Consider the following 55,716-nt stretch of genomic DNA (forward strand, 5'->3'; position numbering starts at 1 on the left):
GGGGGGCCCCCGCTGGGGGGGGCGCGCTTCGGGACCAGTATCGACCCCTGACCGCGAAAAGACGAGGCGGCGGATCCATTCGTCCTGGCTGTGAATGGCATCGATTCACGCACTAGCCTTGCTGAATGGAACTTCGCCAACTCGAACATTTTGTGATCGTCGCCGAGGAACGCCACTTCACCCGGGCCGCCGACATCCTGCAGATTTCGCAGTCCGGACTGTCGGCATCCGTTCGGGCGCTCGAAAGCGAGCTCGGGACCTCACTCTTCATCCGCAGCACCCGCAGCGTCGAACTCTCGGTCGCCGGCCAGGCCTTCCTGGTCGAGGCACTCCGGACGCTCGCGAGTGCCACCGCCGCCCAGAACGCGGTTGCGGCCGTGCGCGGCCTCATGCTCGGTCGACTGACGGTCGGCGCAGAGCCGTGCCTGGGTTCGGTCGACCTTCCCGGAGAGCTCGCCCGCTTCCGGACGACGCATCCCGGAGTCGACGTACGTCTGCGGCACGCCGGGTCTCTCGAGCTCATCGAGGGTGTCGCGAGCGGCCGCACCGACGTCGCCCTCATCGTCTCGGCGGGCGACCCGCCTGCCGGTATCCGGCTCAGTCCGCTCAGCACCCAGAAGCTCGTCGTGCTGTGCCATCCCGATCACCCGTTCGCGTCCAGGGGCTCAGTGGACCTGGCGTCCCTGCACGCCGAGTCCCTCGTCGGCTTCCCCGCCGGTTGGGGCGCGCACACCCTCGCCCGGCGCGGTTTCGCGGCCGCCGGGTTCGACTATCGGGCCGCCCTCGAGGTCAACGACGTGCATCCGCTGCTCGACCTCGTCGGCTACAACCTCGGTGTCGCGATCGTGCCGGAGAGCTTCGCGGCGAAGCGTCCCGACCTCCTGCGATCCATTCAGATCGAGGATCCGATGCCGCCCTGGACCGTCGCCGTCGCCGTGGCGTACGAGCCCAGCCCGGCCGCCACGGCCTTCCTCACCCGGCTCGCCGGGATCAGCCCAGCAGCGCCAGTTCCTCAGGCGTGAGCAGGAGTCCGGTAGCCTGAACCGAATCCCGGATGCTCTCCGGCCGGGAGGCTCCGGGGATCGGGATGACCACAGGGGACTTCGCGAGGTGCCAGGCCAGGCAGACGACCTGCGGGCTGACGCCGCGGTCGGCCGCTACCTGCTGGAACGGCGCAAAGCGTTCGCCGAGGCGGGACGCGGAGGAGATCCCGCCGAGCGGGCTCCACGGGATAAAGGCGATTCCGAGTTCGGTGCAGAGCTCGAGCTCCGGTTCGCTGCTGCGGAACGCGGGAGAAAACTGGTTCTGCACGCTCGCGAGGCGTCCGCCGAGGAGCTCCCTCGCGAGCCGGATCTGATCGACGTTCGCGTTCGAGATGCCGGCGAGGCGGATCGTGCCGGCGTCGAGCAGCTCAACGAGCGCCCCGATGGAATCGGCGTACGGCACCGCCGGGTCCGGCCGGTGGAACTGGTAGAGGCCGATCGCCTCGCCGCCGAGTCGCGCGAGCGACGCCTCCGCGGCCTTCTTGAGGTACTCCGGGCGGCCGTCGACATACCAGGTGCCGTCTCCGGGGCGCAGGTGCCCGCCCTTCGTGGCGACGAGTACGTCGCTCGTGTCCCCGCCCCAGGACGCGATCGCTCCGGCGATGAGGGTTTCGTTGTGGCCGACCTCGTCGGCGTGCAGGTGGTACGCGTCAGCGGTGTCGAACAGGGTCACGCCCTCGTCGAGGGCGGCGTGGATGGTCGCGACGGACCTGGCCGCATCCGGTCGTCCTTCGATCGACATCGGCATTCCGCCGAGTCCGATCGTGCTCACGGCGCGGTCGGCGATCATTCGGGTCGGCAGTGTTCGGGTCGTCATGGTTTCCTTCTTCGAGCGGTTGACGGTGCTATCGGTGGCTGGAGTATTCGTGTGGGAATTCCGTTCAGAATCCGGTTCAGGAGCCGGTTCGTGCCTGTTCACCAGGCGTAATCCTCCGGGGCGGGCTTGTGCCCGGGGAAGATCTCATCGAGCCGGGCCAGCGCCGCAGCGTCGAGGGTGACGTCGAGAGCCCGGAGACCGTCGTCGAGCTGGGCCTGGGTCCGCGGCCCGATGATCGGCGCCGTCACTCCCGGCTGGTGCAGGAGCCACGCCAGCGCCACGTCTCCCGGCTCGTGTCCCAGCTCTGCGGCGAAGTCCTCGAAGGCCTGGATGGCCGGTCGGTGCGCGGCGAGCGTCTCGGCGGATCGGCCCTCGAGGCGCCGTTTCCCGTCGCGCTCCTTGCCGAGCACTCCCCCGAGAAGACCGCCCTGCAACGGGGACCAGGCGATCACGCCGAGCCCGTTCGCGCGCGCCGCCGGGAGCACTTCGAGCTCGAGGTCCCTGGTGAGGAGGTTGTAGATCGACTGTTCACTCACGAGACCGGTGTAATTGCGGCGCCGCGCTTCCGCCTGGGCCGTCGCGATGTGCCACCCGGCGAAGTTGCTGCTGCCGGCGTAGAGGATCTTGCCCTGAGCGACGGCGGTCTCCATGGCCTGCCAGATCTCGTCCCAGGGAGTTTCCCTGTCGATGTGGTGGAACTGGTAGACGTCGATGTAGTCCGTCTGCAACCGGCGGAGGCTCGCGTCGAGGGCACGGCGGATGTTGAGGGCCGAGAGCCGGCCGTTGTTCGGCCAATCCGAGGTCGTCCCGTAGAGCTTGGTGGCGAGCACGGTTCGCTCCCTGCGCTCGCCGCCGCCCGCGAACCACCGGCCGACGAGGGACTCGGTGGCCCCTGGCCCGAGGCCGCCACCGTAGACGTTCGCCGTGTCGAAGTAGTTGATCCCCGAGGCGAGCGCCGAGTCCATGATCGAGTGCGCCTCCGGTTCCGGTGTGAGCGGCCCGAAGTTCATGGTGCCGAGGCACAGGCGGGAGACGGACAGACCAGAACGACCGAGGTGTGTGTATTCCATGACTTCAGCCTCCTCCGCGAGCACTGATCTGTCCAACAGTCGTCATTGCTGTGATTGACCAGTCCAGGTTCTCAATCAGGCGCCCGGAAAGCTGGGTACAGTTTCGAGCATGAAACTCACCGACATCGACCCGCCCGGTCGCAGTTTTTCGCGCTGGCTCACCGAGGAAGAGATCGGACGCGTGCTCGCGAGCGATCGCCATTGGCGGCTCGCCGAGGACGGGAGCGTCGTGGCAGGAAAGCTCAGGAAGATCAGGATCACCGATTCCCTCGAGGACCTCGGCCGTGCCGCCCTCGTCAACCGGTGGACAGCCCGAGCTGCCGCCCCCGGTAGCGACGGCAGCGGTCCGACGCACATCATGTGGGGCGTGTTCAATGCCCGCTCCGACACCGAGATCGCCGCCGAGATCGCCGCAGGGACCGCCGCCAGGAGCTGAAACAGTCTGGCGGCGAGTCCTTGCTGCGACTCCCTAGGCCGCGATGGGCAGGGTCTGCCCCGGCGCGGATGCCGCGGCGGCGACGACGAGGGCGCCCTCCGAAACCGAGACCTCGACACCCGTGCTCGCCAGCAGGTCGGAGCCGACGAGCAGGTCTGCGATTCTGTCGTCGAGCTCACGCTGGATCACCCTGCGGAGCGGCCGGGCGCCGTACTCGGGTTCGTATCCCCGCGTGGCGATCCAGTCGATCGCCTCCTCGGTCACCGTGAGGCCGAAGCCCTGGGCGGCGAGCCGGGTGCGCGTCCCGCCGAGCAGCATCTGCACGATGTCGTGCAGTTGCGGAGCCTCGAGCTTGCGGAACAGCACGATCTCGTCGAGCCGGTTCAGGAATTCCGGGCGCATGGCCTCGCGGAGCTTGCCCATCACCCGGTCGCGGAGAGCCTTCTCCGAGCCGAAGCCGTTGTCGGCCCCGCCGTCGATCTGGGCGGTGAAGCCGAGGGCGCCGCTCCGGCTGGCGAGGAACTCGGAGCCGAGGTTGGAGGTCATGATGATGACCGTGTTCCGGAAGTCGACGGTGCGACCCTGGCCGTCGGTCAGGCGTCCGTCGTCGAGCACCTGCAACAGCAGGTTGAACACGTCGGGGTGGGCCTTCTCGATCTCGTCGAGCAGGATCACCGAGTACGGGTTCCTGCGCACGCGCTCGGTCAGCTGCCCGGCCTCGTCGTAGCCGACGTAGCCGGGAGGGGACCCGACGAGCCGGCTCACGGTGTGGCGTTCGCCGAACTCGCTCATGTCGAAGCGCACCATCGCGTGTTCGTCGCCGAACAGGGATTCGGCGAGTGCCTTCGCGAGTTCGGTCTTGCCGACGCCCGTCGGCCCGAGGAACAGGAAGCTCCCCACCGGCCGGCCCGCATCGTTCATCCCGGTGCGGTTGCGGCGTACCGCCTTGGCGATGAGCTCGACGGCGTCGTCCTGGCCGACGACGCGCCCGTGCAGCTCGGCCTCGAGCAGGCCGAGGCGGGACCGGTCGTCCGCGGTGAGGCGCGCGACGGGGATGCCGGTCGCGCGGGCGATGACGCCGGCGATCTCGGCCTCTCCGACGACGGCCTCCACCGCCAGCGCCTGCGTGGGGTCGTCCTCGCGCGCCAGCTGCGACTGCACCGCCTCGATTTCGTCGCGCAGCCGGGAGGCCTCTTCGTACTGCTCGGTGAGGACGGCCGCGCTCTTGGCCTCCTCGAGTGTCACCACGCGCGCACGCAGGGCCTCGAGGGCGTCACGGTCGGGCAGTGAGCCGAGGGTCAGGCGCAGCCGGGCGCCGGCCTGGTCGATCAGGTCGATGGCCTTGTCCGGCAGGAAGTGGTCTGGCACGTACCGGGCGGAGAGCTCGACGGCGGCACGCAGCGCCTCGTCGGTGTAGCGCACGCCGTGGTGCTCTTCGTAACGGCCGCGCAGCCCCGCGAGGATGCTGACCGCGTCGTCGATGCTCGGCTCACCGACCCGCACGGTCTGGAAACGGCGTTCGAGGGCCGGGTCCTTCTCGACCTTGCGGTATTCCTTGAGCGTCGTGGCACCGATCACGTGCAGTTCGCCGCGCGCGAGCCTGGGCTTGAGGATGTTCCCGGCGTCCATGCCGCCGTCGTCGGATCCGCCGGCGCCGACGACGGTGTGGAGCTCATCGATGAAGATCACGAGCTCGCCGCTGTGGGCGCTGATCTCGTCCATGGCCTTGCCGAGGCGTTCTTCGAAGTCGCCGCGGTACCGGGTTCCTGCGACCATCGCCGCGAGGTCGAGTGCCACGACGCGCTTGCCGCGCAGTTGCTCCGGCACCGTTCCCGCGACGATGGCCTGCGCCAGTCCCTCGACGACGGCGGTCTTGCCGACGCCCGCCTCGCCGATCAGCACCGGGTTGTTCTTGGTGCGCCGGGAGAGGATCTCGATCGTCTGCTCGATCTCGTCTGCACGGCCGATCACGGGGTCGAGCTTCCCGTCGCGGGCCAGGGCCGTGAGGTCGGTGCCGTAGGTGTCGAGCGTGGGCGTCTCGGACGCGGAGGCCTGGGCTGATGCCTGGCCAGGGGCCCCGCCCGCTGCATCCGACTGCGGCTCGCGCGCGCCCGCCTGCAGGGATTCCTGGGTGATGCCAGCCGAGGCGAGAATCTGGCCGGCCGGGGAGTCCTCGTTCACCACGAAGGCGAAGAAGAGATGCTCGGGGTCGATGTACGTCGACCCGAAGGCGCGCGCGATCTGGTGCGCGTCGAGGAGGGCGCGCTGGGCAGACGGGGTGAGGCCTGGCGTCGCGTCCCCGGTCGGGTCGGAACGTTCCGGCAGGCGCTGCTCGGCGGCCAGGGCGAGGGCAGCGGGGTCTGCGCCGGCATTCCGGATCGCTTGGGCGGCGGGTTCGCGCAGGACGAGGACCCGGAGGATGTGCAGGACGTCGACGTGGGAGTGCCCGTGGTCGACGGCGTACTGGGCGGCCTCGGCGAGCACCTCATGGGTGCGGCGGCTGAGCAGCCGGGTGATGTCGATCGGTCGTCCTGCCGGTGCTGCGCCCTGCTGGCCCTGCAGGTAACGGGCGATGAACTCGTCGAACGAACCGTTGCCGGAATCGGCGGGGCCGAAGAATGTAGGCACGAGACCTCCTGATGTTCAAACTTGAGTGCTGTTGACTCAACTCAACGTCGGGCCGTTCGTTTCATTCCCGCCCCAGGCTGGGAAACGTCCGGTTACGCGGTCGGCGAACGGAGTCAGATCCCGAGGATGCCGCGGGCCACGACGACGACGACGGTCACTGCCGCGATGCCGAGGGCGCACAGGACCAGGCTACGGCCGTGGACGCCTGCGGGCATGACCCTGACGGCGCGCAGCGAGTACGCGAACCCGACGAAGACGGCGATGACTCCCCAGAACGGGACCACGAGCGCGAGGGCGAAGCCGGCGAGGGTGATCCAGAATCCCAGCGAACGCCCGGGTGTCTTCGTCCAGTCCGCGCGCGGTGCGCCGAGGGCGATCAGTCGGTTGTCCTGCATGTTCGCGCGCGGATCGTCCACACTCTGCCCCCGTTGCTTCGGCTCCCAGTCTCCCACGCGACGCGGGCGTTCAGGCGGCTCAGAGCCACCGCGGCGGGTCGGCCGGAGTCCCGGTGCTCGAGGTCACGTCCGAACCGCCCCGCCCGGTCGCCCACTTCACGAGGCCAGCGACGCTGCCGGACACGACGACGGGATGCTCGGAACGGAGGTCGCCGAACCTGCGCTCGGGCTGGGCTCCGGTGACCGAGAGCACAAGATCTCCCCCGTCGCCCCGCGCAGCCCACGCCGAGGTGATCTCGGCGAGCAGCCGGTCGAGCACCTCGACCGGCACGTCGTCGAAGGCGGCGCCGGTCGCGAGGTCGACCGTGTGCACCCAGAGTTCCTGGTTGCGCATCCACACGGTCTCGGACACGGGAATCTCGCGGCCGCTCGGAGTCCGGACCGGGTGGCTCCACGTCTCGGGCGTGAGCCGGCGCCACGCGGCGTCCAGCTGGATGGTCGCGACGTCGAACAGGGTTCGCAGGGCATCGCGGTCGAGCTCCGCCCCGGCGGCGATGTCGCTGTCGCGGGCCTCGTTCGAGGCGTACATCGGCGTTTCGACGTCGGTGCGCGCCCAGGTCACGAGCCGGACCATGCCCCTCGCGTTGTACGCGACGTGCGCGACCACGTGACGACGGCTCCAGCCGGGCAGCAGCGAATCCCCGTCGAGGTCAACGTTCGACAGCCCGTTGAGCTCGTGCGCGAAGAATGCGGTGGCGCGACGGGCGAGCAGGAGTTGCGCGAGCAGCTCGGGGTCAGCGGGGAGAGCGGTGGGTGCGGGCATTCCCCCATTCTCGCAGGGAACGGGTCAGATCGAGGGCTGGAAGCCACCGGTCGGGCTGAAGGATGCGTCGATCGTGAACGGGTCGCGCACGGAGCTGGAGCGGTCGGAGGCGGCGATGAGCGCCGCAAGCTCCCCGGCCGCCCTGTCGATGCGGTCGGGCAGCGTCTTGACCGTGTCCGCGCCGCTTCCCCAGTCCTCCGCAGCCGCGAACACCGCGGTGGTGGCGACGACGGCGTGCAGGTAGGTGAACATCGGGCGGATGGCGTAGTCGAGGGCCAGGGAATGGCGCGCGGTGCCCGCCGTCGCCGCGATGACCGTGGGCATGTCGGTCAGCGAACGGTTGTCGATGACGTCGAAGAACGATTTGAACAGTCCGCTCGCGCTGGTCGTGAAGATCGGCGTGACCGCGATGAGTCCATCCGCACCGGTCACGGCTTCGATCACCGCGTCGAGCTTCGGGCTCGGGAACCCGGTGAGCATGTTGTTCATCACGTCGAGGGCGACATCGCGCAGTTCGAAGATCCTGACCTCGGTGGGGATGCCCTTCTCGGTCAGGCGGGCGGAGGTCGCCTCCGCGAGACGGTCGGCGAGCATCCTCGTGGAGGACGGCTGGCTGAGGCCCGCGGTGACGACGGCGATGGTACGGGTGCGTTCGGTCATGGTCAGGCCACCGTGATCGGAGAGCCGACGGGTGCCGTGGCAGCTGCGGCAGCCGCAGCGACCAGCGACGCGTGGGTGGGGGCATCCGGTACCGTGGCCGGGCGGTTCTTCGCGAACTCGCGGCGCAGCACGGGCACGACCTCTTCACCGAGCAGATCGAGCTGCTCGAGCACGGTCTTGAGCGGGAGTCCGGCGTGGTCCATCAGGAACAGCTGGCGCTGGTAGTCGCCCACATAGTCCCGGAACTCGAGGGTGCGGTCGATGACTTCCTGCGGGCTGCCGACGGTGAGCGGCGTCTGCGAGGTGAACTCCTCGAGGCTCGGGCCATGGCCGTAGACGGGAGCGTTGTCGAAGTACGGGCGGAACTGCTTCACGGCGTCCTGCGAGTTCTTGCTCATGAAGACCTGGCCGCCGAGTCCGACGATCGCCTGCTCTGCGGTGCCGTGGCCGTAGTGCTCGAAGCGCTGGCGGTAGAAGCCGACCATCTTCGCCGTGTGCGAGGCCGGCCAGAAGATGTGGTTGGCGAAGAACCCGTCGCCGTAGAACGCGGCCTGCTCGGCGATCTCGGGGGTGCGGATGCTGCCGTGCCAGACGAACGGCGCGACCCCGTCGAGGGGGCGGGGCGTCGACTGGAAGCCCTGTAGCGGGGTGCGGAACTGGCCCTCCCAGTCCACGAATTCCTCGGTCCAGAGCCGGCGCAGGAGCGCGTAGTTCTCGAGCGCGAGCGGAATGCCCTGGCGGATGTCCTGGCCGAACCACGGGTAGACCGGGCCGGTGTTGCCGCGGCCGAGGGTGAGGTCGACCCGGCCGTCGGCGACGTGCTGCAGCATGGCGAAGTCTTCGGCGATCTTGACCGGGTCACTCGTCGTGATCAGGGTCGTCGCCGTGGAGAGGATGATGCGCTCGGTCTTGGCCGCGATGTAGCCGAGCATGGTGGTCGGGCTCGAGGGCACGAAGGGCGGGTTGTGGTGCTCACCGAGTGCGAAGACGTCGAGGCCGACTTCCTCGACCTTCTGGGCGATCGTCAGGATCGCCTTGATGCGCTCCTGCTCGGTCGGGGTACGGCCGGTGGTCGGGTCGGTTGTCAGGTCTCCGACCGAAAAGATTCCGAACTGCATGGTCAGCCTCTCTGAGTGTTCACTGCATTTTCTCGGGCAGTTTTTCAATGCATTTGCATGGATATCGTACCCAACCGCGATCGGGGGTTTCCTATTCCCGCACGACGGTGACCTCGCCTGAAACTTCGCGGTACTCAGGAATATCTCATGGATCGCCGATATCCGGCCGTTGACATCGCGGAGGGAATCACATAACGTTCCTCCAAAGCTCCTCCGCCCGATGAAGTGCTTCAGGATCCCCGTCGGCCGTTCGGTTACCCGCCGTACTGCCGCACTCGAGAAACCGCTTCATCACGGAAGGACCATTGATGCGGGAACGACTTCAGGCTTTGCCTCACGTCCGTTCGCGACATCATCCGCTGCGCCGCCCATCGGCCCCCACCACGCGCTGAGAGCGCTCACGAGGAACGCCTGGCACCACTGCCGGTTGTCCCTGGTTTGCTCGCCGCCGCAGCTCCCCCACACTCACCCCAGAGAAAGAATTGGGTATCCCCATGAACCACGAATCCTCCGACCTGCCACAGAAGTCCGAACACGAGAACGTCGAATACACCGAGCATCTGAAGCATGCCGACGAGACCGGGAACGCCCAGCCCCTGGCACCGTCGGAGGTGGGCAGCGTGTTCGCCGAGTACCGGCGTCGCCAGCTGAACATCTTCCGCGAACGCGAATCGACTCTCGAGCTCGACGACACGGCGATCTAGCGGGGATCAGCCGGCCCGGTCACCGGGCTGCGTGCACCAGGTCCAGGACGGCCCGTAACTCGCGAGCCTCGATCTGACCCGGTGCGCTCGGGGCTCCGACGGAACCGAACGTGACACAGGAACCGAAGGTCTCCCCGGCCAGCCTCGACACCACTCCCAGTCCGCCCATGGACATCGTGATCACCGGGCACCGGGCCTGCTCCGCGACGAACTCCGCGGTCGCGTCCATCAGGGTGAGAACATCGCGCGGGTTCGACGGCATCACCGCGAGCTTGAGCACATCCGCCCCGAGTTCCTGCTGCTCCGCCAGACGCGCCAGGATCTCGGCCCGCGGCGGTGTGGATTCGAAGTCGTGCGAGGACATCACGACGACGGCGCCCGCGTCGTGGGCCGCGCTCACGATGCCGAGCAGGACCGCCCGCTCGGTGAAAAGTTCGACGTCGATCGCATCGACGCCGGCGGCGATCGCCAGCCCGATCAGGTCGGCGTAGGCCTCCGGGGACACGTCGCGCTGCCCGCCTTCCCGCTTCGTGCGGAACGTGAAGATCACCGGGACCTCCTCCGGGAGGGCGGCACGCACGACGGCGATCGCGTCCCGGACCGCCGCCGGCGTGTCCCAGCCGGAGAAGAAGTCGATCCGGAGTTCGACGAGGTCGTAGTCGCCTGCGACGAGCCCGGACGCGGCCGCCGAGAGTTCGGCGATCGTCGCCCCGACGAGCGGAACGCAGATCTGCGGCCTGCCCTCGCCGAGCACGATCGAGCGCAACCGCACCGCGGGGCGCCCCGTCGTGCCGGTCACGATGCCTCGCCCCCTGCTAACTCCTGGGCCGGTGCCTGGTGGGGTGAAAGGCCGACGGCGGCCCGCATGGCAGCACGGATGCCCGCCTCACCGGGCACGGGTTCGTCCTGTTCCCCGCCGGTGAAGATGCGCACCTGGCTGATCGCCTGCTCGACGAGCATGTCGAGGCCGCTGAAGACGACGCCGCCTGCGGCAGCCCAGCCCTCGGCTATCGGGCTCGGCCAGGGGTCGTATGCGACGTCGAAAAGAATGGAACCGGCACCCACTGGCCGGAGGTCGAGGCCATCGGCGACCCCGCCCGGTAGCGTACTGATCACGAAGGGCAGCGGTCCGGCGCCGGCGAGCTCGCCGAGCCGCCGAAGCCGCACGGGGACCCCGAGCCGATCTCCGAGCGCCACCAGCTCGGCGGCCCTGGCGGGATCGCGCAGGTAGACCGTGATCTCCGCCGCGCCGAGCACGTGCGCCGCGTAGAGCGCCGAGGCTGCCGTCGCTCCGCCACCGAGGATCACGGCAGAGGAGGCCGGGTCCAGCGCCGTCACCGTGCGGACGATGCCGTCGACGTCGGTGTTGAAGCCGTGCACCCGGCGCCGGCCGGTGTCGGTGTCGGAGGTGAACAGCACGGTGTTCGCGACGCCGAGTTCGTCGACGAGCGGCGACGTCGTGTCGAGCAGCGGGAGGACCTCGCGTTTGAGCGGCATCGTGAGGCTCAGTCCGAGCCAGCTGTCGTCGAGGGCGGCGAGCCACGCGGTCAGCTCCCCCGTGCGGACCTCGGCCCGGGAATAGTCGAACGGGACGCCGAGCAGGCCGTAGGCCGTGGCATGGAGCACTGGCGACAGCGAGTGCCCGATCGGAGACCCCAGAACCGCGAGGCGACGGCGGCCGGCCGGGGAAACGGGTTCAGGCACGGGACCCTCCGATTCGTTTCTTCGACAGATGCGGCGGCAGGCCGCTGCTCAATGGTAGTGTCCCGAATATGTCCCTAAACGCAACAAATAGTCGTCGCAGTGCCGCGGCCCGTGGGTCGGTGCGCTGATGCTCCGGATCGGAATCCTCGGTGCCGCAGGCATCGCACCGGCCGCGATCATCCGGCCGGCGCGGCGACGCACCGATGTCGTGATCGCCGCGGTTGCCTCGCGCCGGGCATCCGCTGCCGCCGCCTACGCACTGGAACACGGCATCGAGCGATCATACGGCGACTACCGCGCACTCCTGGCGGACCCGGAGATCGACCTCGTCTACGTCGCGCTGCCGCCCTCCGAGCACGCCGAGTGGTCGATTGCAGCGCTCGAGGCCGGCAAGGACGTTCTATGCGAGAAGCCCTTCACGATGAACGCCACCGAGGCCGGGCGGATGCGCCGGGCGGCCGCCGAGACCGGCCGACGTCTCATCGAGGCGTTCCACGACCGGTATCACCCGCTCAGCCTCGAGCTCGACGCCATCGTCGCCTCCGGCCGGCTCGGCGAGCTCGTATCGCTGCGCGGTGAGTTCTCGGGCAGCAATCCCTTCGACCCGACGTCGATCCGGCACATCCCGGCCCTCGGCGGTGGCTCGTTGATGGACCTCGGCTGCTACCCGCTGCACTGGGTGCGGGCGCTCACGGGTGAGGAACCCCTCGTCACGAGCGCCGTAGCCACCCTGAACCCGCTGGGGGCCGATATGAGCATGGATGCCGCGCTGTTGTTCCCCTCCGGGGTCACCGCCCGGGTCTCGTCCAGCATGATCGCAGGCACTCTCCTCAACACCTCGTTCGACATCGTCGGAACCGAGGGCAGCGTGCACGTCGACAACATGGTCTTCCCGTCCCGCGGCCACAGCATCCGCGAGGTCAACCGGGGAATCGAGAGCTGGCTCACGGTGCGCGGCAACGAGACCTACGATCACCAGCTTGATGCGGTCGTGCGCGGCCTAGCGAGCGGTGAACCGCTCCTCACGGAGGGGGACGATTCCCTCGGGAATATGACGGCGATCGATGCCATCTATGCCGCGGCGGGGATCGAGCGCGCCGTCGACTAGCGCCTCCCCCATCCGGGGTGGACAAACCGCACGAACGCTGATTCCGGCTCAGGCTGCTGCACCTAGGAGGAAAGCCTCGATCCGGCTCAGCCCCAGTTCGCCGTACCGCGCAAGGTCGTCAAGGGCGGGTCTTTCCTGTGTGCGGACAGCTACTGCCTGCGGTACCGGCCCTCGGCCAGACGACCGCAACCGATCGACACGGGGATGAGCCATGTGGGCTTCCGCTGCGCAGCCCCGGTCAGTCGCGGTTCGGTGGCCCGGTAAGCACCTGATGGGCGCGGTGCCTGTTCGGTGGCCGCCAGAGTCGCTGGGGATCGATGAGCCCCGGGGCCCGGACCTGGGGTGAGCCTTTCACCATGCGGATCTCCCACCCGGAGGTGTCGATCGTGTGGTGATGGAACCAACAGAGTAGGACACCGTTGTCGACCGTGGTGGGTCCGTTCTGCGCCCACGGCTTCACGTGGTGCACTTCGGCCCAGTGAGCCGGTGCTTTGCAGCCGGGGATGATGCAGCCGCCGTCGCGGGCGGTGATCGCCCGGCGTTGCGCCCGGTTGAAATACCTTCGTTCCGGACCGAGCTTGAGGACCTGGTTGTTCTCCCCGAACAGGACGCCTTGGAAGCCGCCGTCACAGATCCGCTGATGCACGGTCTTGAGCGACACCGGGGCCTCGACGCCGTCGATCCACCCGACGCCGACGCCGCTCGCGAGGTCGGCGGCGTTCACGTGCACCATCACGGTCGGGGCTGACCCGCCCATCGACGGGGTGTCTTCGTCCCGGGCGGCATGCTCGAACAGGGCCCGGAGGATGTCCGCACGTTTCTCCCCGCCCGTGCGGGTATCGGCGCGGCGCTCCCGCAATTCCGCTTCGATCACGTCCAGTTCCGGGCCCGTGCCCGCGTCGGTGCCGGCGGTCTCGGCGCCGGGGATCATCTGCCCGGAATCCATCCGGGCCTGTTCCTCCTCGGTTGGAAAGGCGGGCCGGGCGTGGAAGCTGAGGAAGGCGTCGAAGAGGGTGTTCATCATCCCGAAGAGTTCCGGGGTCACCCCACCCTTCACCGGATACAAGCCGTTCTTGAGTTGTCCGAAGCCGATGTTGGACTTCGCTTCGAAGAGGTCTTCCTGGGGCAGGACCCCGTCGGGGTCGAGGATGGCCTGCCACTGCAGCACCATGCCGCGGATCAGGTCCGCGGCCGCGGGCACCCCGGCGCCGGCGAGGATCTCCGTTTCCGGGGTGATCCACCCGGCCGCCGTGGCGACCAAGGCACGTTCGGCGACCTCGACCTCGGCCGGGACCGCCCGGTGACTGACCGCCCCGAGTCCCGTGGCGATCAGCTCGGCCGCTTCCACCCCGATATCCCCCGCGGCGAGGGCGGCCCCGACCACCGGGAACAACGGCGGCAACACCGCCAGGCCCGCCCGGCGGGGCAACACCGCGTCCCCGAGTTTCGTCCGCCGCTTCACCTCCCGGGCCGAGACCCGGGTCACCCGCGTGAGCACGTCCCAGGGGCCCCGGCACCCCATCTTCCACGCCAGACCCTCCCGGCCCAAAACCCGCGCCCGCCGGTCCACATCCGTCGCCGTGGTCACCCGGGCTGCATCAACGTTGCGTCCGATCGCCTCCACAGTGCTGAGCGCCTTCACCGCTTCTGTGTCGCTGAGCAGTCCGACCGGGATCGCGGCCAGGGCCTCTGCGAGAGCCGCCTGCGCCTCGACGAGCCGGGCGACAGCATCCGCATGCACCGACGGCACCGACCCGGCCAACCCTGCCTCACCCTCGAAACCCTCGGCAACGGCGACCGGATGGGCCGACTCGACATCAATGGTGGGCTGATCTCCCGCGGCCCCGGAATCGGGTGTCTGCGGGGTGTGTGACTGGGGATCCGAAGCTCCTGCCATGCCCCGATTCTACCCCGAATCGAACACGAATGCGATACTTACTCACATAATTTTACGTCTCTCATCTTGAATTTAGGACCTGAATACAGTCTGTCCGCCGTTATTCGGCGCCGTTATTCGGCGACGGTGCTGACGAGCGGCACGGGCGTGTCCCTGCCCTGGGTCAGCCAGAGGGCAAGGGCCGCCCCGATCAGGGCGAGCCCGATCAGAATGGCTCCGACGAAGTGGAACGCGTCGATGGTCGCTTCGAGGGTCGCTCCCCCGGCCACGATGGACCCGAGGATGCTGACGCCGATCGACCCGCCCAGCCGCTGCGTGATGTTGAACAGGGTGTTTCCGTCGGCCAGTTCGTCCTCTCGGAGGGGTGCGAGCATCGCGATGAGCAGCGGCGTCGTGACGAAGCCGATTGCGATGGCGCGTCCGGACAGGATCAGCGCCGTCACCCAGAGCGGGGTGCCTTGCTCGAGGAAGAGCAGGAACACGCTCGACGCAGCGAGGATCAGGAACCCGGACACGACGAGCAGCCTGAGCGAGATGCGCCCGGAGAGCTTCTGGCCGACGTAGGTGCCGACGCCCATGATGATGCCCTGGGGCAGGAGGGCGAGTCCCGTCGCGATGGCCGAGTAGCCCTGCACGGACTGCGTGAAGACGGGCAGGAGGAAGACGGTTCCGAAGGCCACGACGGAACAGAGCACCTGCAGCACGAGGGCGACGGCCGAGTTGCGATGCCGGAACATCTGCACGTTGACCGCCGGATTCGGTCGGTGCAGCGCCCAGAACGTGTAGAGCACCAGCAGGACGATCCCGATTCCGAGTGGCAGGTACGAGATCGGTTCGCCCCAGCCCTCGGCTGAGCCCTCTGTCGCCCCGAAGAGCGCGCCGGTGAGGCCAGCGGCGAGCAGGGTGAACCCGAGCGGGTCGAAGCGGATCGAGGCGTTCGGCGGGGCGCCCAGGTGTTTGGGCACCCGCAACAGCAGGAGCAGCCCGACGATGCCGACCGGCACGTTGACCAGAAAGATCCAGCGCCACCCGCCGGCACCGATCAGGAGGCCGCCGAGGGTCGGCCCGAGCGCGGGCGCGAGGAAGAGCGTGAGCGCAGCGGAGATCGGGATGGTGCCGCCGCCGATCCCGTCCTTGCCGAGCAGGATACTCAGGGCCAGTGGCACGAGCGGCGCTCCGACGAAGCCCTGGACGGCGCGGAACGCGATGAGGGAGCCGATGTCGGGCGCGACCGCGCACGCCGCGGAAACGAGCACGAAGAGGATCATGCTGATCGTGTAGACACGCATGGTGCCGAATCGCTTGGCCGCGTACGCCGTGACCGCGAGAGCGACACCGAGTGCGAGCAGATAGCCGCTGACGACCCATTGCACCTCGTTGAGCGGCGCGTTCAGTTCCCGGCCGATGTCCGGAACGGCGACGTTGACAATGCTTGAGTCGATCATGCTCAGGAGCGGCCCGACCAGGAGGCCGTACCGGGCGACGGCACCGAGGCCGACCCGATCGGAGGCTGCTCCGGCGGACGGAACGGTCTCAGTCGACATGGCCCGTGCCCTCTTCGTCGTCCATCAGTCCGGTGACCCATTCCCGCTCGTGATGAAGGGTCGACAGCAGGTGCTCCATGCTCACGCTCGGCCAGTCCGTGCCCTCGCGCTCCGGCCGGGTCGCGATGAGGGCGGCGACCTGGGCGATCTTCTCGTCGAGGGCCGCCGCGCGGGCCGCCAGAATGGCGGCTCGGTCCCGAGAGGACACCTCGTCGAAGAAGCCAAGCCGGATCAGGAATTCCTCTTCGTTGCCAGCGAGGGCGTCAGGCAGGGTCGAGATGAGATCGTGGAAGAGTCCGCGACCGAGCTCGGTGATCGTGTAGACCTTGCGGGAGGGACGTCCGTCCTGGGCGGCGACGGCGTGCGTGACTGCGCCCGCCTTCTCGAAGCGGTGCAGGGCAGGGTAGAGCGAGTTGTTGCTCAGCGCTGCGAAGCTCGGCCGCTGCACACGGCGTTTCAGTTCGTACCCGTGGGCGGGGCTCGAGCGCAGGGCGCTCAGGACGATGATATCGAAGACCATTAGTCCAGTATGACCTATGTCATGGTGTCCAAGTTGGGATCGCGACCTGGGTCCGCGAGTTGCCACCATTCCTCGCAGTTTCCCGGCCTGGCCCGGTGCCCGGCCCGCTCCCTAGGATGTCTCCATGGTGTTCATTCAGGACCTGCACCTTCGCGACGGCCGCACGCTGCGCGTCCACGACAGCGCCCCCGACCACGAACTGGACTCGGCCTTCACCGTGCTCTGGCAACACGGGTCACCCCAGACGGGCGCCCTGCTCGATCCGCTGCAGTCTGCGGCCGCCGCACGCGGCATCCGTCTCATCTCCTATGGGCGGCCGGGCTACGGCGGTTCGTCTGCCCTGCCGGGCCGTGATGTGGCGGCTGCAGCCGCAGACGTCGAACAGCTCGCCGACGCCCTCGGCATCGCCCGATTCGCCGTGATGGGCGCGTCAGGCGGCGGTCCACATGCCCTCGCCTGCGCTGCGCTGCTGCCGGAGCGGGTCTCGGCGGTGGGCTGCCTGGCGACCCTGGCTCCGCTCGAGGCCGACGGTTTCGATTGGTTCGCCAGCATGGCCACGAACGGCGCCTCCCTGCGCGCGGCGCTGCTCGGTCGCGCGGAGCGTACGACCTATGAGGAAACCGAGGACTTCGACCCGGACAGCTTCATCGAGGCGGACTACGACGCACTGGCCGACCCCTGGGCGGCCCTGGGCGCCGATGTCGGACTGGCCTCGGAGGCGGGGCCAGGGGGCCTGATCGACGACGACCTCGCCTTCGTGGCCCCGTGGGGCTTCCCCGTTTCCGCGGTCGCTGCGCCGGTGCTGCTGGTCCAGGGCGGCAGGGACCGGGTGGTTCCGCCGTCTCACGCCGACTGGCTCAACCGACGTCTTCCCCGAGCGGAGCTCTGGCTGCGCCCGGAGGACGGCCACATTTCCGTGCTCGAAGCGTGTCCCGCGGTCATGGATTGGTTGCAGGAGCGCCCGTGATCGTGGCCTGCAGCGCCTCGGCAATCACCCGATCTGCCGAGTCCCGATGGATCGAATGCCCTGCGCCCGCGACGAACGCGTAGCTGAGGTTCGCGTGCCGAGCGGCGAGCCGCTCACCCTGCTCGGGAAGCACCGATGCGCTTCCCGATGCCGGGTCGGCGCCGAGGAGCCGGATCGGCACCCGGACATCGTCGAGGTGCGGTTCGAGATCCCAGGGGCTGGTATCGCTCAATACGCGCTCAACGGTGAACGGGCTGACCACGCGCGCCGCCTCCACCTTCTGGTGCGCGTCCTCCGCATGCCAGCCCGGATTCTCGCTCAGGATCTGGGATGCGTTCGGGTCGGTGATTTCCGCGATGGTCTCGGCCAGGAGCGGCGCGACCGAGCCCGGCCCGAGGGTGAGGGGCGGGTCGAGCAACAGTACGCTCCGAGTCCAGTCCTCGCTGCCCGCCGCTGCGAGGAGTGCGACGGCGCCACCGAGGGAATGTCCGACGACGAGGTCCCAGGGCTTCCCGTGCGCCGGGCGGAGCCGCAAAGTGTCGGCGACGAATCCCGCCAGCGGATAGGACGTCGTGCGCGGGGCACGGCCGTGGCCGCGCTGATCGGGGGCGACCACGAACCACCCCTCGGCGGCGAGTCCGCTCGCGACCCGCCACCAGACCGCCCCTGCGGAGGTGAGTCCGTGCAGCAGCAGTGCGCTCCGCGCCGCGGCCGGGTCGCCCCAGGTCAGCATGGGTAGTTCGACGGAGATTCCGGAATATGGGGCGGTCACGAGGTCCTTGCGGGTGCGGGAGGAGACAGGGAGGATGGAGCCGAGAATACGGCAGCACAACGACACCGCAAATCCGGCCCGTAACAATTAGAGTCGTGTGGGGGAATTGGCACAGGAAACGAAGCGGAGCAGGTGTGAGCACTGGCATTGTGGTCATTGATATCCAGAACGATTACTTCCCAGGGGGCGCATATCCCCTCTCCGGGAGTGAACCCGCCGCGGTGGTCGCCCGGGGTGTCCTCGACTCGGCCCGAGCGATCGGCACCACCGTTCTGCACTTCCAGCACCTCGCCACCGAAGCGGATGCGACGTTCTTCATCCCGGGAACCGCGGGCGTCGAGATCTACCCGCTGGTGGCGCCGTTGGGACAGGAACGCCATTTGACCAAGGGCTCCGCGAACGCGTTCGTCGACACAGGCCTGGAACGGCTGCTGCGCGCGGAGAATATCGATCATCTGGTCATCATGGGCATGATGAGCAGCATGTGCATCGACGCGACCACGCGGGCCGCCCTCGACCTCGGCTTCGCCGTCACGGTGGTGCACAACGCCTGCGCAGCACCCGACTTCGAGTTCCAGGGCACCGAGGTTCCCGGGGCATCCGTTCATGCCGCCTTCATGGCCGCCCTCCGCGATGCCGGTGCCGAGGTGCTCGCCGCGGCCGATCTCGAGCTCGAGCCGCTCCGCGCATAACTCCTGCAGATTCCGGTTTGAGGATTCTTCTGCCGCGGAATTCCGGGCAGCCGCTTCACCACCTCGGGAATTTGCAGGAGTTATGCCGACACCGGGGACGTCCTTCCCACGATGTGCACGACACTGGTCCCCAGACCGCCGGCAGGTCACACAAAGTCATGCATGAATCCTGCGGTAACAATTGTCAGATGCCGAGGAGTTTGGCCTTCGCCGCCGAGAACTCCGCGTCACTGATCACGCCGGCCGTCTTGAGGGTCGCGAGCCGTTCGATCTGGGCGGACAGGCTGTCGTCCGCCGCGGCCGCCGGCTGCGCCGCCTGCGCAGACTCCTGCTGCGGCGGTGCGTACTGCGGCTGCTGCTGTTGCTGGGCGGCCTGCTGGCGCCGGCTGACTCCGCCGGAGACTGCGGTAGCCGTGCCCGCGATCACAGCCGTACGTGCCATAGTCCCCATCAGGCCTGGTCGCCCACCTCGACGCATCATTGTGTTCCTTTCTTCGTGTTCCGAGTCGTATCGCCCGTCGTACTGCCTGTCGCGTCACGTGTCATTGCGTGTGGCTCTCAGTCGGTGTCGGCCCCGGATGCGTCCATCGCCTGGAGCACCTCGTCGACAACCGAATCCGGCACGTGCACGTCTTCGAGAAGGACTCCGCCGGAGTCAACGATCGCATCGCGCAACGGCTTGAACCACGTGTGTTCGAAGACGAGGATGGCCGCCGAGCTGTTGTTCTCGAGGTCGGCGGACAACTCGTCGACGTCATCGTCCGAGAGGAGTCCGTCGGCTCCCTCGAAGAGAGCGGCCAGAGCCGACACGGCTGCATCCTCAGCGATGCCGAGTTCGTCGAACTCCACGAGACTGACCTCGCCGGTCTCATCCTTCGACACCAGCAATGCGTCGATGATGCTGATCGTGTTCCTGTCCACGAGATCGGCCAGCGCCGGCACGATCTTGCCGTTGAACTTGTTTCCCGGAAACGCAACCACGAGCACTTCGATGGGTCCCAGCACGGTGCCTCCTTCGCTCGTCGTCACGACCTCGTCGTCGAGACGCTCTATCAGGACACTGGGGACACTAATCCCGTTCAGTGCGAGCATCAAGGCGCACGCTGACTCGGCCGGTTCCGCCGCAAAAGATGCGGACCACTCCCGCTGAAGGAGCCCTTTCCGGCGAACTCGGGTCGCGCTATGTTCGGGCTGCCGGCGAGTTCGCCCAGCGCTGGCGCGGATCCTGTGCTCGGTTCGCGCTGCCATTTTCCACCCGCGCTGACACCCCCGAAGACCCACGAACACTGGCACCGCACGAACGGACAAGAGCACCTGAGGCAAGGAGAAGCTCATGTTTTCGAATTTCTGGGACGTCGTGTGGTTCTTCTTCTGGAGTTTCGCGTTCATCGCCTATCTCATGGTGCTGTTCTCGATCGTGGGCGACATCTTCCGGGACCACAAGCTCAGTGGCGGGGCCAAGGCCGTCTGGCTGATCTTTCTGGTCTTCGTTCCGTTCCTGACCGCACTCGTCTACTTGGTCGCCCGCGGCCCGGACATGGCCAGGCGGCAGGCGGAACGCGTGCAACAGGCGCAGGACTACACGGATGACTACGTCAGGTCCGTCGCTTCGTCCGCGAGCCCGTCGGGGGAAATCGCGAAGGCGAAAGAACTCCTCGACAGCGGTTCGATCACGGCGACCGAGTTCGAGGCGCTCAAGGCCAAGGCGCTGAAGTAGCGCACAATGTCCTGTCGAACGTCGCTTTCGGGAACGGCAGGGAGCGGCTTCTAGACTGGGAAGATGGACGCCTCGAGCTTTGTGAAGACACCGCCGATTCTGACCCTCACCGTCAACCCCGCTCTCGATGTGAGTACCTCGACGGCCCAGGTGACCAGTGAGCACAAGTTGAGGTGCAGTGCGACGCGTATCGACCCGGGCGGCGGCGGCATCAACGTGGCCAGGGTCATCCGTCGACTCGGCGGAACCGCGCTTTCCCTCTACGCAGCCGGCGGTCCCACTGGAGAGGCCTTCCGCCAGCTCATCGCCACCGAGGGGCTTCCCACGGTCATGGTTCCGATCCGCGAGAGCACCCGCCAGAGTTTCACGGTCGATGAAACGGGTACCGGCAAGCAGTTCCGCTTCGTGCTGCAGGGGCCGGAGTTCACGGAGGCGGAATGGACGGCGTGCCTCGACACTCTCGCCGCCTCGATGCCGGTCGGTGGCTACATTGTGGCGAGCGGAAGCCTGCCTCCCGGGGTCCCCGACGACTTCTATGCGCGCGTCGCCCGCCTCGCCCGCGCGAGCGGTGCACGGTGCATCGTGGATGCCTCCGGCCCTGCCCTGACTGCCGCCCTCGCCGAAGGGGTCTTCCTGGTCAAGCCGAGCCTGCGGGAACTCGAGGCCCACGCTGGCGTCACGCTCGACACGCCGGAAAGCCAGGCGGATGCCGCAGCGCAGCTCGTCGCCGCCGGTTCCGCCGAGCATGTGGCCCTGACCCTCGGCGGGGACGGAGCCGTCCTCGCCTCCGCGAGCGGCGTCATCCGCTCTGAGGTGCCGAAGGTGACGGTGATCAGCACCGTCGGGGCCGGGGACAGCTTTGTGGCTGCCTTCGTGCTGCGGCTCGCCCAGGGGCGAACGGCCGAAGAAGCCTTCCGTGCGGGCGTCGCCGCCGGGAGCGCTACGGCCTCGACCCCCGCCACCGAACTGTGCCACCGGGAGGACGTCGAACGCCTCGAGGCCGAGCTCGCCGCCCGGGCTTGAGCCGATCCGGCGGCGGACGGTCTGGGCTAAGAAGTTCTACGCGAAAAAGATCGGGTCGAACTCGCGAAGGGTGTTGCCGTTCTTGGGTGCCTCGGTCAGGAACACGTTGAAGCCATAGGGCAACGGCGCGTCGTCGTCGTCGATGAACCACAGGTCCGTGACCCGGTAGGCCACGCCGCCGGTGTAGATGCCGTCGCCGATTTCCGGGAGTGTGTCGCCGTCGGCGATCTCGAGGAATTCCTTGTTCGGCAAGACGTATGTGGTCGGTACAGTCTGTTCTTCATCCATGGTTCGAGCTTACCGGGACTGGATTTGGGGACGACAGCGGGGTGATGTACGAGTAGCCGGTGCTCGTGTTCTTGGTCATTGAGAGCACGAGCTCCATGTGCGGTTCGAGGGCGGTGACCTTGTCGAGCGGCGAGCCGACGATGAGCTGGAAGCCGAGTCCCTTCCAGGCCGCGACGGCCCGGCCGGCGAACTCGGAGTCCGACTTCACGAAGCCCTCGTCGAGGAAGACCGGTGCGAACCGCGGGCGGGTGCGGCTCTCGTCGCCGAGCTGGAAACGCAGCGCCGCCCCGACGACGAACGCCACGAGTTCCTGAGACTCTCCACCGCTCTTGCCGCCGAGGGAGGAGTATGTGCTGACCTCGACGCCGTCCGGCGTCGACCGGACCGCGGTGATCTCCACGTGCTTGCGCACGTCGAGCAGGAGATCCCGCTGCGACTCGGTGCGCGTCCCGGGTTCCGGCCGACGGATCTGGGCCATGAAGTTGTGCAGCCGGGTGAACCGGGCCTCGGTTTCCTCGTCGGTGAAGTCCTCCGTCGCCCCGGACGCGAGCACCTTGAGTTCCTTGCGGAACGCGGTGGCGTCGTCGCGATGCAGGCGACGGAGGGCGATCTTCAGGCGATCACGGCCGGCCCCGAACGGCAGGGTCGCGAGGATCTCATTGATCGGCCTGAGCCGGTCCTCGATCTCCTCGATGGCGGTGTTGAACGCCGCGGTGAGGGGTACGAGGTCCTGCCCGCTCCACGCCGACAGCCGGCGCTTCCATTCCTGGCGACGCTCGTGCAGGCCGAGGGTGTACACGGCATCGAGGATGTCGCGGTAGCTCGTGTACGACTCGAGCGAGGTGCCGATGTTCGGGTCGGGCCAGCGGCCCTGGAACGTCTCGAAGATGCGGACGAGCGAATCCCGGGCGCTCGTGGCATTCTCCCTGTCGTGCGCGGACTGCTCGGTGAGGCGCTCGCGGAGCCGTCGAACGCCGCCCTCGAGTGCCGCGAGATCGCTCTGGTCTCCGACGAGGGCGAACTGTGCCGTCAGGTGCGCGAAGTGCTCCTCGGAGAGAATGGTCGCCTCGTCCCGTTCGATCCGGTCAAGCATGCCGGAGACGGCGTCCTGACGGTCGACGATCCGCGCCTGCTCGGCGGCGAGACGCTCGGCCGTCCCGTCGGCCGAATGCTTGAGCTTCTGGGCAGCCTCGAGTTCGGAGGAAAAACGTTCTTCCTCGGCTTTGAGGGAGCGGAGGATGTCGCTGCCCGCGAGGACGCGCTCCGATTCGGCTTCCTTCTCGGCGATCCGGGCCTCGGCTCCGGACACATCGATCGATAGCCAGGTGGTGTCGACGACATACTGGTGGGCGCTTCGCCTGCCGCGGAGATCGGCGATGCGCTTCCCCACGGCGGCGGCGTCACGGGAGAAGGCCTCGGCCGCACCGGTGAGCTCTGCGCGTTCGGAGACGATCTCGGCGAGGCGGCCGGTGTTCGAGAAGCCGATGATCGGCGCCTGGCCCTTGTTCCAGCCGTGTGCCCCACGCTTGCCGTTGCGCGTCTGACCGCTCGGGGTGACCCGCGGGCCGTCTCCGGCCAGGTCGGTCGGGTCGGCGACGCAGAGCGCGTCGAGGCTCGGCGCGCTGACCCGGTCCTGGACCCAGCCGCTGAAGGGCGAGTCCTGGTAGACGAGCTTGCCGGACACGAAGCGGGGATCGCCGGTGCGGGGCCGGTGCACCTGGAGCGCAACGCCCTCAAAGTGGATGCGCACCGGGATCTGAATCGGTTCGATGGCCGCACTGAGGTCGCGCAACCGTGTCTCGTCGACGAGCATGACGCGCACGACGGACGACAGGGTGACTTCGGCGGCCTGGCGCCAGGATTCCTCGCCGGAGGCGAGGTCGACGAGTTCGGCGACGAAGGGCAGCTCGTCCGCGGGGATTCCCGCTGCCTCCGCGATCATCATCCGGGCATTGTGCAGGTGCTGGGGAATCAGGTTTTCGCGGCCCGCGAGGAAGTCATGCTCCTGGCCCAGGGTCCTGAGCTGTTCCTCGACGGGGAAGGCGTTCCGTTGCAGGGTCGTGCGCTCGGCTTCGAGGTCGTGCTCGGCCGCGGAGAACCCATCGAGGAAGCGTTCCGCATCGTTCTGCGCGAGGGTGAACTCGGCCGACGAAGCGATCGGAACGGCGAGGGCGGCGGTGCGGTCGTCGAACTTCGCGCGCTCGGCGCCGATGTCGTCGCGCTGGTCCCGCAGCTGGCCGATCTCGTTCTGCAGGCTGACGAGGACGTCGCCGCCGTTGTCGCGCTGCTGGTGCTGGACCTCGGCAACGCGGGACTTCAGGTCGGTCTCGGCGTTCCTGGCCCGGGTGAGCTCGACCTGATTGTCGCGGCGACGGATGCGATTGGTGTCGGCGGCGCCCTCGAGCAGTCCCTGCTCGGTGAGGAGCTGCCAGAGCACGAACGGGGTATCACCAGTGCGATGGACCCCGAAGGTGTCGATCAGGTCCGCCTTCTCCGCCGCGGTTTCGTACTCCCGGTGCAGGTCGGGAATTCGTTCGAGGACCTTCGCCTTCTGGGCCTCGGTGAGCATCGCCCCGTAGGACCTCTCGAGGTCTTCGAAGTGATCGACGGCCTTGTCGGCCGCCGCGTAGGTGGCCGGCTCCTCAAGCACCATCGACTTATAGAGGCCGTCGACCGTCTTGACCTGCTGCCCGGCCTGGATCCGCGCGAGCAGCCGCAGCGCCTTGCCGCCCTCGCCGTTGGCGCCGATGCCGAGCCGGGTATAAAGGGTCTGGGCGAAGGCGGCGTAGGTGTCGAAGACATCCAGGTCGGGGAACCGGGTCCGGAGCGCCCGCTTGTCGAAGCGCGCCTCGGTGACATCGGCGAGGTCACGGAGGTCGAGGCGACCGTCCTGGGTGGCCATCTTCATCGTGATGTCGGCGAATTTGGTCGCGCCCCTCGGCACGAAATAGGCGCGCAGCACGGTGAACCGGCGACCGTTGTCGTCGACGAAGGTCATCGCGACCGCGCCCCAGGTCGCGTCGTGCGCGCCGCGGAGGACCTGGTCCTGCATCTCCCCGGTTCCGGCCTCACGGTTGGAGTCGGTCTTGCCCTTGAGGTAGGTCATCAGGTTGCGCTGGTCGAGGCTCCGGGCCCTGCCGGATCCCGCGTCGTTGGACGCACCGTTGAACGGGGTGTCCGAGGGCATCATCAGGGCGAGGTAGGCATCGAGGAGGCTGCTCTTGCCGGTTCCGGAGGCCCCGGAGAGCAGGGTCGCCGACGGGGCGAAGGTGATCTCGTGGTGGCCCTGGAATCCTCCCCAGTTGACCATCTGGAACAGTTCGGCGCGCCACTGCGTCGTGCCCTCTGTGGATCCGTCGATGTAGAAGAGCGGGGAATCGCTCATGAGATCGCCTCCCGTTCGGTGTCCAGCTCTTCGGGGTCAGGCTCCACCGTGGTGGGGGCATCCGCTGCGTTCTGCTCGACGAGCCACTCGTGCAGTTCGGCGAGGCGTTCGAGGGGAAGCAGGACCTCGATCACGGCCGAGATACGGAATCGGTCCGGATCGCTCGTCTTGAGCAGCACCCGCGCTTTGGCGAGGCTGTCGACGGCGGCGCTCGCCTTGCGGGCGTCGCCGTACCGGTCCGTAGAGAACTCGGGGCGGAAATGGGCGATGTTCTCAACGAGGTTGTCGCGGTCGACGAGCACGATGTCCTGGCCGTTGGCTCGTTCGCTGCGGAACCGCTGGCGCAGCAGCACAAGCAGGATCGTCTCCTCGCGCGTATAGGCGACGTCGTGCAGGAGGGTCGGGAACCGGTCGCCCGCCTCGGAGACGGCCTGCCGTTTGAACGCGACCTGGTAGTGCAGGTCGATGTGCAGGTCGAGGAACATGTCGTTGAGGCGCGATTTCAGCAGCCGCTGCGAGTCGAGCAGGGTGCGCCATTCCGCCGGCTGAAGGGCGGCGGACACGTAGCGGTGCTTCATCAGGAGCACCAGGGTACGGCGCTGTTCCACGGTGAGGCCGCCCTCGTCGCCCTCGAAGAGGGAGAAGCTTGCGGGCTCGTCGTCGATCGCCGTATCGATTCCGGCGCCGGCGTCACCGTCCAGGCCGTCGTCGTCGCGGTCGTCCTGGTCGTCTGGCCACTCGTCAGTCATGATCGGTTCCATAGTTCAGGGCGGCCAGGGCCGCCGTTTCGTCGTCATTCAGGATGATGCGGGGAACCGAGAACGTGCGCCGACTGCCGTCCGGCCGTACGGTCTCGAAGCTCTCGAGCTGGTGCGCGCGGCTGAGGGCATCGACCTGGGTCGCGATCTGCAGCATGCCGAGGATCTCGACCGGGCGCCGCAGGGCGGGTTCGAGGTCGTTGAAGGCCGCTCCGACCGATACCGTGTCGCCCGTCCCGCGGAACATCACGAGGGCGTCACGCATCCGTTCGAGCATCGGGCCGCCCTGCCGCCGCATCTCGTCGAGGCTCGGCGGTTCGGGGGCGTACTCGGACACGTCCTCGAGGTCAGGTGGTGGCCGGTGGTTCAGGGGATCGTAGAACCGTTCGCGGAGGTGTTCGACGTCGAGGACGCCGGGCATGAGCTCAGCGGTCACCGTGGAACGGGGTCCTGCGGTCTCCATCCAGACCGCGAGTTCCTTGTTGATCTCGCGCAGCAGGCGCTCGAGCTCGCGGTCCTTGACGACGTCGTGGTTCACGATGTGCTCGCGGAGAGTGGTCGTGAGGCCGTTCCGCTGGGTCAGCACGTCGTCGATGCCCTTGCGGATCAGACCGACGGTGCCCAGGAACGTTCGCCGTTCGGCCGTGGTCAAACGGGTGGCGAAGGGATGGTCGAGAATCGACTCGAGGTCGTTCTTCACGTCCTGGAGCAGCGCGTCGTCGCGCAGGAGCGTGAAGGCGCCCTCGAAGGCGCGGCCTTCCGCGGTCGCCGACATCAGGGCATCCGTCTTGGCGAGGTATTCGTCGAGAACCTCGCCGATGGGGCGTTCCTCGCCACGGAAGTCGCTCACGATCTGGCGGTGCATGGCAGCGACGGATTCCTCGACGCGTTTGAAGTCGCTTGGCAGCTGCGTGATCAGGTCGACGAGGTTCGCGTACCCCTCGTGCATCTGCTCGTCGGTCGCGGTGACGATCTCGCCGCCGTCCTGCAGGCGGTCGCGCTCGGCGGTGCGTTCGGCGATCTCCTGATCCAGCCGGAGGATGCGCGCTTCCCGGTCGGGGTTTGCCTGGGTGGCGCGGTGCCGCACGCTGTCGACGATGGTGGTGAGGCGGGATTCGCTGATCAGGGCGCGATCGCGGGAGAGGCTGTCGACGAGGAGGAGTGCTTCGAGGGCGTGCGAGGAGAGGGAGTACTGCTCCTCACCGTTCTCCCCGGTCTCTCGGTAGAGCCAGAGGTCGTTCATCCATTGCACGCACAGGGCGCGGCCGTTCTTGCCCGGTACCTCGCTGCCCACGGAGCGGAGGTCGGCGAGGTAGGCGTCGACCTGGGAGTGCAGGCGGTCGGCCTGGACGCTCCGGCGGTCACGGCTGAACGCCGACTTGAAGACGGCGAGTACGAACGGCGCCCACTTGCGATCGAGCAAGCGCAGGGTGGGTTTGTCGAAGGCCTCGCGCACGCGCGCCAGTTCACCCGCAATTTCGCTCACAGTGGCAGTTCCCTTCCCAGACCTCTTCAACCGTAACGGGCCGGAGATTCGATTCCGTCCAGTGGCCGGTCGTGCGAACCGGTGCGGAACAAGCAGAGCTCCGGCAAACGCCTGGCACGGGGCCGGCTCAGGAGCCGAGGTTCGAGCCGCCCCAGTGCTCCCCCGGCCGTCCGCGCCGGCGAAGGCGCACAGTCAGGTGCAGCTCGTTGCGGTGCGCGAGGATCAGCGCGATGACCACCGCGGCGAGCGCGGGCACGAGGCCGGACACGAGCATCCCGGTGTCCGGGCCGAAGGATTCGACGATCCAGCCCATCAGGGGTCCGCCGATCGCCTGGCCACCGAGCAGAACGAGCACCCAGACCGACATGACGCGCCCGCGCACCCGCACGTTGGACGACATCTGCACGAGCGGGTTGCCCGCGGTGAAGAAGAACTGGTTCGCGACGCCCGTGACGATGAGGGCGATACCGAACGTGATCTCGGTGGGCATCAGGCCGGAGCTCGCCTGGATCAGCGCCCAGACGCCGCCGCTGACGATGACCGTGCGCAAGCGGATGTTCGCCCGACGTGTCGAAGCGAGCGCACCCGCGACCGCGCCGACGGCGATCAGGGTGTTGAACAGTCCGTAGCCGCCGGCGCCCACCTTGTAGACGTGGTCGGCGTAAGCGGCGAGGAGCACCGGCATGTTGAGGGAGAAGACGGAGAGGAACGCGAGCATCACGATCGGCCAGAGGATGGTCGGCTTGGACACGACGTAGCGCAGGCCCTCGACGAGCTGTCCCTTCTGGCGCGGCGCCGTCGGGGTGCGGTAGAGCGCGGAGGCGTCGAGCCGGGTCAGGGCGAGGACGGTCAGCAGGCACGCTGCGGCGTTGATGCCGAAGGACCAGCCGGACCCGACCGCGACGATCAGGACACCGCTGATGGCCGGCCCGATCAGAGCGCCCAGCTGGAAGACCGTCGAGTTCACGGTGATCGCGTTGCGGAGGTAGCGCGGACCGACGATCTCGTTCACGAAGACCTGGCGGGTGGGGTTGTCGATCACGGTGACGAGTCCGACCAGGAAGGCGATCGCCCAGACCTGCCACACCTGCACGGTGTTGGTGAGGGTGAGTACCGCGAGGACCGCGCTGAGCAGGGCGGCCGCCGACTGGGTGAGCATGAGCAGCATCCGCTTCGAATAGCGGTCGACGATCACGCCGCCGAAGAGGCCGAAGGCGAGCATCGGCGCGAATTGCATCGTGACGGTCACCCCGACGGCTGCGACGCTGCCGGTCAGTTGCAGCACGAGCCAGTCCTGGGCGATACGCTGCATCCAGGTGCCGGTCATGGCCACCGCGTTGGACGCCGTGAACAAGCGGAAGTTCGGGACGCTCAGGGAGTCGAGGGTCTGGCGCCAGGGACGGGGGCCTTCGTTCACCGGAATGGGAGTGGTCGGCGGGAAAAGATCCGCGGGTGAAGTCAAGAATTGCCCTGCGTCTACCCACGATCGAAAATCGATCGGGTCTACTCCACGGTACGCTCCCCCGCGGTGCCTGCAGCACCACCAGCGGGAGCGCCCACGCCGATGGGCGGTGGATCAGGCGGGGAGCAGGCCGCTCGCGTCGACGAGGAGAGCCGCCGCCTTGTCCCAGAGCAGGGAGTGTCCGCGTTCACAGGCCTCGTCGAGCTGGGTGCCGCTGAGTGCGCGGAACAACGGCTCGTCCCGGCGGATGAAGCCGATCACCTGGTCGCGGAACCGGATCTCCTGCAGGCTGTCATCCTCACACCGTACGACGACGAGGCGGATCGTCTTGATCGCGTCGTCCCGGGAAATCAGGCGAAGGGACAGGGAGGCGACGGCTGGAGTGCGGCGGCGGGGGGTTTCTACTGCGGGGTGTGACATCAGATCTCCGGCTCTCACGACGGTCGGCCGGGGCTGCCGGTGACCCCGGGCAGCTCGTGGAACCTCTCGACTCGTGGCTGACATTAACTCCACCGCCTGCCGGAATCGGATAGTCCCCTTTTAGGAGGACCTTCCGGACCCGTCCCGAACCTTCCGCCCGTCCCGACCTTTCCTACCGTCCCGTCCGGAGGATCGACGGCGCCGGGATCGTCAGACGCTCACGCCGTTCATGGCCCCGGCGGTCAGCTCGACCGAGCGCAGCCGCGCCTCGATGTCTCGCGAGGCGTGCGCGATGATCAGTTCGTCGGCGTGGGTCGCGGCGACGAGGTCGTCGAGGAAGACCCGCACGGCTGACGGATCGCCAACGGCCGAGTAGCGCATCATCTTCGCGATCTGCTGCCCTTCCGCCGTGACGAGGAACGCGTCGATCTGCTGGTCGCTGTATTCCGGCGACGCCGGACCGCGCGTGAGCATGCCCCGCACCCGGTTCCGCCGCGTCTCCTCGAACTGCCGGACGGCATCCGCCTGGTCGTCGGCGGCGATCACGTTCACTGCGACGATCACATGCGGCTCGGCGAGCTGCGCCGAGGGCGTGAAGTCGCGCCGGTACAGGGCGATGGCCTCGTGCAGGGCATCGGGAGCGAAGTGGGAGGCGAAGGCGTACGGGAGGCCGAGCGCTGCGGCAAGACCTGCTCCGAAGAGGGAGGAACCGAGGATATAGAGCGGCACGTTCGTGCCGGCACCGGGGATCGCCTGCACCCCGGGCACGACCGACTCGCCGCGCAGATAGGCCTGCAGCTCCATCACGTCCTGGGGGAACTGGTCGGAGGCGCGGGGATCACGGCGCATCGCCCGCGCGGTGGTCTGGTCGCTGCCGGGGGCGCGGCCGAGGCCCAGGTCGATCCGCCCAGGGTAGAGCTCGGCGAGGGTGCCGAACTGTTCGGCGATGGTAAGCGGAGAGTGGTTGGGCAGCATCACGCCGCCGGAGCCGAGCCGGATGGTCGACGTCTGGCTGGCGACGTGGCCGACGAGGACGCTCGTGGCCGAGGAGGCGATCGTCGGCATGTTGTGGTGTTCGGCGTACCAGACGCGGGTGTAGCCATGCTTTTCGGCGGTTTGTGCGAGTCGCACGCTTCCCGCGAAGCTCTCCCGCACGGTCTGCCCGGGCGCGATCGGAGCGAGGTCAAGAATGGACAGGGCAACAGTCATACCGAGGACAACCACGCGGGGGTGCGAAACGTTACCCGCGCCATCGTGCAGACTTGCAGAATGCCGAAATCTCCCCGGGCCGCCGAGCCCAGAACACTCAACACGGATGTCGCGCCGCGCCATTCGGCCGTCGAGGACGTTCTCGGAATCCTCACCGGCACCCTCCTCGCGTCGTTCGGTCTGTTCCTGCTCAAGGCGAGCGCGGCGGTGACCGGCGGCACGGCCGGACTCGCGCTCCTGCTGAGCTACGCGGCTCCGATACCGTTCGGGGTGTTCTTCTTCGCGATCAACGTGCCGTTCTTCGCCCTCGCTCTCTGGAAAAAGGGCTGGAACTTCACGCTCCGCACCGTCGTCGCGGTCGCGCTCGTCTCGGCGTTCTCCTCCCTGCACCCGTATGCCCTCGGGATCGAGCACCTCAATCCGGTCTACGGCGTGTTGTTCGGCAACCTCGTGATCGGTGTCGGACTCATCGTGTTGTTCCGCCACAAGGCCAGCCTGGGTGGGTTCAACATCCTCGCCCTGCTCCTGCAGGAGCGCCTCGGCTGGCGTGCCGGGTACGTGCAGATGGTGTTCGATGTGACCGTCGTCGTCGCCGCGATCACGGTCGTCTCGCCCGTGAACGTCGCCCTCTCGGCCGCGGGCGCGATCGTGCTCAACCTGGTGCTCGCGCTCAACCACCGGCCGGGACGCTACCTCGGCACCTGAGCCGCGACATCCGCTGCGCGCAGCCGGGCCCTTCTCGGCAGAGTGCCGATCTACTCGGCTGCGCTCTGCTCCCGCTCCGGCTCGCCGATCGTGCGCACGACCCTGGCCGGGTTGCCGACGGCGATGACCCCGGCCGGCACGTCCTTGGTGACGACGGACCCGGCGCCGATCACGCTGCCGTCGCCGATCGTGACCCCGGGGCACACGACGACGTTGCCGCCGAGCCAGACGTCGTTGCCGATGTGGATCGGCAGCACCCGCTCGTAGCCTGCACGCCGCTCGTCGACGTCGAGAGCGTGGATCGGTGTGTAGAGGCGGGCGCTCGGACCGATCAGCACGTTGTTGCCGATCGTGATCTCACCGCCGCCCAGGGTGAGGAAGTCCCCGTTGATGAAGGTGTCCCTGCCGATGTGCAGGCGGGAGCCGTAGTCGAGGTACATCGGCGGCCGGAAGTCGAGGTTCTCCCCCGCTGTGCCGAGCATGCCCGTCAGCAAAGCGGATGCGGCATCCCTGTCCTCGTCGTAGAGGGCGGTGATGCGGCGGCAGGTGCGCTGGGTGCTGTTCGTCATTTCGGCGAGTTCGGGGCCGGACCGGTAGCGGTACCAGTCCCCTGCGACCATCTTGTCGAATTCGGAGCGGTCGGGATCAGGGGTCGGTCGTTCGGTGAGGTCCACGCGATCAATCCTAAACCGCGCGGCCCGCTTTTGTTCTCGAAAACAACAAACCGGTGTCGGGCACGGCTTGCCTCAGAGCAGGGGCAGCACGTGTTCGCGCACCTGCCTGCGCAGGATCTTGCCGAGCATCGAGCGCGGCATGTCGTCGATCTGCACAATGCGGCGCGGGATCTTGTATGCGGCGAGCAGTTCGCGGCAGTGCGCGCGCAGGGCCTCCTGGTCGAGGGTCGCGCCAGGCTCGAGCTCGACCGCTGCGATGACCATTTCCCCACCGCGCTCGAGCGGCTTGCCGAAGACCGCGGCGTCCTTGATCGAGGGGTGCAGGCGCAGGGCCGTCTCGACCTCGGTCGGTGAGACGTTGAACCCGCCGGTGATGACGAGTTCCTTGGCCCGGTCGACGATCGTCGTGAAGCCGTCTTCGTCCACGGTGACGATGTCGCCGGTGCGGAGCCAGCCTCCCGGTAAGAGCGCCTTCTTGGTTTCCTCGGGGTTGTTCCAGTAGCCCTGGAAGACCTGCGGGCCCTTGAGTAGCAGCTCCCCCGGCTGCCCCTGGGCCACTTCGATGCTCGGGTCGTCAAGGTCGACGACCTTCATCAGTGTCGAGGGGAACGGCACCCCGATCGTGCCGGGTCGGCGAGTGGAGTAGAACGGGTTGCCTAGGGCCACCGGGGAGGATTCGGTCATCCCGTAGCCCTCGACGAGGAGCCCGCCCGAGACCGATTCCCAGAGTTCGACGACGTGCGAGGGCAGGTTCATCGCGCCGGAGATGCAGTATTTGCAGGACCGCAGCGAGATGCCCCGTTCCTGCGCGGCCCGGGCCGTGCGCTCGTAGATCGGCGGAACGGCGCAGTAGACGGTGGCGGGCGACTTCTTCATTGCGGCGAGGATCAGCCCGGGCTCGAACTTCGGGAACAGCACGAGCAGCGCCTGCTTGCGGATGCCGTATGTCAGGTAGAGCGTCATGCCGAAAGCGTGGAACATCGGCAGGATCGCGTAGAAGATCTCCTTGCGGTACTCGGCGCCGTGCATCCACGCCTCACCCTGGAGCGCGTTCGAATACAGGTTGAAGTGGGTGAGCATCGCACCCTTGGGGCGGCCCGTGGTACCGGAGGTGTACTGGATCGCGGCGAGGTCGTTGACCGACGGATGCGGGTGCTCCGGATCGATGCGACCGTGCGTGAGCAGGTCCTTCCAGGCGATGGTGCCGGGCGCTGAACCGGTGAGGGCCTCGCGGGACTCGCGCAGACTTTTGACCGGCAGGTACAGGGCCAGGCGCTTGATCGTCGGGAACGCCATCAGCAGGTTGACCGAGACGATGTGGTCGATCTCGATGTCGGCAGGGAAGGCGCGGATCGCCGCGACCGTCTTGTCCCAGGCGATCACGATGCGGGCCTGGTGGTCCTCGAACTGGTGACGGAGTTCCCGCGACGTGTAGAGCGGGTTGTGCTCGACCACGACCGCGCCGAGGCGGAGCACCGCGTAGAACGCGACGACGTGCTGCGGGCAGTTCGGCAGCAGGAGCGCAACTCGGTCTCCGGCTCGGACGCCGAGGTGACGGAGGCCCTCCGCCGCGCGGTCGATCTGCTCACCGAGCTCGGTGTAGGTCGTCCTCCGTCCGAAGAATTCGAGGGCGGGGTGGCTGCCTGCCTCGGCGACGGACCGTTCGAGCATGGCGACGAGCGACTCCGTGGGCAGCTCGATCGTCGCGGGAACGCCCGGCTGATAGTTCTTCACCCACGATGGTGCGTCCTCGTGCGGGTGCTGCTCAGTGTTCTCCATGTTTCCATCCTCTCGCGAACCCCCTCCGCCGCCCGCTGGCGCACCGGGAGTCGGGACACCCGACCCATGATCACCGGGTTCGAGCCCCAAAGATCCGGAGACTATTCACCCGTGCGTAACGCGTTGGTCGCTTACGGCAACTTGTCTGGAGTGCAGGCCGGGCACACGCCCGGATAGAGGAGGACACGATGAAGCACTCGAAATTCGGCATCACAGCGTTCGTAGGCACAGGTCTTTGCCTGGTCGCACTCACCGCCGCCACGATTCCCGCGGCCGCGACGCCCGACGGCAGCGCCGGCGGCATCGCCGCGAACTCACCCTTCGGCATCCAGAACAACGTTCTCGCCGCCGGCCTCGAACAGAGCCCCGTGGCATACGGCCAGCTGCCACTCGCCAACCCGCACGGCGGAATCACACACTACGGCTACAACACGTCCACTGGCGGCCCACTCACCCAGGACCCGAAGGAGGCGTTCAAGACCGAGCCGGACAAGAACGTCTACCTGGTCTTCGGCGGGGTCCACTACCTGTTCCAGGGGCACGAGGGCGGCCCCCAGGGCTACGTCACTCGGATCAACCTCGACGAGAAGGACCTCACCAAGCGTGTCACCCTCGTGTCGGATACCCGTTCCGACGGTGGCGCGGTCCCGACTTTTGATGGCATCACGTGGGACCCGTTCACCCACCAGCTCCTGCTGACCGCCGAGGCGGCGGCGCCCAAGGGCGGCGTCTTCGGTATCACCCTCGACGACAACGGCAACTCGGTCGATGGCACGATCAGTCCGCTTGCGGCGCTCGGTTCCGGCGGCTACGAGGGAATCCAGAACGACGCGGCCGGCAACGTCTGGCTCGTCGAGGACATCGGCGGAGCGAAGGCATCCGGTGGCAAGGTGCCCAACAGTTACGTCTACCGTTTCACGCCGGCCAAGCCGGGCGATCTGTCGCGCGGGACACTCCAGGCGCTCCAGGTGAATCGTAAGGACGGTACGGCGGTCACCGCGAGCCAGTTGTCCGCCAACCCGGCCGACCAGTTTGAAACCGACCTGCACACCTACGGCTCGTCATTCGCCACGAAGTGGGTCACCGTCTCGCTCGGCGCCGGCAATGCAGCAACGGCGGGGGCCGCGACCGCGGGTGCGACACCGTTCAAACGGCCCGAGAACGGGGTCTTCCGCCCGGGCAGCCAGTTCGGCGAGTTCTACTTCACCGAGACCGGGGACACCGACAAGACCAGCACACTTCCCGGTGCGTTCGGCGGAGTGTTCCGGCTGAGCCAGTCGTCGCCGACCGCTCAGTCGGGCACGCTCTCCCCAGTGTTCCTCGGCGACCTCGAGCACACCGGCCTCGACAACATTGCATTCGCAGGCAAAGACAAGCTTCTTGTTGTCGAGGATGCGGGCGACACTCTCCACGCACAGCGCGACGCGCTCGACTCCGGCTACCTGTTCGACCTGGGGAAGAAGACCTCCACGGGTCCTTCTCCGGTGCGCTGGCTCGCGGAGGGTCGCGACGCGTCCGCGACGTACGACCACAACACGAGCCCCGGCTACAACGACGGGGACAACGAGATCACGGGGATCCACGTGTCTGACGGCGACACGAGCGCAGCCGGAATCCTCGGGGCGAAAACACCGAAAATGCTCGCCGGAGACTGGCGGACGTTCTGGACCCAGCAGCACGGCGACAACGTGACGTGGGAATTGCACAGCGCGGCATCCGCGGATTCGCACGGTGACGGGCGACACGACGGCATGAACGACCACGAGTGACTGACGCGGGGGGGGGGGGGGCCCCCCCCCCCCCCCCCCCCCCCCCCCCCCGCAACTCCCTGCGGGAACCTGGTGGGGGCTGAATCCAGGCGCGCCACCAGTCCACCGGCCAGGAGCAGCACGACCCCGCCCGGGGGTGCGCAGAGCGCCGCGCTTGCGTCCTCCGCACTTCCGGATGAACTACTCGCCGAGCACCTGGACGCGGTGCCGGTACTCCTCGGCGTCGAGTTCGCCGCGCGCGAAGCGTTCGTCCAGCAGGAGGCGTGCCGCACTGCGTCCGGTCGAGACCGGCCCGGAAGGAACGTTGCCCTGCGGCCCTTCCGCACGGCTCCCGCTCCCGTTGCTGAAGACCCGGATGGTCACGATGGTGAGCAGGACCACGCCCAGGACCAGGACCAGCCCGACCGGCCAGACCCACCACATGAATCCCATGCCGTACCCGTTGCCCCACATCATGCTGTTCTCCTTCGTTATACCGTCACGCTACTCGCCATACCCGTGGGGGTACGAGGGGCGGCGGCCGGCAGGGTCAGTCCGCGGAAGCCGCGGAGGCGGAGGCTGTTGCTCACCACGAAGACCGATGACAGCGCCATTGCGGCGCCGGCGATCAGGGGGTTGAGCAGGCCGAGCATGGCGAGCGGGATCGCGGCGACGTTGTAGGCGAAGGCCCAGAACAGGTTCGCCTTGATCGTGGCGAGCGTGCGCCGGGACAGCCGGATGGCATCCGCTGCCGCGACGAGGTCGCTCCGAATCAGGGTGAGGTCACTCGCCTCGATCGCGACGTCGGTGCCGGTGCCCATGGCGATGCCGAGGTCGGCGGTGGCGAGCGCGACGGCGTCGTTCACGCCATCGCCGACCATGGCAACGACCCGTCCCTCGGCTTGCAGGGCGCGGATGACCTCGGCCTTTTCGGCGGGGAGCACGCCGGCGCGCACGTCGTCGATGCCGACGAGCGTTCCGACGTTCCGGGCGACGGTGTCGTTGTCCCCGGTCAGGAGCACCGGGGTGAGGCCGAGACGGCGGAATTCGGCGATCGCGGCGGCGCTCGTGTCCTTGACGGTGTCGGCGACGGTGAGGATGCCGCGGGCCGTTCCGTCCCAGGCCACGGCGACCGGGGTCTCACCCCTGTTCTCGCCAGCGGCGAGCGCTGCCTCGAGGTCGGGCGGGAAGACGATGCCCCACTGCTCGGTGAGCCAGCGCGGCCGGCCGACCGCGACGAGGCGGCCGTCGACGACGGCCTGCACGCCGAGGCCGTCCGCGGAGGCGAACGATTCGGCGGCCGGGAGCGTACCGACCCGTTCCTTCGCTCCGGCAACGATGGACTTCGCGATCGGATGCTCGGACCCGGCCTCTGCGGCCCCGGCGAACCGGAGCAGTTCGGTGGCCTCGAGCCCCGAGACGGGGACGGCCTGGACCAGGGACATCCGCCCGGTGGTCACGGTGCCGGTCTTGTCGAGCACGATGGTGTCGACGCGCCGGGTGGATTCCAGCACCTGCGGGCCCTTGATCAGGATGCCGAGCTGCGCACCGCGGCCGGTGCCGACCAGCAGCGCCGTCGGCGTGGCCAGCCCGAGCGCACAGGGGCAGGCGATGATGAGTGTCGCGACGGCTGCGGTGAAGGCGACGACGGGGGTTGCGCCGACGAGCAGCCAGACCACGAGGGTCGCGAGGGAGAGGCCGAGAACGATCGGAACGAACACCCCGGAGACCCGGTCGGCGAGGCGCTGCACGTCGGCCTTGCCGGTCTGCGCCCGCTCGACGAGGCGCCCGAGCTGGGCGAGTTCGGTGTCTGCGCCGATCCGGGTGGCCCGGACCACGAGCCGTCCGCCCGAGTTGAGGGTCGCCCCGACGACGACGGCGCCAGGACCGACCTCGACCGGTACGGCTTCGCCGGTGAGCATGCTCGCGTCGATCGCGGACACGCCCTCGACCACGATGCCATCCGTGGAGATCTTCTCGCCGGGGCGCACGACGAACTGGTCGCCGACGACGAGGGATGCTGTAGGCACGATGACCTCGACGCCGTCACGGAGCACGGAGGTCTCCTTGGCGCCCAGTTCGAGGAGGGCGGTGAGCGCCGCCCCGGACTGCTTCTTCGCGCGCGCCTCGAAGTACCGGCCTGCGAGGAGGAAGACCGTGACCGCGGATGCGACCTCGAGGTAGATCTCGTTCGCTCCCCCGCCGGTCTGGGCGGTGAGGCTGAAGGTCATTCGCATGCCGGGCATGCCCGCCGTGCCGAAGAAAAGCGCGTAGAGCGACCAGCCGAGTGAGGCGATGATGCCCATGCTGATCAGGGTGTCCATCGTCGTCGCGCCGTGCCGGAGATTCATCCACATGGCACGATGGAAGGGCCAGGCTCCCCAGACGGCGACGGGTGCCGCGAGGGTCAGGGCGAGCCACTGCCAGTTGGTGAACTGCAGGGCAGGAATCATCGACATGGCGGCGACGGGGATCGCGAGCGCCGTCGACACGAGGAGGCGGTGACGCAGGCTCGCCACCTCGACCTCCTGCGCTGTGGGAGCGGCTGCGCTGCCAGGGGTCTCAGCGGTCGGCTCCGGCGGGCGCGGGCGCTCGGCGGTGTAGCCGGTGTCCTCGATCACGGCGATGGCCTGGTCGACGGTGGTGCCCTCGGGCAGGGAGACGCTCGCCTTTTCGGTGGCGTAGTTGACGGATGCCTCGACTCCCGGCATCCGGTTGAGCTTCTTTTCGATCCGGGTCGCGCAGGAGGCACACGTCATCCCGCCCACGAGTAGGTCGACGCGTTCGGTAGTCATCGTGACTCAGCGACCAGTTCGTAGCCCGCTTCGTCGACGGCGGCTGCGACGGCAGCGCGGTCGAGCGGGGCGCCGGTCACCGTCAGGACGGACGTGCCGCCCGGAACGAGAGTGATCGCGACGTTATCGGGGCCGGCGAGCTTGCCGACCTCCTGCGTCACGGCCGCGACACAGTGCGCGCAGGTCATCCCCGTCACCTGGTATTCGCTGAGGCCGAGGTTGTTTTCCGTCTGTCCGATCATGGAATGCACTTCTTTCTGGTTCCTTGTAGTGAATGGGTGAGCCGTGGCTCAAGACCGCACGAGCCGCGCGATGGCGTCGAAGGCCTCTTTGACCTTGGCGTCGGCCTCGTCGCCGCCCTTGACGGCGGCCTCGACCACGCAGTGGCTGAGGTGGTCATTGAGCAGGCCGAGAGCGACCGCTTGCAGGGCGCTCGTCATCGCCGACACCTGGGTGAGGATGTCGATGCAGTACTTGTCGTCTGCGACCATGCCCTGCAGCCCGCGGGCCTGGCCCTCGATCCGGCGGAGCCGTTTCAGGTAGGCGTCCTTGTTCGACATGTAGCCGTGCGGCCCGCTGTGCGGGTCAGCACTCACCTCGGTCGAACTGACGCCCGTTGCACTGACATCCGTCATCGCACTGTCCTCCTCGTCGGATCCTGATACCCCCCTATGGTACACCCGATACCCCCCCATGGTACGTTTTGCGCCTGATTCGCCCCGATCACCCGGTCGCCCAATAGGGGGGTGAGCTTCGACCGACTACCTTTGATAACATGACGCCTCCTGATACAACAGCGCCGAGCGAGGCAGCAACTGCCCTCGTCGCGAAGACCTTCTCCGAGCTCGGCCTGACCGATGCCGTGCTCAAAGCCCTGAAGGACGTCGGGTACGAAACTCCCTCGGCCATCCAGGCCGCGACCATTCCCCCCCTGCTCGCCGGCCGCGACGTCGTCGGCCTCGCCCAGACCGGCACCGGAAAGACGGCCGCGTTCGCGCTGCCGATCCTCTCGCGCCTCGACATGGCGCAGAAGAACCCGCAGGCCCTCGTCCTCTCCCCCACCCGCGAGCTCGCACTCCAGGTCTGCGAGGCCTTCGAAAGCTACGCCTCGCACATGCGCGGCGTGCACGTCCTCCCCGTCTACGGCGGACAGGGCTATGGCGTCCAGCTCTCCGCGCTCCGTCGCGGAGTCCACGTCGTCGTCGGTACTCCCGGTCGCATCATGGACCACCTCGCCAAGGGAACCCTCGACCTGTCCGAACTGAAGTACCTCGTGCTCGACGAGGCCGACGAGATGCTCAAGATGGGCTTCGCCGAGGACGTCGAGACGATCCTCGCCGACACCCCGGAAGACAAGCAGGTCGCGCTGTTCTCGGCGACCATGCCCGCGTCCATCCGGCGCATCGCCAAGAAGTACCTGCACGACGCCGAAGAGATCACGGTCAAGACCAAGACCACGACCTCGGCGAACACTACCCAGCGCTACCTGATGGTCTCCTACCCCCAGAAGGTCGACGCGCTCACCCGCATCCTCGAGGTGGAGAACTTCGAGGGCATGATCGTCTTCACCCGCACCAAGAACGAGACGGAGACCCTCGCCGAGAAGCTGCGCGCGCGCGGGTACTCGGCGAGCGCCATCAACGGTGACGTCGTGCAGGCCCAGCGTGAACGCACGGTCGAGCAGCTGAAGTCGGGCAAGCTCGACATCCTCGTCGCAACGGATGTCGCCGCTCGCGGTCTCGACGTCGAGCGCATCAGCCACGTCATCAACTACGACATCCCGATCGACACCGAGTCGTACGTGCACCGTATCGGCCGCACCGGCCGCGCCGGGCGCAGTGGCGCGGCGATCAGCTTCGTCACGCCCCGCGAGCGTCATCTTCTCAACGCCATCGAGAAGGCCACCCGCCAGCCGCTCACCCAGATGCAGCTGCCGAGCGTCGAAGACGTCAACATCACCCGCCTGGCGCGTTTCGACGAAGCGATCACCGAGGCGCTGGGCCAGACCGCCCGCGTCGACCGGTTCCGCGACATCATCGCGCACTACGTCGAGCAATACGACGTGCCGGAGGCTGACGTCGCCGCGGCCCTCGCTGTCGTTGCCCAGGGCGAGACCCCGCTGCTCCTTTCCGAGCAGGACGCCCGCAACCAGCGTCGCGACGAACGCGAGCGCAACGAACGCGAACGCTCCGAGCGCAGTGACTCGGGCAACTACGCGCCGCGCAACGATCGCAACAGCCGCGACAGCCGTGGCGGACGCGACGACCGTGGTGGACGCGACGACCGCTGGGACCGCGACGACCGCCCCCGCAAGAGCGAGCGCCCCGAACCGCGCCCCCGCGACAGCACCATCCCGCTGGTCTCCTACCGGATCGAGGTCGGCAAGCGCCAAAAGGTCGAGCCGCGCCAGATCGTCGGCGCGATCGCGAACGAGGGCGGCCTGAGCCGTGAGGACTTCGGGCACATCCAGATCAACCCGGACTACTCGCTCGTCGAGCTGCCCGAGAATCTGTCTCAGGATGTCCTCGACCGTCTCGTGGGCACCCGGATCAGCGGCAAGCTCATCGAGATCCAGCCGGACAACAGCGGCCCGGTCCGCCGCGAGGACCGCGCGCCGCGCCACCCCCGCCGCGACTAGCCCCTTTCCCCGAACGAATTCGACGGAGTTTTTGGGATTTGTGCACCTCAGCGCGCTTTTGAAGCGCTTTCCGGGCAAAATCTCCGTCGAATTGGTTCGGGGCGAGCGCGCTCGGAGACCACCGGAACGACGATGGAACATCTGCGACACCAGCGGTGTTCTATCCACTGATCAGTGGGCGACGTGAGAACGCCGCCCACTGTCACCCCAAACGTAAGTGGAGGAATCATGACTACAGAACGAGCGATCCTCGCCGGAGGATGTTTCTGGGGAGCGCAGCAGCTGCTGCGCCGTCGCCCCGGCATCATTTCTTCGCGGGTCGGCTACTCGGGCGGCGACACCCCGAACGCGACGTACCGTAACCACGGCGACCACGCCGAATCCGTCGAGATCGTCTTCGATCCCGCGATGATCAGCTACCGCGAGCTACTGGAGTTCTTCTTCCAGATCCACGACCCGTCGACGAAGAACCGGCAGGGCAACGACGTCGGTCGCAGCTACCGTTCGGCCATCTACTACACGACCCCTGAGCAGGAACGGGTCGCCCGCGACACGATCGCGGACGTCGACGCCTCCGGTCTCTGGCCCGGCAAGGTCGTCACCGAGGTCGAGCCGGCCGGTGATTTCTGGGAGGCTGAGGACGAGCACCAGGACTACCTGGAGAAGTACCCGGCCGGGTACACCTGCCACTATGTCCGGCCGGGCTGGCGCCTGCCCGCCCGCACGGAGACATCCGCCGTCTAACGCCTGCGTCGGATAGGGCGTGGCGTTGCCCCGGTGATCTGATCGCCGGGGCAACCCTCGCCTGCGCCGCGATGGCCGGTGCTACGAGCGCCGGAGACGCCCACTGTCCCGCCTCGGTCACGGTCTCGGACGGGTGACGGCACTCTGGCCAGGGGTCAAAGGTCAGGACGCACGGTCCTCGACGCATCCCAGGACTCGGCCCAGCCGAGCTCGTCGAACATCCGTGAGAGAACGATTGCGGTGAACCCCCAGATGAGGCGGCCGTCGACCGTGAAGGCCGGCGACCGATACGTGGCTCCCCCGAAGGAGTGGGCCGTGCTCACGCGATTAGCGGGGTCGAGCAGGTCTGCGACCGGCACCCGGAAGACGTCAACCGTCTCCAGGTGATCGACCGCTGCCACCTTCGACTCACGCGTCCACCAGGCCGGCACCGGGGTCACGAGGTGGTTGCTCACCGGCACGGGCAGTGCCGGCAGGGTGCCGAGCGGCTCGAGACCTTCCGGGTCGAGGCCGGTCTCCTCGACGGCCTCTCGCAGCGCGGCCGCAATCGGGCCGGCGTCGGAGGCTTCGAGCCGTCCGCCCGGGAAGGCGATCTGCCCCGGGTGGCTCCCGAGCGTTGCAGCACGACGCAGCAGCAAGACGTCGAGGTCGCGTGGGACCTGCTCCCGAGCGCGTCCGATCCTCGAAGATTGTGCCGGCGAAGAGTCGAGCACCCCGAAGAGGACCAGCACCGCAGCGTGCCTGGCCTGCGTCGAATCCGGCAGGGCGCGGGTCACTCCGGTGTGCCAGTCCAGTCCCCGCTCACACAGCGCCGCGAGCTGACGTCGTGGGTCATCCGTCGTGGGTAACATCATGCCAGCCTACAAAGCAAGCTCGCCCGTGACGTGCCAGCTCTCTCTGTGAACGGGTGCGCCAACGTCGATCGAAGATCCGCCGCCCCCGCATCTGCGCCGCGCCCATCCGGCTTTGTACTGCTACATTGATGGGACGCACGATCAACGGGGGCCGCATGTCATTCGAGTTCGTCTTTGTCTGGATCATCCTCGGAGCGATTGCGCTCCTGGACATCGGCTTACTGCTCTATGCCCAGACCGAACGGTCCCGGGATCGCGTCTTCCTCCAGTTCTGGCAGAAAGCCGGCCTCCCGGTGCAGAGCGATGACATCGCACGCGCCATTCGCACACGGCTCCGGGCCAGGAGCACCGCGGCACTCGTCGGCGCCCTCGTCGGACTGCTGGGGTCTGCCGCCGTCCTCGTGCTCCAGCCGTCCCTGGCCTCGTCCACTTTCATCTGGCTCGTCGTCCTCCCCGCCACCCTGATCGGCTTCTCTGCCGTGGACGTCGCCGTCGCGTTGCGCGAATCGCTCTTCCGTCCGCCCGTGGACGCCCCTCGTCTGGCGAGGCCGACGATTGTCACGCTGAGCGACTATGTGAGTCCCTGGCGGCTGCGTGCCGCTCCACTCCTGGTTCTCCTGGCGTTCCTACTCACAATCGCGGGCATCCTGCTCGGGCTCGCCGGCACCGTCGACCTCGGCGCGTTCCTGGGCAGCCCCGCTCTTCCCGTGCTCGCCCTCGCATCTGCCGTGCTCATCGCGGGCATCGCGGCGAGCCGCAAAGTGCTGATGCACACCCAACCCGCAACCACCGAGCTCGAACTCGCCTGGGACGACGCGTTCCGCGGGGAAACCTTACGTTCGCTCCTCCTGTTCGAGACCATCATCGCGTGGCTTGCCGTCGGCGCAGTCAGCCTCGGCATCCTGAACGGCTGGGATGCACTTCGAGGAACGACGTGGAGTATCGGCCTCGGGCCACAGATCTTCAACTGGGGCTACCTGGCGATCCTGCTCTGGTTCGGCATCGGCAGCGCAACGGGCCGTTTCCGGCGTCGACTCTGGCCCGATCTCACCGCATCGCCGGCCGACCCCGCGGCAGCAGGCTGAGCATGCTCGTCATCGACCCCCGCTCGGCGATCCCGCCGTTCGAACAGGTGCGCGCCCAGATCGTGGAACTCGTGCGCACCGGCGGCCTGCAAGCGGATGCCCGCCTCCCGACCGTGCGGAAGCTCGCGGCCGACCTCGGCATCGCCCCCAATACCGTGGCGAGGACCTATCGCGAACTCGAACGCGCCGGAGTGGTGATCACCCGTGGGCGCCACGGCACGTTCATTGCGGCCGATACCCACTCCGACCGGCAGCGGGTCGAGAACGTGGCATCCGCTTTCGCCAGGGAAGCGCGGGCCGCACGACTCAGCGACGACGACGCGATCGAGCTCGTGAAGAGGGCACTCAACTCCGACCGGGCCTAATACACACCGCACACATACGGCACCGGCTCCCACCCCTCCCGACAGCCCAGCCGGGTCGGCTACACTCGGCGCATGCCGGTCAGAACCGTAGCCCGCTCCGCCCGCGACCTCATCGGCCGCAATCGCACCGTCGACCGCGTCTACCGCACCTCCGTCGGCGTCATCGGCGGGGGAACCGTCGTGCTCGGCATCGTGCTCATCCCTCTCCCCGGGCCCGGTGCGCTCATCAGCCTCGGCGGCCTCGCCCTGCTCGGCACCGAATTCGAGGGCGCGAAGAAGGTCAGCCACACGGCGAACGACCTCGCCAGGCGGGGTGCTGCCAAGGTCTCCCAGCTGCGTCAGGACCGCAGGGACGCTCGCCAGCACTGACCGGGGTCCGCGACGAACGTCAGTCGAGAGCGATCGCGTTCTGAGGGTCGACGGATGCCGTGATCGCCGTCACGCTCCGTTCCAGAAACAGGACGATGTCCTCTGAGGGCATCTCCGTGTTCAGCGCGAGGTCGACGAGGATGTCCTCGGCGAACCCGACCCAGGAACGCAGGGCGAGACGAAGCAACTCGGAGTCATCGACTCCGAGTTCCAGGAAGACAGAGATCACGCGATCCGCCTGGGATGCCCGTGCTTCTTCCAGCACCTCGCGCACCTCGGTGTCCCCGCTCGCGACACCGCGCACGAGCGAGAAGAATGTCCCGCGGTAGTCGCGCACGAAGCGAACGATCCGGGTCAGGGTGTCGCGGAGCCGCTCGAGGGGCGGCAGTTCCGGGGCAGGCTCGGTCGCGTTCAGCATGGCGTCGCGCGCCGTGCGCACCACTTCGCGGTGCAGGCCCTTCTTCGATGTGAAGTAGTGAAACAACAGCCCGCGGGACACGCCGGCACGCGCGGAGAGGTAGTCGATGGTGAGGGCCTCCAGCGGCTGGTCCGCGAGGGATTTCACTCCGAGCGCGACCAGTTGGGCCCGGCGCTCATCCGGAGTCAGCCGCGTGCGCCGCTCCGGTTCCATGGTCCGAGCATATCCGCGTTCCGCGGCGGACGGTCCTCAGCGCCCCTCGAACCGCCCGTTCCGACTCGAATGCCCGGTTAGCGCCGCAGGGAAAGCGTTGCCAAACCGTGATGTCTACCAAATCAGGCTATTAGTACACTCGTCAACAGCGCTTATTGGTTGGCGAGTCAATAACGACCTGCCGGACTGTTTGCCCAGATCAAGGAGGATCTATGAAGTTCACCAAGCTCACCGGCACCCACGCCGGACGGATCGTGCTCGCCGCGGTTCCCGTGGCCCTGCTGTCCACCGTTCTCATGGCCGGAGTGGCCAACGGCGCCGTCCCCGTCTCGTTCGCCGTGTCGGGAGGCCAGTTCAAGATCAGCGCATCACAGCTCGACGGAACTGGATTCTCGCAGTACGGCGGTGTTGCGAAGGACGGCAAGACCGGGGCATACCACCCGGTCGCGATCGCCAACATCGGCACCGCGAGCCTGGCCGACCTGTGTCAGTCTGTCGTGGCCGACACGCCTCTGGGCAAGGTCGGCCTGCTGATCGGTGCGGGCGGCGGCGGCAAGCCGGCGACCGCAACCGACTTGCAGATCGGCATGACCGACCTCAAGGGAGACGCAACGTTCGGCAACATCCGCATCGGCGTCGACGCTGCCTCAGTGAACACAGCCGCCAAGGGCACCGCGGGCGACTTCGCCCAGGATGCTGCCACGATCAAGGTTGCCGGGCTCCAGCAGACGGCGTGGAGCACCCAGGCCTCGGTGTTCACCCTGAACGGCATGCACCTGCAGTTGACCAACGGAACTGAGTGCTTCTAATCGAAGCACCCCGTCACCACGGAGGAGACCGGATGAAAACCAGCACGTGGGCCACATTCACTGGCTGGTGCCGTCAGAGACCGTTCGTCGGTGGCATCCTCGTCGTGCTGGCCGGAGTGGAGATGTTCTTCTCCGGCCAGCTCGACGTCGGCTCGATCCACGTGCAGGTCGGGGTCGAAGGCATGCAGGCCATGATCATTCCGGTGATCGTGGTGCTTGTGGGCATCCTCGCAATCGGGATGCCCGTCCACCGGATCTTCTACGGTGTGATCGCGCTGGTGTTCTCGATCTACTCGCTGGTCGGCGTCAACCTCGGCGGGTTCTTCGTCGGCATGATACTGAGTGCGGTGGGCGGCATTCTGGTCGTCGCCTGGATGCCGAAGCCCACCAGGGCGGGAACCGCCGTCGAGCTGTTCGCGAGCCCGGTCGACGAGCCCGCAATCCAGTTGGGCGAGCTCGTCGAAGAACGCTCGCGTCCGCGGCGTGCCCTGTGATGCGCCGCCGCGAGACCTCCCGCGATCTGCGACCGCGCGTCGTCGGCGTCTGGCTCGTGCTGTCGCTGTCGGCGATCGGGGCTGCGGCGATTCCGGCGCCGGGCCAGGCCGTGCCCTGCGATCTGCTCCTCGTCGACTGCGGCGTCCCGACGCCGACGCCCGCGGCGACGACTTCGCCGACCGCTGACCCTGGCGTGGCGGATGCGATCCCCACCACCGTCCCGACATCTCCGGTCGATCCGGCACCTGTCGTTGCACCGATCCCGGTCCCCACGACCGGGCCGACCGTGGACGTCACGGCTCCGGGCCTGATCACTCCGGCCGCAGCGGCGGTCGTCGCCGCGCCAGACCCGAACGCACCCGTGTTCGGCAACCCGGCGGCGCACCTCGGCGCATCTTCGATGACCATCACCGGGCTCACCTCGGTGACGGTCGTGACCGTGTCGCACGCAGACGGTACCTCAGCGCCCGTGCTCAGGATCATGGCCGATGACATCGTGCTGACCGACGCCGTCATCGACGTTGGGGCGGCGTCCGGGTCCGGGCTCGTCACGAGCTCCCCGCGGATGGAATTGCGCGGCAACGTGCAGGTCTACCTGGACTCGATCACCACGACGCTGGCCGACGGGACAAGCGTCACCTTCGGACCGGCCACTCCCCCATCGGGCGGGCTGCCATCGGCACTCGGCACAGTGACACTCGGGCTCGTCGGCACCGTGGCGGATTCCATCGGCTACGGCCAGGCGCACCAGAGTGTGAGCTGACGCCGCCGACCAGAACAGGGCCGGTCACGTGAGGTGACCGGCCCCGGGCGCATTCCCTTTGCCTCGGCCGGAGGTCAGCGCGCCTCGGGTTCCTGTGGCGCGGCATCCGCCGGCGGGGTGCCGATGGTGTCGGCCGGATCGTGCTGGCGCCGGCTGGCAAACAGGAACGGGATGCCGATCACCTCGATGAGGCCGCCGATCACGAGCGACGTTCCGTAGCCCCAGAGGTCGGCGGCGCGGCCGAGTGCCGGTTGCACGAAGACCCCGCCGAGGCTGCCGAAGAGGGAGTCGAACGATAGCACCGTCGCGCGCTGCTTCGACGGGATCATGTCATTGAGGTACGCCTGCCGCACCGGGCCGGCGACGGCGAAGACGAACCCCCAGAGCACCAACAGCACGATCGCGAGCCAGAAGAGGCTGGTGAGTCCGAGAGCGAGGAGCACGATGATGCTCGTGACGGATGCCCCGATCACCGTGGTGGTCCGCTGGTGGAACATTCCCCGGATCCGCGGGGCCAGCACCCCACCCGCGACCTGCGCGAGCGAGAGCACGGCAGCGGTGAGACCGGCGATCGAGTACGCCGTCGGGTCGCCGGAGAGCACGAGCAGGTAGGGCTGCAGGGCGTAGAACGCGTAGACCCCGACCCCGGAGGCGAAGGGCGCGGACAGGATCACCCACCGGACCGAGCGCTTCCGGAGGCCGTGCTCGATCGACTCGGCGAGAACGGTCCTGGTCGCCTTCACCGGTCCCTGGGATCGATCCGGAGTGAATCCGAGGTCCTTCATCACGACCGCCGCGAACACGAGCATCACGACGAGCACCCCGGCGCGCAACAGGAAAGGGACGCCGAGATTGGTCGCCTGAGCGATCGCGCCGCCCAGGACCGACCCGGTGAACATCGCGATGCCGGTCACGACGAGTCCCCTGCCGAAGACCGCCTCGAGACCGTCGGTGTACCCGCTGAAGGTCAGCGCATCGACGAGCCAGGCATCCACCGCGCCGGAGAAGAACGTGAAGCCGAGCCCGAGAAGCACGGACACGAGCGCCCACCAGCCGAAGGGCGCGTGCCAGAACCACAACAACCAGTAGAGCGCGGTGGTGACCGAGAGCGTGATCGTGCCCAGCAGGTAGGACGCCTTCCGCCCGACCGTGTCCGCGACGACCCCGGTCGGTATCTCGAAGAACACCATCCCGGCGGTGAAGAATGCGTTCGCGGCGAAGGCCTCGAAGTTCGACAGGCCGGCGTCGAGCAGGAACAGGGTATTGATGCCCCAGATGAACGACGCGGCCAGGGTGTTGCCCAGCAGGAGGGTCAGATAGATCCTTTGCACGCGCCGCGCCGCGGGGTTCATGGTCGACCTGGTTCCTCCCCTTCTGCCTCAGGGTTCCCGCTTCGCGTTCTGTCTCAGGGGGCGTCCGGCCCCTGCCCGATGCTCAACCACGCGTCCGGTCCCCCGCGCGCCGGGCGCGCACGGCCGTCGGGTTGCGCGGCGCGGGCGTTCTTCAGCTCCTGAAGCTGGCGCTCGACGGATGCCTGGCGCACCCCCGCGGACAGCTGCCGGTCAAGGTCCGCGTCCGCGGGCGCCGTGAGATCGTTCAGCACACCTCGGGCGAGCAACTCATCGGTCGCTGCGGCACGCGCCTGCATCTGCGCGACCCGGTCCCTGGCCCGATCGAGGTTGGCGCCGACGTCACCCAGATTGGAACCGATGCCGGCCGCGGCCTCATTCGCCCGGGCCTGGGCCTCGGAAGCTGCATAGGTGGCCTTGAGGGTCTCCTTCTCGGTCCGGAACGCGGTGACCCGTTCGGACAGACGCCGCTCGTTGTCCTGCAACTGCGCCTGCTGGCGTTCGAGCGAGGCATATTGCTCACGAATGGCGCCGACCTGGGTTTCGAGGTAGGAACGCCGTTCGAGAGCGGTCCGGGCGAGGTCCTCGCGTCCCTGGTCCAGGGCCTCCTGGGCCTGGTCGGCCAACCGTTGGTACCGGGCGCCCATCTCCTGCCCCTGCAGCTCGATCCGTTTCTTCGCCGTCGTCACCTCGGCGAGTCCCTGCCGCACCTGCTGGAGCATCTTGAGCTGCTGCTCGTAGCTGTCGTCGAGAGCTTCGCCGGGGTCTTCCAGCCGGTCGAGTGCACGCGAGGTCTTGCTCCGGAAGATACTGCGAAGTCGAGATGAGGTGGTCATGAGTACTTCCTCCCGGTCATGTCACGGTGATCGTGCCCATTGAGTGCGTGCAGTTCCCGGACCCCGGCGTCCAGGGCTTCGACCTCGCGGTCGAGTTCCGCACGCAGCGCCAGCAGGACATCATCGGTGAGGTCCCCGCGCCCGCCGGCCACGGTCGCTCGCAGCCGACGAACGAGCCCGGCGACGTCGTCCACCCTTCGTCTAGCCAGTGGTAGTTCCTCGGCGAGCACGACGGCATCGGTTTCGCTCGTCAGCAACAGCAGTTGTGCGTCGAGGACAGCACCTTCATTCTTGATCCGGCGGAACAGGCGGGGAAGCTCGCCCCGCGGCCCGTCACTGCCCAGCGCGAGGTCCACCGCGGACTGACCGCTTCCGAGAGTGTCTCGCAGTCGGATGCGGAGTCCCACGACCTCGCGCTGCGGTCCCCGGCTCAGGGCCGCCCGGGTGCGCAGTGCCGCACGGGCCACGACGCGACTGCGACGCATGCGTTTGTACAGCATCCGCACCACGACGATCGTCGTGCCCACGGAGACGACCATGATCGCCGCCAACGCCAAAATCACCGCGGCCACCGCTGTCATGCCGGCCACCCTGCCCTTCCTGTTCATCCCAGGAGCCAGACCCCGTGCTCCACCGAATAAAATACGCTCGGGTCCACCGAATTGTCTGTAGCTGGTGCGAATTCTGCCGATACCGGTCTCGCCGGCCATTGCCCCAAACGGGGGGCACGATGTGCGAGGATAGGTCAGGAAATCGCGGGGCCGTCGTCCCGCAGTCAGGGGCGACATGCATTGGCACACTGTCGTCACCCATTCGCCGCGGCGCGCTCTTCCCCCTGAACGCGGTTGAGCCCGTGTTCGACGTAGACCGTCTCCACGGCGATCCTCTCTCAGAGACCCGGTGGGCGGCCGACGCTCCCGCCGCCGTTCGGCTGCAGCGGCCATTCGTGCCCGCCGGTTTCGGCCTCATCGCCTATGGGACTCCCGATGGGAGGGTTCTGGGCGCCAACCTCATCGCGACCAGTCAGTTGCATCTGGTCTGGGACGATCAGCTCGGACGTACGCCCGAGGCGCAGAACTGGAATCCCATCGACGAGTGGGGTGCCCCGATCGCCCTGCGTGATCTGCCAGCGCTGTCGGCCCTGCGCACGGGAGCGCCGGTAGCCGAAACCTTGATCGGACTGTTCGTTCCCGGCGATGACACAGACCCGGCTCGTCTGGCCTGGTTCAGGATTTCGGGGATTCCGGTCGTCGACGAGGCCGGTGCGACCGTGGGCGCCTTCGCCCTTCTGGACGAGGTGACCGACACGGCCGAGGGCAGGGCGGCAACCAACACCGTGCTCGCCGGGTACCGCGCCCTCGCGGACAACGTGACCGACTTCGTGCTGCGCACCGACCTCGACGGCGTCGTGTCGTGGGCCTCTCCCTCGACGACCCGGGCGATCGGCTGGGCCCGCGACGCCCTCGTCGGAAACCCGCTGTCCTGGCTCTGGCCTCCCGGCCACCAGGCGGATGCCGCGGAGTTCGCCGGCCTGGTCGCCCGCGGGACAAAGGCGCACGGGCGCATTCGCGTGCTTTGCACGGATGGTTCCGACCAGTGGTTCTACCAGTCGTCGAGCCCCGTTCTTGCGCCGGACGGCACCGTTGTCGGGGCCGTGCACGACTTCACCGGCATCGACGAACTCGTGGCGGCCGAAAAGTCGGCGTGGACCGACCGCAAGACCCTGCACGCATCGCTGGCCGGACTGGGCGACCCGTACGTGCTCGTCCAGGCGGTGCGCAACTTCAACGGGACCGTCATCGATTTCCTGGTGGACGAGGCCAATCCGGCGGCCTGTGCCTTCCACGGGTTGCCGGAGGGGCAGTTCATCGGCGGCTCGCTGCTCAACCCCATGCCGGCGGCGATCTCCGGGGCGCTCGGAGCCCTGTGCGCGGAGGTCCTCGAGCAGGGCGTCCCCTGCCATCGCGACGGTTTCCGGGCCTCGTCACCTCACGGCAACCGGCCGGACCGGTGGTATGACTTCCACGCCGCTCCCGTCGGCGACCGGGTGTCCGTGATCTGGCGGGACGTGACGGAGCAGCACCTCGCCGTCCAGGCGCTGCAAGATTCGGAGCAGCGTTACCGGCTGCTCGCCGAGAATGCCTCCGACGTCGTACTCATGGTCGACTCCGCCGACCGGTACGTCTGGTCTTCGCCGTCCCTCGAGGAGGCACTGGGCTGGAAGCACGATGACCTGCTGAATCGCACATCCGCCGAATTCGTACATCCCGACGACGTGCCGGGCGTGCAGGCGGCCCGCGCTAGACAGAACGATGGAGTGCGGCGCCATAGTCCGTTCCGGGTTCGGCGCAGCGACGGCAGCTATCGCTGGGTCTCGACCGTCACGCGCGACCTTCACGACGCGGCAGGCCGGACCACCGGTCGGGTGATCTCCCTGCGCGACGTGCACGACGAGACCGTCGCTCGGCAGTCCCTCGAGAAGTCGGTTGAACTGTTCCGGGCCGTGCTGACGTCATCGACGACGGGCATGATCCTCTGTGACCTCACCGGACGCATCCAGGTCGTGAACGAGGCCTTATGCGCCATGCTCCTCCGTGACGAAACCTGGCTTCTCGCCAGGTGCACAGACGAGCTGGTGCACCCGGACGACCGGGCGACCGTGATCGCGGCGCGCGCTCTCACGATCGCCTCGGCAGCTCAGACTCCCTTCAAGGAGCTGCGCCTGGTCAGGGCCGACGGAGCCGTCATCTGGGCACGCCGGACCGCGTCGGTGATCCGGACCAGTGCGGGCATACCGGAACGTCTGGTCGTGCAGCTCGAAGACGTCACGGCCGAGCACGAATCCCGCGAGGAACTGCAGTTTCAGGCGCACAACGACCGGCTGACGGGGATGCACAACCGGGAGTGGATCCTCCGCATTCTTGAGCAGGACCTCGAGGAGTCCCGGGATTCCGGGCTGGCCGTCGGAGTGTTGTTCATCGACCTCGACAACTTCAAGCTCGTCAACGACTCGCTCGGCCATGTCGCCGGCGATGAGGTGCTCGCCGTGATCGCAGACCGGATCGCGTCCGCGATGCTCCCCCACGACCGGGTCGGACGCTTCGGCGGTGATGAATTCGTGGTCGTCGTTCCGAACGCATCCGAACCCGCGGATGTCGAACGTGTCGCGGTGAACATCACGGCCGCACTCAGCACCGAACTCTCGATCCACGGACACCGGATCATCCCTACGGTGTCGATGGGAATCGCCCTGTCAACGGGCGGGTCCACCGCGGCCAGTCTTCTTCGGGACACCGACTCCGCGCTCTTCCGCGCCAAGAAGTCGGGCAGGGCCCGGTGGCAGTTCTTCGACGACACGATGCACTCCCAGGCGATGGACCGACTCACCATCGAGGACGAGATTCGGATCTCGCTTACAAAGGGCGATTTCGTCGTCTACTACCAGCCGATCGTCGCTCTCCTCGATCGCTCCACCGTCGGCTATGAGGCACTCGTCCGCTGGCAGCACCCCGTGCGCGGACTTCTCGCACCGGCCGATTTCCTCCCGATCGCCGAAGAATCCCGACTCATTCTCGGCATCGATCGATTCGTGCTCGACCAGGTTTGCTCGGTCCTGGCCGCCGATCCCCACGGTACGACCACGATCAGCGTCAACGTGTCCGCCGTCGATCTGGCCCACGAGTCCTGGGCCGAGACCTTCACGTCGACCCTCCGGAACCACGGCGTGGACCCCTCCCGACTCATCGTCGAGGTGACCGAAACGGCCGTGCTGTCGCTGCGGCCATCCACCACCGGGAGCCTCGACGCGGTCCGCGATCTCGGCGTCGGCCTGCACGTCGACGATTTCGGCACCGGATTCTCCTCAATCTCGCTGCTACGCGACCTCCCGGTCACGGGACTCAAGCTCGACGCGAGCTTCGTCGCCGGCCTCGGCGACGACAACCGTGGCGTCGACGCATTGGCCGCCGGTCTCGCAGGACTCGTTGCGCACCTCGACCTCACGGGTGTCGCCGAAGGCATCGAGACGGAGACGCAGGCGCAGACCCTCCTGTCGCAGGGTTGGCTGCACGGTCAGGGCTATCTGTTCGGGAAACCGGCGCCGTGGCCAGGACAGGAACGGCCGGCCCGGTAGCTCGAGGGCCTGGGCAGCTCTAGCCGATCCGCGACAGGCCGATGAGGACCATGTCTGCACTGTTCCCGTTCAGGCAGGTCTGAAAGACGAGGTCGTGACCGTGCGGAACATCGCTGACCATCGCGGTTCCCGCGCTCAAGGTACCGATCACACCGGTCACCCGATAGACACCGGCGTCGATGCCTGCAAGGCGGATCTGCGCCCCGGTCCACCGGGGGAAGAGTTCCCCGCCGCAGCCCCAGTGCTCGACGAGCATCGGCGTACCGTACCAGGCCGTCGTGTCCACGAGCCCGGAGCACAGATCGATCTCGGACTGCCGGCCGGTGAGCGTGACGGTGGACGTGAAGTCGTCGCCTGTGGTCGACGGAGGCTGGAAGGGGACGGCACCCCGGTCGACGATCGCCGGGGAGGCGAGCACGTCGACGCTGACCTCAATCCCGGAACCGTCCGCGCTGTCGAGGCCGCCCACCAACTCTGCGGGACCAGGGAGCATCTCCACTGCGGCGCTCACGACGGAAACGGGTGCTGCCGACGTTGCGGTCACGTGGCGCGCGGCTCCGAAGACGCAGACTGCGGCGATGAGCGCCGTCGCGACGCAGAAACCACCGACGATGAGGACCCGGGCCCTGACCGACTGGCTGCTGTCGCGCTGCGCATCTCTCGTGGGGTACTCCGGTCTCGGAATGCCGGCGTGCCGTGCGGCATCCGGCAGGCGCCACGGACCCGCCAAGCCCCACCGACCATCGAAACCAGTTCACGTTCACTGATCGATCAGGCTTCGTTCACCCGTTGTTCACCTTTCCAACATAGACCGTTAACCGTTGGACAGGGCGTGACCGCGCCCGTCACGTCCGGGCCGGCTGCCCGAAGGCCGGATCAGCGGATGAGCCCGGCCTGGCGCGCGGCCGCGACGGCCGCCGTGCGACTCGTCACACCCAGCTTGGGAAAGATATGCGCGAGATGCGACTTGACGGTGGTTTCGCTCAGATGCAGCAGCCGGGCGATGTCCCCGTTGCTGTGGCCGTCTGCGACCAGCGACACCACCTCGAGCTCGCGAACGCTCAACGCGGACTGGGCCTCGCGCACCCGCGCCAGGAGCCGGGTGGCAACGGCGGGCGCGAGCGCCGACTGACCGGAGGCAGCGGCGATCACGGCGGCGATGAGATCGTCAGGCGGGGTGTCCTTGAGCAGGTAGCCCGCTGCGCCGCTCTCGATTGCGGTGACGATATCGCTTTCGGCGTCGTAGTTCGTGAGGATCAGCACGGCAGGAGCGTTCTCGAGCGCACGGATACGCTGCGTCGCCGCGGCGCCCTCGAACTGGCCCTGGAACTGCAGGTCCATCAGAACCACGTCAGGTCTCAGGCGCACGGTCTCGGCGAGCGCCTCGGCGGTCGTACCGACCGCGGCGACGACAGTGACCGATGATTCCGTGTCCAGCAGGGCGAGCAGTCCGGTGCGCATGATGGGATGGTCGTCGGCGATCAGCACCCGGATGGTCATCGGGCGAGCTCGAAGCTGGCGACGACGCTGGTCCCGTGCCGGTTCCGGTCGGCATCCGCTCGGGTGCTTTCGACCGTGAGCGTCCCGCCCAGCTCAGCGACACGCTCGCGCATGGCGTGCAGGCCGAAGGTGTTGCGGGCGGCAGCGGCGCCGACAGAGGCGGGAGCGACCTGCGAGCCATGCTCGGGGTCGAAGCCGACTCCATCGTCGACGACGTCGAGAATGACTTCCGAATCGAGCCGGCTCAACGTCAGGTCGATCCGGCCGGCCTGGGCATGCTGCACGGCGTTGGCCAGCGCTCCCTGCGCGATCCGGAGCAGGGCCGTTTCGAGCCGCGTCGGCAGCAGGCCGATGTCCCCGGAGATCGTGACGTTGACCGGGACTCCACCGGCCGCACCCGTCTCGACGGCCAGCCGGCGGAGCGCCTCGACCAGCGTGGTCTGTCGCAACGCCGGCGGGGAGAGCTCGTCGATGAAGGACCGGGTTTCGCCGAGGGCCTGGGTCGCGGCATCCCTCGCCTGGCCCAGGCGCAGGCGCACGGCGGCACTCGAATCGGCGGAGCGCTCGGCCGCGTGCAGCAGCAGGACGATGCTGGAGAGGCTCTGAGACACGGTGTCGTGGATCTCACGGGCCAGCCGGCCGCGTTCATCGAGCACGCCCGCGGCCCGCTCGGCCACCGCGAGCTGGGCACGGGTGTCCTGCAACTCGGCGATCAGCCGGTCGCGCTCTCGGGCTTCCCTGGTGAGGGAGCGGTAGGCGAGCCCGATGACGACGGCGACCAGCGCGCCGATCACCGGGC

55 protein-coding genes and 1 pseudogene (1 of these 56 only partly in view) are annotated in these 55,716 nt (G+C 67.9%); 20 read left to right on the plus strand and 36 right to left on the minus strand.

Features of this window, described 5'->3' with window-relative positions:
- The first annotated feature begins 125 nt into the window (after window positions 1-125).
- Window positions 126-1,022: a LysR family transcriptional regulator gene (locus QN350_RS03425; RefSeq protein ID WP_322139540.1), complete on the plus strand. Its 897-nt coding sequence runs from the start codon at window positions 126-128 to the stop codon at window positions 1,020-1,022.
- Here the strand turns inward: QN350_RS03425 and QN350_RS03430 are convergent.
- The gene (locus QN350_RS03430) at window positions 991-1,860 is read right to left on the minus strand and encodes an aldo/keto reductase (RefSeq protein WP_323515793.1); all 870 of its coding nucleotides are present in this window, start codon (window positions 1,858-1,860) and stop codon (window positions 991-993) included. The two genes, QN350_RS03425 and QN350_RS03430, sit on opposite strands and share 32 nt — an antisense overlap.
- Window positions 1,861-1,958: 98 nt before the next feature.
- Complete coding sequence (locus QN350_RS03435) at window positions 1,959-2,930, minus strand: aldo/keto reductase (protein ID WP_322139538.1); 972 nt, start codon at window positions 2,928-2,930, stop codon at window positions 1,959-1,961.
- Between the two features lie 109 nt (window positions 2,931-3,039).
- On the opposite strand from QN350_RS03435, the gene QN350_RS03440 reads away from it, so the two are divergent.
- Window positions 3,040-3,366: a hypothetical protein gene (locus QN350_RS03440; RefSeq protein WP_322139537.1), complete on the plus strand. Its 327-nt coding sequence runs from the start codon at window positions 3,040-3,042 to the stop codon at window positions 3,364-3,366.
- A gap of 33 nt (window positions 3,367-3,399) precedes the next feature.
- Here QN350_RS03440 and QN350_RS03445 read toward each other — a convergent pair whose 3' ends face one another.
- The 5 genes from QN350_RS03445 to QN350_RS03465 all read right to left on the minus strand — a co-directional run bounded on the left by QN350_RS03445 (window position 3,400) and on the right by QN350_RS03465 (window position 8,990).
- A complete protein-coding gene (locus tag QN350_RS03445) occupies window positions 3,400-5,994 on the minus strand; it encodes an ATP-dependent Clp protease ATP-binding subunit (RefSeq protein ID WP_322139536.1) in 2,595 nt (864 codons plus the stop codon).
- A gap of 113 nt (window positions 5,995-6,107) precedes the next feature.
- Window positions 6,108-6,410: a hypothetical protein gene (locus QN350_RS03450; RefSeq protein ID WP_322139535.1), complete on the minus strand. Its 303-nt coding sequence runs from the start codon at window positions 6,408-6,410 to the stop codon at window positions 6,108-6,110.
- A gap of 58 nt (window positions 6,411-6,468) precedes the next feature.
- On the minus strand, window positions 6,469-7,212 hold the full coding sequence (locus QN350_RS03455; RefSeq protein WP_322139534.1) for a maleylpyruvate isomerase family mycothiol-dependent enzyme: 744 nt from the start codon (window positions 7,210-7,212) through the stop codon (window positions 6,469-6,471).
- Between the two features lie 24 nt (window positions 7,213-7,236).
- Complete coding sequence (locus QN350_RS03460; RefSeq protein WP_322139533.1) at window positions 7,237-7,872, minus strand: FMN reductase; 636 nt, start codon at window positions 7,870-7,872, stop codon at window positions 7,237-7,239.
- 2 nt (window positions 7,873-7,874) lie between these two features.
- Complete coding sequence (locus QN350_RS03465; RefSeq protein WP_322139532.1) at window positions 7,875-8,990, minus strand: LLM class flavin-dependent oxidoreductase; 1,116 nt, start codon at window positions 8,988-8,990, stop codon at window positions 7,875-7,877.
- 494 nt (window positions 8,991-9,484) lie between these two features.
- Here QN350_RS03465 and QN350_RS03470 point away from each other — a divergent pair, with 494 nt between their 5' ends.
- Window positions 9,485-9,694, plus strand: a complete 210-nt coding sequence (locus QN350_RS03470; protein WP_281534618.1) for a hypothetical protein — start codon at window positions 9,485-9,487, stop codon at window positions 9,692-9,694.
- 19 nt (window positions 9,695-9,713) lie between these two features.
- Here the strand turns inward: QN350_RS03470 and aroD are convergent, their stop codons facing one another.
- Entirely contained in the window at window positions 9,714-10,493 is a 780-nt protein-coding gene (gene aroD / locus QN350_RS03475; RefSeq protein ID WP_322139531.1) for a type I 3-dehydroquinate dehydratase, read from the minus strand.
- Window positions 10,490-11,398 carry a shikimate dehydrogenase gene (locus QN350_RS03480; protein WP_322139530.1) on the minus strand — a complete coding sequence of 303 codons (909 nt, stop codon included), beginning with the start codon at window positions 11,396-11,398 and terminating at the stop codon, window positions 10,490-10,492. The genes aroD and QN350_RS03480 overlap by 4 nt, the downstream gene beginning before the upstream one ends.
- Before the next feature lie 127 nt (window positions 11,399-11,525).
- Here QN350_RS03480 and QN350_RS03485 point away from each other — a divergent pair, with 127 nt between their 5' ends.
- Both QN350_RS03485 and QN350_RS03490 read left to right on the plus strand, forming a co-directional pair.
- Window positions 11,526-12,506: a Gfo/Idh/MocA family oxidoreductase gene (locus QN350_RS03485; protein ID WP_322139529.1), complete on the plus strand. Its 981-nt coding sequence runs from the start codon at window positions 11,526-11,528 to the stop codon at window positions 12,504-12,506.
- 72 nt (window positions 12,507-12,578) lie between these two features.
- Window positions 12,579-12,770 (plus strand): annotated as a pseudogene (locus QN350_RS03490) (SUMF1/EgtB/PvdO family nonheme iron enzyme); the annotation flags it as partial.
- On the opposite strand, the gene QN350_RS03495 reads toward QN350_RS03490, so the two are convergent.
- The 3 genes from QN350_RS03495 to QN350_RS03505 form a co-directional block, all read right to left on the minus strand.
- Window positions 12,745-14,403: an HNH endonuclease signature motif containing protein gene (locus QN350_RS03495; RefSeq protein ID WP_322139528.1), complete on the minus strand. Its 1,659-nt coding sequence runs from the start codon at window positions 14,401-14,403 to the stop codon at window positions 12,745-12,747. The pseudogene QN350_RS03490 and the gene QN350_RS03495 overlap by 26 nt on opposite strands.
- Window positions 14,404-14,516: 113 nt before the next feature.
- Entirely contained in the window at window positions 14,517-15,947 is a 1,431-nt protein-coding gene (locus QN350_RS03500) for a DHA2 family efflux MFS transporter permease subunit (RefSeq protein ID WP_322139527.1), read from the minus strand.
- A complete protein-coding gene (locus QN350_RS03505; RefSeq protein WP_281534611.1) occupies window positions 15,937-16,467 on the minus strand; it encodes a PadR family transcriptional regulator in 531 nt (176 codons plus the stop codon). Before QN350_RS03505 ends, QN350_RS03500 begins: the two co-directional genes overlap by 11 nt.
- Before the next feature lie 124 nt (window positions 16,468-16,591).
- On the opposite strand from QN350_RS03505, the gene QN350_RS03510 reads away from it, so the two are divergent.
- On the plus strand, window positions 16,592-17,434 hold the full coding sequence (locus QN350_RS03510; protein ID WP_322139526.1) for an alpha/beta hydrolase: 843 nt from the start codon (window positions 16,592-16,594) through the stop codon (window positions 17,432-17,434).
- Here the strand turns inward: QN350_RS03510 and QN350_RS03515 are convergent.
- Window positions 17,406-18,206: an alpha/beta hydrolase gene (locus QN350_RS03515; protein ID WP_322139525.1), complete on the minus strand. Its 801-nt coding sequence runs from the start codon at window positions 18,204-18,206 to the stop codon at window positions 17,406-17,408. The two genes, QN350_RS03510 and QN350_RS03515, sit on opposite strands and share 29 nt — an antisense overlap.
- A gap of 134 nt (window positions 18,207-18,340) precedes the next feature.
- On the opposite strand from QN350_RS03515, the gene QN350_RS03520 reads away from it, so the two are divergent.
- Entirely contained in the window at window positions 18,341-18,898 is a 558-nt protein-coding gene (locus QN350_RS03520; RefSeq protein WP_322139524.1) for a cysteine hydrolase family protein, read from the plus strand.
- 184 nt (window positions 18,899-19,082) lie between these two features.
- Here the strand turns inward: QN350_RS03520 and QN350_RS03525 are convergent, their stop codons facing one another.
- Together QN350_RS03525 and QN350_RS03530 are read right to left on the minus strand one after the other, a co-directional pair.
- On the minus strand, window positions 19,083-19,340 hold the full coding sequence (locus QN350_RS03525; protein WP_322139523.1) for an SHOCT domain-containing protein: 258 nt from the start codon (window positions 19,338-19,340) through the stop codon (window positions 19,083-19,085).
- A 116-nt stretch (window positions 19,341-19,456) separates the two neighbouring features.
- Window positions 19,457-19,903 (minus strand): DUF6325 family protein, encoded by a 447-nt coding sequence (locus QN350_RS03530; RefSeq protein WP_322139522.1) that lies wholly within the window; start codon window positions 19,901-19,903, stop codon window positions 19,457-19,459.
- 328 nt (window positions 19,904-20,231) lie between these two features.
- Here QN350_RS03530 and QN350_RS03535 point away from each other — a divergent pair, with 328 nt between their 5' ends.
- The gene (locus QN350_RS03535; protein WP_322139521.1) at window positions 20,232-20,615 is read left to right on the plus strand and encodes an SHOCT domain-containing protein; all 384 of its coding nucleotides are present in this window, start codon (window positions 20,232-20,234) and stop codon (window positions 20,613-20,615) included.
- Window positions 20,616-20,678: 63 nt separating this feature from the next.
- The gene (locus QN350_RS03540) at window positions 20,679-21,638 is read left to right on the plus strand and encodes a 1-phosphofructokinase family hexose kinase (protein ID WP_322139520.1); all 960 of its coding nucleotides are present in this window, start codon (window positions 20,679-20,681) and stop codon (window positions 21,636-21,638) included.
- A 36-nt stretch (window positions 21,639-21,674) separates the two neighbouring features.
- Here QN350_RS03540 and QN350_RS03545 read toward each other — a convergent pair whose 3' ends face one another.
- The 7 genes from QN350_RS03545 to QN350_RS03575 all read right to left on the minus strand — a co-directional run bounded on the left by QN350_RS03545 (window position 21,675) and on the right by QN350_RS03575 (window position 30,646).
- A complete protein-coding gene (locus QN350_RS03545; protein ID WP_134450258.1) occupies window positions 21,675-21,926 on the minus strand; it encodes a hypothetical protein in 252 nt (83 codons plus the stop codon).
- Complete coding sequence (locus QN350_RS03550) at window positions 21,919-25,311, minus strand: ATP-binding protein (protein ID WP_322139519.1); 3,393 nt, start codon at window positions 25,309-25,311, stop codon at window positions 21,919-21,921. Before QN350_RS03550 ends, QN350_RS03545 begins: the two co-directional genes overlap by 8 nt.
- Entirely contained in the window at window positions 25,308-26,060 is a 753-nt protein-coding gene (locus QN350_RS03555) for a DUF4194 domain-containing protein (protein WP_281534591.1), read from the minus strand. The genes QN350_RS03550 and QN350_RS03555 overlap by 4 nt, the downstream gene beginning before the upstream one ends.
- A complete protein-coding gene (locus QN350_RS03560) occupies window positions 26,053-27,555 on the minus strand; it encodes a DUF3375 domain-containing protein (protein ID WP_322139518.1) in 1,503 nt (500 codons plus the stop codon). The genes QN350_RS03555 and QN350_RS03560 overlap by 8 nt, the downstream gene beginning before the upstream one ends.
- 127 nt (window positions 27,556-27,682) lie before the next feature.
- Window positions 27,683-28,978, minus strand: a complete 1,296-nt coding sequence (locus QN350_RS03565) for an MFS transporter (protein WP_416173069.1) — start codon at window positions 28,976-28,978, stop codon at window positions 27,683-27,685.
- A 153-nt stretch (window positions 28,979-29,131) separates the two neighbouring features.
- Window positions 29,132-29,437, minus strand: a complete 306-nt coding sequence (locus QN350_RS03570) for a hypothetical protein (protein WP_281534588.1) — start codon at window positions 29,435-29,437, stop codon at window positions 29,132-29,134.
- 210 nt (window positions 29,438-29,647) lie between these two features.
- Window positions 29,648-30,646 carry an LLM class flavin-dependent oxidoreductase gene (locus QN350_RS03575; protein ID WP_322139516.1) on the minus strand — a complete coding sequence of 333 codons (999 nt, stop codon included), beginning with the start codon at window positions 30,644-30,646 and terminating at the stop codon, window positions 29,648-29,650.
- Window positions 30,647-30,706: 60 nt separating this feature from the next.
- On the opposite strand from QN350_RS03575, the gene QN350_RS03580 reads away from it, so the two are divergent.
- The gene (locus QN350_RS03580; RefSeq protein ID WP_281534587.1) at window positions 30,707-31,351 is read left to right on the plus strand and encodes a YitT family protein; all 645 of its coding nucleotides are present in this window, start codon (window positions 30,707-30,709) and stop codon (window positions 31,349-31,351) included.
- A gap of 50 nt (window positions 31,352-31,401) precedes the next feature.
- Here the strand turns inward: QN350_RS03580 and QN350_RS03585 are convergent, their stop codons facing one another.
- A complete protein-coding gene (locus QN350_RS03585) occupies window positions 31,402-32,025 on the minus strand; it encodes a sugar O-acetyltransferase (protein WP_322139515.1) in 624 nt (207 codons plus the stop codon).
- 72 nt (window positions 32,026-32,097) lie between these two features.
- The gene (locus tag QN350_RS03590; RefSeq protein WP_322139514.1) at window positions 32,098-33,804 is read right to left on the minus strand and encodes a long-chain-fatty-acid--CoA ligase; all 1,707 of its coding nucleotides are present in this window, start codon (window positions 33,802-33,804) and stop codon (window positions 32,098-32,100) included.
- A gap of 188 nt (window positions 33,805-33,992) precedes the next feature.
- On the opposite strand from QN350_RS03590, the gene QN350_RS03595 reads away from it, so the two are divergent.
- The gene (locus QN350_RS03595) at window positions 33,993-35,573 is read left to right on the plus strand and encodes an alkaline phosphatase PhoX (protein ID WP_322139513.1); all 1,581 of its coding nucleotides are present in this window, start codon (window positions 33,993-33,995) and stop codon (window positions 35,571-35,573) included.
- 180 nt (window positions 35,574-35,753) lie between these two features.
- Here the strand turns inward: QN350_RS03595 and QN350_RS03600 are convergent, their stop codons facing one another.
- Genes QN350_RS03600 through QN350_RS03615 form a run of 4 tightly spaced genes read right to left on the minus strand, consistent with a single transcriptional unit; the run spans window position 35,754 to window position 38,982 of the window.
- Complete coding sequence (locus QN350_RS03600; protein WP_281534583.1) at window positions 35,754-36,029, minus strand: SHOCT domain-containing protein; 276 nt, start codon at window positions 36,027-36,029, stop codon at window positions 35,754-35,756.
- Between the two features lie 14 nt (window positions 36,030-36,043).
- Entirely contained in the window at window positions 36,044-38,347 is a 2,304-nt protein-coding gene (locus QN350_RS03605; RefSeq protein WP_322139512.1) for a heavy metal translocating P-type ATPase, read from the minus strand.
- Window positions 38,344-38,589, minus strand: coding sequence for a heavy-metal-associated domain-containing protein (locus QN350_RS03610; protein WP_281534581.1), 246 nt, complete (start codon window positions 38,587-38,589; stop codon window positions 38,344-38,346). Before QN350_RS03610 ends, QN350_RS03605 begins: the two co-directional genes overlap by 4 nt.
- Window positions 38,590-38,637: 48 nt before the next feature.
- Window positions 38,638-38,982 carry a metal-sensitive transcriptional regulator gene (locus tag QN350_RS03615; protein ID WP_281534580.1) on the minus strand — a complete coding sequence of 115 codons (345 nt, stop codon included), beginning with the start codon at window positions 38,980-38,982 and terminating at the stop codon, window positions 38,638-38,640.
- Between the two features lie 140 nt (window positions 38,983-39,122).
- On the opposite strand from QN350_RS03615, the gene QN350_RS03620 reads away from it, so the two are divergent.
- The gene (locus QN350_RS03620) at window positions 39,123-40,985 is read left to right on the plus strand and encodes a DEAD/DEAH box helicase (RefSeq protein WP_322139511.1); all 1,863 of its coding nucleotides are present in this window, start codon (window positions 39,123-39,125) and stop codon (window positions 40,983-40,985) included.
- Window positions 40,986-41,213: 228 nt separating this feature from the next.
- On the plus strand, window positions 41,214-41,729 hold the full coding sequence (msrA, locus tag QN350_RS03625; RefSeq protein ID WP_322139510.1) for a peptide-methionine (S)-S-oxide reductase MsrA: 516 nt from the start codon (window positions 41,214-41,216) through the stop codon (window positions 41,727-41,729).
- Window positions 41,730-41,884: 155 nt separating this feature from the next.
- Here msrA and QN350_RS03630 read toward each other — a convergent pair whose 3' ends face one another.
- Window positions 41,885-42,580 carry an NUDIX hydrolase gene (locus tag QN350_RS03630; protein ID WP_416173068.1) on the minus strand — a complete coding sequence of 232 codons (696 nt, stop codon included), beginning with the start codon at window positions 42,578-42,580 and terminating at the stop codon, window positions 41,885-41,887.
- A 158-nt stretch (window positions 42,581-42,738) separates the two neighbouring features.
- On the opposite strand from QN350_RS03630, the gene QN350_RS03635 reads away from it, so the two are divergent.
- From QN350_RS03635 to QN350_RS03645, 3 genes are all read left to right on the plus strand, one after another.
- Entirely contained in the window at window positions 42,739-43,668 is a 930-nt protein-coding gene (locus tag QN350_RS03635; protein ID WP_281534577.1) for a hypothetical protein, read from the plus strand.
- A 2-nt stretch (window positions 43,669-43,670) separates the two neighbouring features.
- A complete protein-coding gene (locus tag QN350_RS03640) occupies window positions 43,671-44,033 on the plus strand; it encodes a GntR family transcriptional regulator (protein WP_322139508.1) in 363 nt (120 codons plus the stop codon).
- A gap of 72 nt (window positions 44,034-44,105) precedes the next feature.
- Window positions 44,106-44,402 carry a PGPGW domain-containing protein gene (locus QN350_RS03645; RefSeq protein WP_322139507.1) on the plus strand — a complete coding sequence of 99 codons (297 nt, stop codon included), beginning with the start codon at window positions 44,106-44,108 and terminating at the stop codon, window positions 44,400-44,402.
- Window positions 44,403-44,421: 19 nt separating this feature from the next.
- On the opposite strand, the gene QN350_RS03650 is transcribed toward QN350_RS03645, so the two are convergent.
- A complete protein-coding gene (locus tag QN350_RS03650; RefSeq protein ID WP_322139506.1) occupies window positions 44,422-45,033 on the minus strand; it encodes a TetR/AcrR family transcriptional regulator in 612 nt (203 codons plus the stop codon).
- Window positions 45,034-45,245: 212 nt separating this feature from the next.
- Between QN350_RS03650 and QN350_RS03655 the strand changes: the two genes are divergently transcribed.
- The 3 genes from QN350_RS03655 to QN350_RS03665 are packed head-to-tail and all read left to right on the plus strand — an operon-like array spanning window position 45,246 to window position 47,100.
- Window positions 45,246-45,842, plus strand: coding sequence for a DUF6230 family protein (locus tag QN350_RS03655; protein ID WP_322139505.1), 597 nt, complete (start codon window positions 45,246-45,248; stop codon window positions 45,840-45,842).
- 32 nt (window positions 45,843-45,874) lie between these two features.
- Window positions 45,875-46,336 carry a DUF6114 domain-containing protein gene (locus QN350_RS03660; RefSeq protein WP_322139504.1) on the plus strand — a complete coding sequence of 154 codons (462 nt, stop codon included), beginning with the start codon at window positions 45,875-45,877 and terminating at the stop codon, window positions 46,334-46,336.
- Window positions 46,333-47,100: a hypothetical protein gene (locus tag QN350_RS03665; protein WP_322139503.1), complete on the plus strand. Its 768-nt coding sequence runs from the start codon at window positions 46,333-46,335 to the stop codon at window positions 47,098-47,100. Before QN350_RS03660 ends, QN350_RS03665 begins: the two co-directional genes overlap by 4 nt.
- A gap of 74 nt (window positions 47,101-47,174) precedes the next feature.
- On the opposite strand, the gene QN350_RS03670 is transcribed toward QN350_RS03665, so the two are convergent.
- The 3 genes from QN350_RS03670 to QN350_RS03680 are packed head-to-tail and all read right to left on the minus strand — an operon-like array spanning window position 47,175 to window position 49,866.
- Entirely contained in the window at window positions 47,175-48,452 is a 1,278-nt protein-coding gene (locus tag QN350_RS03670) for an MFS transporter (RefSeq protein WP_322139502.1), read from the minus strand.
- A gap of 53 nt (window positions 48,453-48,505) precedes the next feature.
- Window positions 48,506-49,285 (minus strand): PspA/IM30 family protein, encoded by a 780-nt coding sequence (locus tag QN350_RS03675; RefSeq protein WP_322139501.1) that lies wholly within the window; start codon window positions 49,283-49,285, stop codon window positions 48,506-48,508.
- The gene (locus QN350_RS03680; RefSeq protein WP_322139500.1) at window positions 49,282-49,866 is read right to left on the minus strand and encodes a hypothetical protein; all 585 of its coding nucleotides are present in this window, start codon (window positions 49,864-49,866) and stop codon (window positions 49,282-49,284) included. Before QN350_RS03680 ends, QN350_RS03675 begins: the two co-directional genes overlap by 4 nt.
- A 272-nt stretch (window positions 49,867-50,138) precedes the next feature.
- On the opposite strand from QN350_RS03680, the gene QN350_RS03685 reads away from it, so the two are divergent.
- Window positions 50,139-53,417, plus strand: a complete 3,279-nt coding sequence (locus QN350_RS03685; protein ID WP_322139499.1) for an EAL domain-containing protein — start codon at window positions 50,139-50,141, stop codon at window positions 53,415-53,417.
- A 19-nt stretch (window positions 53,418-53,436) separates the two neighbouring features.
- Here the strand turns inward: QN350_RS03685 and QN350_RS03690 are convergent, their stop codons facing one another.
- The 3 genes from QN350_RS03690 to QN350_RS03700 form a co-directional block, all read right to left on the minus strand.
- A complete protein-coding gene (locus QN350_RS03690) occupies window positions 53,437-54,147 on the minus strand; it encodes a hypothetical protein (protein WP_322139498.1) in 711 nt (236 codons plus the stop codon).
- Window positions 54,148-54,293: 146 nt separating this feature from the next.
- Window positions 54,294-54,917 carry a response regulator transcription factor gene (locus tag QN350_RS03695; protein ID WP_322139497.1) on the minus strand — a complete coding sequence of 208 codons (624 nt, stop codon included), beginning with the start codon at window positions 54,915-54,917 and terminating at the stop codon, window positions 54,294-54,296.
- Window positions 54,914-55,716: the 3' portion of a sensor histidine kinase gene (locus QN350_RS03700; RefSeq protein WP_322139496.1), read on the minus strand. Its footprint extends 430 nt past the window's final position; 803 of the gene's 1,233 nt are visible here — the last part of the coding sequence; its start codon lies off the right edge, out of view; it ends in the stop codon at window positions 54,914-54,916. The genes QN350_RS03695 and QN350_RS03700 overlap by 4 nt, the downstream gene beginning before the upstream one ends.

This window comes from Cryobacterium sp. 10I5, assembly GCF_035019865.1.
In the GTDB taxonomy this organism is placed as follows: Bacteria; Actinomycetota; Actinomycetes; order Actinomycetales; family Microbacteriaceae; genus Cryobacterium; species Cryobacterium breve_A.

Coding starts and splice junctions, on each gene's coding strand:
- QN350_RS03425 (WP_322139540.1), top strand. CDS start 126: ATGGAACTTCGCCAACTCGAACATTTTGTGATCGTCGCCGAGGAACGC.
- QN350_RS03430 (WP_323515793.1), bottom strand. CDS start 1,860: ATGACGACCCGAACACTGCCGACCCGAATGATCGCCGACCGCGCCGTG.
- QN350_RS03435 (WP_322139538.1), bottom strand. CDS start 2,930: ATGGAATACACACACCTCGGTCGTTCTGGTCTGTCCGTCTCCCGCCTG.
- QN350_RS03440 (WP_322139537.1), top strand. CDS start 3,040: ATGAAACTCACCGACATCGACCCGCCCGGTCGCAGTTTTTCGCGCTGG.
- QN350_RS03455 (WP_322139534.1), bottom strand. CDS start 7,212: ATGCCCGCACCCACCGCTCTCCCCGCTGACCCCGAGCTGCTCGCGCAA.
- QN350_RS03460 (WP_322139533.1), bottom strand. CDS start 7,872: ATGACCGAACGCACCCGTACCATCGCCGTCGTCACCGCGGGCCTCAGC.
- QN350_RS03465 (WP_322139532.1), bottom strand. CDS start 8,990: ATGCAGTTCGGAATCTTTTCGGTCGGAGACCTGACAACCGACCCGACC.
- QN350_RS03470 (WP_281534618.1), top strand. CDS start 9,485: ATGAACCACGAATCCTCCGACCTGCCACAGAAGTCCGAACACGAGAAC.
- QN350_RS03485 (WP_322139529.1), top strand. CDS start 11,526: ATGCTCCGGATCGGAATCCTCGGTGCCGCAGGCATCGCACCGGCCGCG.
- QN350_RS03495 (WP_322139528.1), bottom strand. CDS start 14,403: ATGGCAGGAGCTTCGGATCCCCAGTCACACACCCCGCAGACACCCGAT.
- QN350_RS03500 (WP_322139527.1), bottom strand. CDS start 15,947: ATGTCGACTGAGACCGTTCCGTCCGCCGGAGCAGCCTCCGATCGGGTC.
- QN350_RS03505 (WP_281534611.1), bottom strand. CDS start 16,467: ATGGTCTTCGATATCATCGTCCTGAGCGCCCTGCGCTCGAGCCCCGCC.
- QN350_RS03510 (WP_322139526.1), top strand. CDS start 16,592: ATGGTGTTCATTCAGGACCTGCACCTTCGCGACGGCCGCACGCTGCGC.
- QN350_RS03525 (WP_322139523.1), bottom strand. CDS start 19,340: ATGGCACGTACGGCTGTGATCGCGGGCACGGCTACCGCAGTCTCCGGC.
- QN350_RS03535 (WP_322139521.1), top strand. CDS start 20,232: ATGTTTTCGAATTTCTGGGACGTCGTGTGGTTCTTCTTCTGGAGTTTC.
- QN350_RS03540 (WP_322139520.1), top strand. CDS start 20,679: ATGGACGCCTCGAGCTTTGTGAAGACACCGCCGATTCTGACCCTCACC.
- QN350_RS03545 (WP_134450258.1), bottom strand. CDS start 21,926: ATGGATGAAGAACAGACTGTACCGACCACATACGTCTTGCCGAACAAG.
- QN350_RS03550 (WP_322139519.1), bottom strand. CDS start 25,311: ATGAGCGATTCCCCGCTCTTCTACATCGACGGATCCACAGAGGGCACG.
- QN350_RS03555 (WP_281534591.1), bottom strand. CDS start 26,060: ATGACTGACGAGTGGCCAGACGACCAGGACGACCGCGACGACGACGGC.
- QN350_RS03570 (WP_281534588.1), bottom strand. CDS start 29,437: ATGTCACACCCCGCAGTAGAAACCCCCCGCCGCCGCACTCCAGCCGTC.
- QN350_RS03575 (WP_322139516.1), bottom strand. CDS start 30,646: ATGACTGTTGCCCTGTCCATTCTTGACCTCGCTCCGATCGCGCCCGGG.
- QN350_RS03580 (WP_281534587.1), top strand. CDS start 30,707: ATGCCGAAATCTCCCCGGGCCGCCGAGCCCAGAACACTCAACACGGAT.
- QN350_RS03590 (WP_322139514.1), bottom strand. CDS start 33,804: ATGGAGAACACTGAGCAGCACCCGCACGAGGACGCACCATCGTGGGTG.
- QN350_RS03595 (WP_322139513.1), top strand. CDS start 33,993: ATGAAGCACTCGAAATTCGGCATCACAGCGTTCGTAGGCACAGGTCTT.
- QN350_RS03600 (WP_281534583.1), bottom strand. CDS start 36,029: ATGATGTGGGGCAACGGGTACGGCATGGGATTCATGTGGTGGGTCTGG.
- QN350_RS03605 (WP_322139512.1), bottom strand. CDS start 38,347: ATGACTACCGAACGCGTCGACCTACTCGTGGGCGGGATGACGTGTGCC.
- QN350_RS03610 (WP_281534581.1), bottom strand. CDS start 38,589: ATGATCGGACAGACGGAAAACAACCTCGGCCTCAGCGAATACCAGGTG.
- QN350_RS03615 (WP_281534580.1), bottom strand. CDS start 38,982: ATGACGGATGTCAGTGCAACGGGCGTCAGTTCGACCGAGGTGAGTGCT.
- QN350_RS03620 (WP_322139511.1), top strand. CDS start 39,123: ATGACGCCTCCTGATACAACAGCGCCGAGCGAGGCAGCAACTGCCCTC.
- msrA (WP_322139510.1), top strand. CDS start 41,214: ATGACTACAGAACGAGCGATCCTCGCCGGAGGATGTTTCTGGGGAGCG.
- QN350_RS03630 (WP_416173068.1), bottom strand. CDS start 42,580: ATGTTACCCACGACGGATGACCCACGACGTCAGCTCGCGGCGCTGTGT.
- QN350_RS03635 (WP_281534577.1), top strand. CDS start 42,739: ATGTCATTCGAGTTCGTCTTTGTCTGGATCATCCTCGGAGCGATTGCG.
- QN350_RS03640 (WP_322139508.1), top strand. CDS start 43,671: ATGCTCGTCATCGACCCCCGCTCGGCGATCCCGCCGTTCGAACAGGTG.
- QN350_RS03645 (WP_322139507.1), top strand. CDS start 44,106: ATGCCGGTCAGAACCGTAGCCCGCTCCGCCCGCGACCTCATCGGCCGC.
- QN350_RS03650 (WP_322139506.1), bottom strand. CDS start 45,033: ATGGAACCGGAGCGGCGCACGCGGCTGACTCCGGATGAGCGCCGGGCC.
- QN350_RS03655 (WP_322139505.1), top strand. CDS start 45,246: ATGAAGTTCACCAAGCTCACCGGCACCCACGCCGGACGGATCGTGCTC.
- QN350_RS03660 (WP_322139504.1), top strand. CDS start 45,875: ATGAAAACCAGCACGTGGGCCACATTCACTGGCTGGTGCCGTCAGAGA.
- QN350_RS03670 (WP_322139502.1), bottom strand. CDS start 48,452: ATGAACCCCGCGGCGCGGCGCGTGCAAAGGATCTATCTGACCCTCCTG.
- QN350_RS03675 (WP_322139501.1), bottom strand. CDS start 49,285: ATGACCACCTCATCTCGACTTCGCAGTATCTTCCGGAGCAAGACCTCG.
- QN350_RS03680 (WP_322139500.1), bottom strand. CDS start 49,866: ATGACAGCGGTGGCCGCGGTGATTTTGGCGTTGGCGGCGATCATGGTC.
- QN350_RS03695 (WP_322139497.1), bottom strand. CDS start 54,917: ATGACCATCCGGGTGCTGATCGCCGACGACCATCCCATCATGCGCACC.